Here is a 57,671-nt window from a genome sequence, read left to right as displayed (position 1 = left end):
CCACGGTCATCAGCAGAGAAACAGGGTTTCCGTTCTCCTCAAAACTCGCCGCCGGACGGCTGACGGCAACGGCGCTCGCCAGGTTGCCTGCCGGGCTATCGTTCAGCCAGATACCCTGGCCGAGATACAGCGGATTACCGGCAACTACGTTGCTGACGAAAGCGGCATCAACCGCACCCGCCTGCTTCAGGCGGCCCGCGTTCAGCGCCTGCAGCGTTATCAAATCGCTCGCCTCGACGTTCAACGCCAGCAGGCTGTTGTCCAGCAGCAGGGCGGAGCTTTGCTTCTCGCCCATCAGCAACGCACGGAGTTCTTCCGCGCTGGTGGCAGATTTCAGCTGTGCGGCAACGTCGTCGTCACTCAGCACATGGGTCAACTGGCGCAGCAGGCCGAGGTGCTCGTCGGAGCTGGCGGCAATACCAATCGCCACGTAAGCGGTCTGCCCTTCTCCCCACTCCACGCCCTGTGGGAACTGGAAAACCTGCACGCCGGTTTTCAGTACCAGATCGCGCGTGTCTGTGGTGCCGTGCGGGATAGCAATCCCGTTGCCTAAATAAGTGGTGGTTTGCTGCTCACGCGCCAGCATACCGTTGACGTAGCCTTCGCCGACGTTGCCTGCCTGTACAAGGGCGGCGGCAACCTGGCGGATAGCGTCTTCTTTGTTCCCGGCAGCTTCGCCCGGGTGAATATCCTGCACAGATAACTGGAACATAGATCGCCTCTCTCGCTGAATTGAAACGATTCAGCTTGCTTGAGAAAAAATGCGCCATCTCGAGCTGCGGGATGCAAAAAGATGACGCTGAAACGTTTCAATGAGTGTTGCGCTAATGCTGCATTTGACGCAACATTTCTCGCATTTCTGTTTGCGAAATTTAGAGCTTCAGCACATTTTCAGTTTAGCAGGCGGGAAGTTCAGCGCACTGACAGCCGTTTATAGACAGGCATCAGCAAATTTCAGCTACGGCGGCGTCTCGCCGAAGCAGCCTTCGCATACGGGATTATTTGTGCGAGTTCCCACTCAGGATTTAAGGGTAAATCTGTCTATTTAGGGGCAACGCGGGTAAACTCCGCGCATTCTTTTTCCTGTCGTCCACTCGTATGCAAAACGCTCCCGTTACCGCCGCCCGTAAGCCTCTGGATTTCACCTCAACGGCGTTTCTGATTGTGGCTTTTTTGACCGGCATTGCCGGCGCGCTACAAACCCCAACGCTAAGCCTGTTTTTAACCGATGAAGTCCACGTTCGCCCTGCCCTGGTCGGTTTTTTCTTCACCGGAAGCGCGGTGATTGGCATTCTGGTGAGCCAGTTTTTAGCCGGGCGCTCCGACCGTAAAGGCGACAGAAAAACGCTGATTTTTGCCTGCTGTCTGCTCGGCGCGCTGGGCTGCATCCTGTTCGCCTGGAACCGTAACTACTTTATTTTGCTGTTCGTCGGCGTGTTTCTAAGCAGCTTCGGCTCTACCGCCAATCCGCAGATGTTTGCGCTTGCGCGCGAACATGCCGACAGCACCGGGCGAGAAGCGGTGATGTTCAGCTCTATTCTTCGCGCGCAGGTGTCTCTTGCCTGGGTGATTGGGCCGCCAATTGCCTACGCGCTGGCGATGGGATTTGGCTTCAAAGTGATGTACCTGAGCGCGGCGTTTGCCTTTGTGATTTGCGGGGCGATGGTGTGGCTCTTTTTGCCGTCCATGCGCAAAGAACCGGTGGCGAAAGCAGAAGCCAGGCTCGAGTCTCCGCGCCGTAACCGCCGCGACGCCCTGCTCCTGTTCGCCGCCTGTACCATGATGTGGGGCTGTAACAGCCTCTATATCATCAATATGCCGCTTTACATCATCAATGAGCTGCATCTGCCGGAGAAGCTCGCCGGCGTCATGATGGGCACCGCGGCCGGGCTGGAAATTCCAACGATGCTGATTGCGGGCTACTACGCCAAACGCTTCGGTAAACGCTTCCTGATGCGCTTTGCCGTTGTCGCCGGGCTGCTGTTCTACGTCGGGATGGTGACGCTGACCAATGAATATATGCTGCTTGGGCTACAGCTGTTAAACGCCATTTTTATCGGAATTCTGGCCGGGATCGGCATGATCTATTTTCAGGATCTTATGCCTGGCCAGGCGGGTGCCGCCACCACGCTGTATACCAACACTACGCGCGTGGGCTGGATCATTGCGGGTTCGCTTGCCGGGATTGTCGCCGAGATTTGGAACTATCACAGCGTCTTTTTCATCGCGCTGGGGATGATTGCCATCAGTATTTACTGCATGGCCCGCATCAAAGATATTTAAGGCGCCGTTGCAGCCTCAAGGTGGATCAGATACGCCATTGCCTGCTGGCGTGAGGTACCACACATCTCTCTGGCAGGCTGGAGGCCGCCGCACACCTTAGGCCGCAAAGGCGATCCAAACAGCTTGCAGCGGAGCCGTTCGTCCAGTTGGATGCAGGGCGTGTTGGCAGGCTTCCCCTCCGGCATACCGGGGATAGGCGTTGATATTGAAGGCGCTGTACAGCAAGCGCCGCAGTCAGGACGACAATCCATTTACGTTTCCACCGGCGTCAAAAGGTGCGTGACAATATCAGACCCAATGCCTGCGTCAATCTAACAATTCATTTAACATCATTCCATCTTTCAGGATACACTTGCGCCACAACGACTACGGATCGGTAACGTTTTGTCACGGCGCAATCACTTTCACCGAACAGCCTGCTGGCTGGCGCTGCTTGCCGTTGCCATGCTGTTTATTGCACCGGTAATTTCAAAATCGCTGATGCACCATTCAGCCTGCGAACACAGCAGCATGATGATGACAATGGACATGTCTGACATGGACCATCACATGCCTGTGCCCGAACCCTGCCCTCAGGCCTCAATGCCGCACAACATGCTGATGTCCGGCCCGGGCATGTCTCCGGGAGAGGAAATCGCCTGCGGATATTGCCAGTTACTGATCCACCTGCCTTTTATTGAGTTCTGCCTCACCGTTTTACTGCTGTTATTGTTGATTTGCGTGCGCCGGACACCGGTGGTCGCACTCTGCTGCGCGGCGATTTCTCGCCCGTGGTCACCGCACCCGGCCCGCGCCCCGCCCTCTGCCGTCTGTTACTTCGCATAAAACACCAATAATTAACCGCGTAACGCCGCAGGCAGCGCTGAAGCGCCGCAGGCAGCGCTGAAGCGCCGTCTCGGGCCGTTCTTTTTATAAAGAGCAGCAGCGTTACGCCTGAAGGACAGTAAGGCAATGATGAAAACGCATTTAAAGCCGCTGGTATCTTTGATACTGCTGGCTATCACTTCTCCCGCAGCCATCGCGGCGGGTTCACATGACGCGATGAATATGCCGGACGATACCGTGATGATCGTCACCTCTCCGGCATCGTCGCCGCTGGAGGTTGTGACGTCCCCTAAAACGCCGCGTCAACCTGTGCCAGCCAGCGACGGCTCTGACTACCTGAAAACCATCCCCGGCTTCTCGCAAATACGCAACGGCGGCACCAACGGCGATCCGGTATTTCGCGGCATGTTTGGCTCTCGTCTGCGTATTCTGACCAATAATGGTGAAATGCCGGGGGCATGCCCGGCCAGAATGGACGCCCCAAGTTCATATATTTCACCGGAGAGCTTTGATCTGCTGACGCTGATTAAAGGACCGGAAAGCGTGCTATGGGGACCGGGTAACTCCGCGGGGACGGTGCGCTTTGACAGGGAACCGCCGCGCTTTGATAAAGCGGGTATCCAGGGCACGGCCAGCTTGCTTACCGCCTCTAATCAGCGCTGGGACAGCAACGCAGACGTCAGCCTGGGAAGTGAAGACGGCTATTTACGCCTGACCGGCAATAAATCCCATTCCGGCGATTACGAAGACGGCAACGGCAACCGGGTGCCCTCAAAGTGGGATAAATGGAACGCCGACGTTGCGCTGGGCTGGACGCCCAACAAAGATACATTGCTGGAGCTCACGGCGGGGAAAGGCAACGGCGAAGCCCGTTACGCAGGTCGCAGCATGGATGGCTCCCAGTTCAGGCGCGACAGCCTCGGGGCGCGCTTTGAAATGTCGAACATCGGCGAGGTGTTCAACAAATTTGAAAGCAGCGTCTACTACAACTACGCGAACCACATTATGGATAACTATTCGCTGCGGTCGCCGGGGACAATGTCCAGCAGCATGTCCGGCGGGCATATGGCCTCCTCAATGGGCATGGATATGGGCAGTTCGATGGACATGGGTTCATCTATGAGCATGAATATGCCGATGGCGATGCAGCTCGATCGCCGCACGGTTGGCGGCCGCATGATGGGCACGTGGCTGTGGTCTGACTACGAACTGCGCAGCGGCATTGACGGGCAGCAAAGTACCCACCGCAGCAAACAGGACACGGGCTGGAAACAGGATGCCCGTTTCCAGGACGCAGGTCTCTTTGGCGAACTGACCTGGAATGCCACAGACAGCAGCAAAGTTATCGGCGGCGCGCGCCTCGACCGGACTCGCGTCAATAATGACACGGACGTAGGTGCCAGCGTGCGGAGCAAAACGCTACCTGCAGGTTTTGTGCGTTACGAACAAACGCTGAGCGACATCCCCGTCATGCTTTATGCCGGCGTGGGCTATACCGAACGCTTCCCGGATTACTGGGAGTTGTTCTCCCCCACCTACGGACCGGACGGCACTAAAAATGTCTTCGACAACCTGAAAACGGAAAAAACGACGCAGCTGGATATTGGCGCCCAGTACAGCGGTGAGCGCTTCAACAGTTGGGTTTCCGCGTACCTTGGCCGGGTGAATGATTTTATTCTCTTCCGCTATGACCCCAATAACGCCCGCGTCAGCCAGGCAGATAACGTGGACGCCACCATTATGGGAGGCGAAATGGGCATGAGCTACGCGCTGACCGAAGCCTGGAAGGCGGACGCAAGCCTGGCGTATGCCTGGGGGCAAAACACCAGCGACCATCAGCCGCTGCCGCAAATTGCCCCACTGGAAACACGCTTCGGCCTGACCTGGGAACAAGGAGACTGGAGCAGCACCGGCCTGCTGCGGCTGGTCAGCAGCCAGCAGAGAGTGGCGCTGAACGAGGGTAACGTTGTCGGGAAAGATTTCGAGAAAAGCAGCGGCTTTGCGATTTTTTCCGCTAACGCCGCTTACCGCCTCAGTAAAGCCATCAAGCTCAGCGCCGGCGTCGATAACCTGTTTAACAAAACCTACAGCGAGCACCTGAACCTGGCGGGCAACAGTAGCTTTGGCTATTCGTCCAACACCCCGGTTAATGAACCAGGCCGAACGGTCTGGGGCAAAGTGAACGTCACGTTTTAATCATTACGGCCCCGATTAGCGGGGCCATTACGCTTAATCATTTCCCAGCCAGGAGGCTGATATGTTTGCCAAACTTCGTACGCCAGAAGGTAAAAAATTCCTTATCGCGGTTGTCATCGTCTTTACTGTTGTCGTGTCGCTTATTTCAAAGGTGACTTTTGAAGGCGTGGAAGAGCAGTACAACTGGCCAATGGAGCAGTGGACGCTGGACATGTTTATCATGCAGGGCGCGTGGGTCGCTATCTACACGATTATGTTCACTATTTTGTGTTCGCTGCCGTTTGCTTTCTATTTCTTAGCACCTAAGGATGGCCGCGGCTAGGGCGCTTTACGCCTCCGGCGTGTCGGCAAGTCAGGATGTTGTCGGCACGCAAGCCTTAATCCCCTTACTTTTGTGCTTCTTTATCAAATCCTCTTGCCTGAAACGCGCCTCACGAGTACTTTGACGCAATATTTTCGCATCTCAATTTTTGACAGGAAACACCGATGGCAAGAGCTAACGAAATCAAAAAAGGCATGGTTCTCAATTACAACGGCAAACTGCTGATTGTTAAAGACATTGATATCCAGGCTCCCAGCGCACGCGGCGCAGCAACCCTGTATAAGATGCGTTTCTCCGATGTTCGTACCGGACAGAAAGTGGAAGAGCGCTTCAAAGGTGATGATATCGTTGACACCATCACCCTAACCCGTCGCTTCGTTGACTTCTCTTATATCGACGGCAACGAATACGTGTTCATGGATAAAGAAGATTACACGCCGTACATCTTCACCAAAGACCAGATCGAAGAAGAGCTGCAGTTCATTCCTGAAGGCGGTATGCCGGATATGCAGGTGCTGACCTGGGACGGCCAGCTGCTGGCGCTGGAGCTGCCGCAAACCGTGGACCTGGAAATCATCGAAACGGCACCGGGAATCAAAGGCGCTTCCGCCAGCTCCCGTACTAAGCCAGCAACGCTGTCCACCGGCCTGGTGATTCAGGTGCCGGAATACATGGTTGCCGGGGAAAAAATCCGCATTCATATCGCAGAAAAACGCTCTATGGGCCGCGCAGACTGATTATAAATGACGCTCCTTCGGGAGCGTTTTTTTTCATCTCCCCACCAAAGGTATTATACCAATTCGACCTAATCATCTTATTATCAGACTTGCATCACACAAAATTGATTAACTAAACAGACCAATTTCATTTCCTGTCATACAGCTTTACACTGCATAGATTCCCCCTTCCCCACACAGGATGCGACTCTATGGATACCCTTGCCACTGCTTCACTTCCGGATACCGTTCAACGTCCAGACTACGACCGCCGCGCGCTTAAGACGCGTATCGTGCATTTTGGGTTTGGCGCTTTCCACCGTGCGCATCAGGCGCTGCTCACCGATCGGGTGCTCAACAAACCTGGCGGCGACTGGGGGATCTGTGAGATCAGCCTGTTTAACGGCGATAAGCTGATGCAGGATCTCAGGCAACAGGATCATCTTTTCACGGTGCTGGAAAAGGGGGCAACGGGAAACCAGGCACGGGTTATCGGCGCCGTGAAAGAATGCCTGAATGCGAAACTGGACGGCATGGAAGCCATCATAGAGAAGTTTTGTGAACCGCAGGTCGCCATTGTTTCCCTTACTGTGACCGAAAAAGGCTACTGCATCGATCCCGCCAGCGGAAAGCTCGATACCACCCATGAGCGGATTATTCACGATCTGGCGTCGCCTCGGGCTCCGCATTCTGTCCCTGGAATACTTGTGGAGGCACTAAGCCGCCGCCGCGAGCGCGGATTAAGCCCGTTCACGGTCTTATCCTGCGATAACATTCCTGATAACGGGCACCTGGTTCGCCAGGCCGTACTGGGCATGGCCGCGAGTCGAAGCGCTGAGCTGGCAGAATGGATCGCCAAAGAAGTCACCTTCCCCAGCACGATGGTCGACCGCATTGTCCCGGCAGCCACGGAAGAATCTTTACAGGAAATTGCGGAAATACTGGGTGTAAAAGACCCCTGCGCCATTGCCGCCGAGCCGTTTATTCAGTGGGTTGTCGAAGATAACTTCGTGGCCGGTCGCCCGGAATGGGAAGCCGTTGGCGTGGAAATGGTAGACGATGTGGTGCCCTACGAGCAGATGAAGCTGCGGATGCTCAACGGCAGCCACTCATTTCTGGCTTATCTCGGCTATCTCGCCGGTTATCCGCATATTAATGATTGTATGGCTGACGAGCACTTTGCCCGTGCGGCAAAACACCTGATGCTGCAGGAGCAGGCGGTGACGCTGAATATTCGGGGCGTCGACTTGAATCAGTACGCCGCCAGCCTGCTCGAGCGGTTCGCAAATCCGGCGCTGAAGCACCGTACCTGGCAAATCGCCATGGACGGCAGTCAGAAGCTCCCTCAGCGCTGGCTGGAAAGCGTGCGCTGGCATCTGGCAAACGGGAGCAGTTGGCCATGCCTGGCGCTCGGGATCGCCGGCTGGATGCGCTACGTTAGCGGCCTCGACGAACAGGGCCATGCGATTGACGTTCGCGATCCGCTCCAGGGCAAAATCCAGATGCTGGTGAGCGACAGCGACGAAAAAGAACGCGTCGGCGCCCTCCTCAGCCTGAACGAAATTTTTGGTGATGACCTGCCCAAAAACGAAAAGTTTGTCGAAAACGTTCAGCAGGCCTGGCAGCAACTCATTCGCCTGGGCGCACGCGGTGCGGTCGAAAACTTGCACTTAAGTTAACAATCAATGCGCTTAACGTGGTCTTAAGGTGCGGTAAGCCGCGTTAAGGCTTCTCTTTTCACCGGGTTGTCGTCAGGATAGTCAGCGTAAATAATGAATAATCACTGACAGATTGACGTGGTTTACAGGCAGTAAACCCCCGGAGTTACCGTGACAAAAACAAATTTAATTACCGGCTTCCTGGGCAGCGGCAAAACCACCACCATTTTACATTTACTGGCCAGTAAGCCCGCCGATGAAAAATGGGCGGTGCTGGTCAATGAATTTGGCGAAGTGGGTATTGATGGCGCCCTGCTGGCAGACAGCGGCGCGCTGCTGAAAGAGATCCCCGGCGGCTGTATGTGCTGCGTTAACGGCCTGCCGATGCAGGTCGGCCTCAATACGCTGCTGCGCCAGGGCAAACCGGATCGCCTGCTGATTGAACCCACCGGCCTCGGCCACCCGAAACAAATCCTGGATATGCTCACCGCCGACGTATATCAGCCGTGGATTGATCTGCGCGCCACGCTTTGCCTGCTTGACGCTCGCCAGCTTCTCGACGAAAAAGCCCTGAATAATGAGAACTTCCGCGACCAGCTTGCGGCGGCGGACGTCATTGTGGCGAATAAACAAGATCGCGCCACGCAGGAAAGCCAGGCGGCTTTATCACGCTGGTATCAAAATAATGGCGACAACCGCGAACTGGTCCATGCGGAAAAAGGAGCCATCGGCATTGCCCTTCTCGACAAGCCAAGACTGAACCAACGCGAGCTGCCGCACAGCCATGAGCACCAGCATGCCCGGTCGGTTCCTCATAACCTTGCCGCGCTGAGCCTGCCGGGGCATCAGCGCTGGCGCCGGAGCGTGAACAGTGGGCAGGGTTATTACGCCTGTGGCTGGATTTTCGATGAAGAAACCGTGTTCGACACCATTGGCCTGTTGGAGTGGGCACGTCTTGCCCCGGTTGAACGAGTCAAAGGCGTGTTGCGTATTCCCGAAGGCCTGGTACGTATCAACCGCCAGGGCAACGACCTGCATATTGAAACGCAACCCTCGCCGCCGCTGGACAGCCGCATCGAATTGATTCACCCGGCTCAGCCCGACTGGAACGTCCTGCAAGCCAGCCTGTTGAGCTTACGTTTAAGTTAGCGCGTCTACCTTCGCGCCCCCAGAATGAGATTTAGAAGCTGTATCATGATTAATCGCCTCCCTTTTATCCTGCTGCTGAACGTCCTGGGCATTGCCCTGTTCTTTAGCTGGTACCTGCCAGAGAACCATGGATTTTGGTTCAACATTGACGCCGCGCTGTTCCATTTCTTTAATAATGAACTGGTTAAGAGCCATACCTTTTTAACGCTGATTGCCATCACCAATAACCGGGCCTTCGACGGCATTTCGCTGCTGGCGATGGGCGCGCTGTTTTCCTGGTTCTGGCTGCATGAAGACGGCGCTGGCCGCCGCCGCCTGGTACTGATGGGCGTGGTGATGCTGCTGTGCGCCGTGGTCATCAACCAGCTCGGCCACCTTATCCCGGTGGTGCACGCCAGCCCTACGCTGTACTTTAAAGACATTCATCGCGTCAGCGAACTGCTGCACTTCCCGACGAAAGACGCCTCAAGCGACAGCTTCCCCGGCGATCACGGCCTGATGCTGCTTATCTTCACAGGTTTTATGCTGCGTTATTTCGGCCCACGAGCGTTTCTTATTGCCCTCGCGATCTTCTTTATCTTCTCTTCACCGAGAATAATGATAGGCGCGCACTGGTTTACCGATGTCTACGTCGGGTCAGTCTCTATTGCTCTGGTTGGCCTGCCCTGGGTGCTATTAACCCCAGTCAGCGACCGGTTAATTTCCATACTGAACCGCACCGTTCCGGGAAAATATAAAGCGTCCCGCTGACGGTTAATAAGCGATGAAGATAGTCAACGAGCAGGGTCCATCCGGGCCCTGGTTTATTTTTTCATCACTATGACAGTAAGATGAATATTTACTCACACAAAATCCGCTTCAATTTGAATAGCCTGGCGATAAAACCAGCAACATTGCCGATCATTTGTTCGAAATAACCTTTCGCGAAGAATCATCACAATTTCTTATAAAAATAAGAATAAAAACGCTCGCATAGCCTGGTTTTATCGGGTAGTCTCGGGAAAGTTTGCTTAGCGGCTAGTCTATTTGTGCTGTGAATAAAAGTGTGCGATGTTCCACATTTTTGTGCATGAATAATTGTCTCGTGGCTTTTAGGTAATTAGTCTCGTCACGTTGGTATTTTTGTATAACGAATTATTCGTTAAGGACATCAAGGGAAAACAAACAAAATGGTCAAATCTCAGCCTATTTTGAGATACATCTTGCGGGCGATACCCGCGATTGCGGTGGCAGTTATGCTCTCCGCCTGTAGTTCTACTAACACAGCAAATATGCATTCTGAGACGCATGCAGTCGGTGAAAAAGATGGTTTTTTACTGCAAGCCTCTCAGGATGAATTCGAAGAGATGGTTCGTAATGTTGACGTGAAGTCACGCATTATGGAGCAATACGCGAGCTGGAAAGGTGTACGCTACCGTCTTGGCGGCAGCAGCAGGGCTGGTATTGATTGTTCTGCATTTGTGCAGCGCACATTCCAGGAGCAGTTTGGTTTAACCCTGCCTCGCTCAACGTCTGAGCAGCAGGAGTCCGGTAAATCTGTTTCGCGTAATAAGTTACGTACCGGTGATTTAGTGCTGTTCCGTGCAGGCTCAACTGGCCGCCACGTAGGCATCTACATTGGGAATAACCAATTTGTACATGCCTCCACCAGCAGCGGCGTTGTGATCTCCAGCATGGACGAGCCATACTGGAAGAAGCGTTACAACGAAGCGCGCCGGGTGCTAAGCCGCAGCTAACGCCGCCGTAAGAGATGTTTTGTTGAGAGTTATTCCCTTGGCTACTCAGCAAAACCACCAACGTTTAAAACGCTGCCAGTGCAGCGTTTTTTTATGCCTGAAATTCAGCTGGTTACTCTTTCCTCTAAAAATTAAAAAATGAAATAGTTACCTTGTGAAACAAGTTAAACAATTTCCTGGTTATGGGTTATAGTCAGAAAAAAGCACAAAACAAACGATGATTCGCTTGCCCCTGCGGGACTCATAATTCCATGTCTTATAGAAATATTTTTTCGCGCTACTTTAGCACCCCCAAGCAGATAGTCGCGTTTAGCCTGCTGATGGGATTATGTGCCGCAATATTTATCGGCGGGCTAACCAGCCTGGCGCTCCATTCAAAGCGTGAGTCCGCTTATAACCTCCTCTCTCGCGACATCAGTAACTACCTGGATACCTTCTTTAAAGAACTTCACGCCACCGCCGAGGGTATCCAGCCTTTAACCATGAACGAGTGTGAAAGGGTCAGCGGTGAACTGACTTCTCGTGCGGCTTTTAATCCTAACGTACGAGCCTTTTTGCTGGTGCGTAACGGCATTGCCTACTGCTCTTCCGCCACCGGCAGCATGGAAATGTCGATGGATGCGCTGGAACCCGAGATCAATATCAATAAAACCGTCGACCTGGCGATTATGAACGGCACGCCAATGATGCCCGGCAAGCCGGTGATTGCCGCCTGGTTTCTTAACCCGCTGGCCTCGGGGCGCGGCGTTTTTACCACCCTAAACGTCAATCTTACGCCCTACCTGGTTTTCACCTCCCGCCAGCAGGACATCAGCTCCATGGCCCTGGTGGTGGGCAACAAGGCGCTCACGTCCTATTCACCGGACGTGATAAATACCGATGAGCTTCCCCCCTCGCCCACCAGAATCTCTGTCCTTAACGGTTACCCGATTAAACTCTACATTTATGGTACGCCGTGGCCGCTGGAGGATATTCAACTGGCCATTCTGGCCGGGTTATTATCCGGCCTGCTGAGCGTCGCGCTGTGCGGTTACTTTCTCTCGGTAAAAGTCCGAGCCGGGAAAGAAATTCTTACCGGCATCAAGCGGGGGCAATTTTTTGTTGTTTACCAGCCCGTGGTCGACTCACAGGCGTTGCAGATGCGTGGCATAGAGGTGCTCATGCGCTGGGAGCACCCCACGGCGGGTATGATCCCCCCGGATGCGTTTATCGGCTTTGCCGAAGCTCAGCAGCTGATTGTGCCACTCACGCGCCATTTGTTTGAATTGATTGCCCGGGACGCGCCCACGCTGCAAAAAGTTCTGCCCGCCGGGGCTAAGCTCGGCGTGAATCTCGCCCCAAGCCATTTGCACTCCCCCACGTTTAAACAGGACATTCAGGCCTTCGCCTCTTCACTGCCGCCGCACCATTTCCAGTTAGTGTTTGAGATAACCGAACGGGACATGCTGAAAGAAACAGAGGCAATGGGCATTTTTGCCTGGCTGCACGAACAGGGATTTGAAATCGCGGTTGATGACTTCGGCACCGGCCACAGCGCGCTGATCTATCTGGAGCGTTTTACGCTGGATTATCTGAAAATTGACCGCGGCTTCGTCAACTCCATTGGCATGGAAACGGTGACCGCTCCGGTGCTGGACGCCGTGCTGACGCTGGCCCAGCGTCTGAACATGAACACGGTGGCCGAAGGGGTTGAAACGCCGGAGCAGGCGAAATGGCTTATCGAGCGCGGCTGTAACTTCCTGCAGGGTTATTATTTCAGCCGCCCCCTGACCCTAAGCCAGCTTGTCAGTTGGAACCCCTCCCACACGCTTTATGATGAATTGAAAGACTGACAGACATTGCGCAATCTTCACCGGCTAACTTATGATTAACCATCATGGGCTTACCGGGCACGGCCGCATAACGCCTGCGCTTTCCCATCCACCGGGCAAGGAATGAAGATGACAAAAGCTGTACGTGCACTGATGCTGCTTTGCCTGAGTATCTTTTCCCTCACGCCGCGCGCCGCAGAAATAAACGAAAGCTACTCTTTTGCGGTGCTGGGCGAACCTAAGTACGCCGTCAACTTCACGCAATTTGATTACGTCAATCCCGCAGCCCCCAAGGGCGGCAATATCACGCTCTCGGCCATTGGGACCTTTGATAACTTCAACCGTTTTGCCATGCGGGGTAACCCGGGCGTTCGCACCGAGACCCTGTACGACACGCTATTCACCACTTCCAATGACGAGCCCGGCAGCTATTATCCTTTGATTGCTGAGATGGCCCGCTACCCATCCAATTTTGCCTGGGCGGAAGTGTCCATTAACCCGCGAGCCCGCTTTCAGGACGGCAGCCCGATTACCGCCGAGGACGTCGCCTTCACCTTCAATAAATTCATGACGGAAGGCGTGCCGCAGTTCCGCCTGATTTATAAAGGGGCGACGGTACGGGCCATTGCGCCGCTCACCGTACGAATTGAGCTTGCCGCACCAAGCAAAGACCGGATGCTGGGTCTGTTTTCGCTCCCTGTATTCCCGGAAAAGTTCTGGAAGGATCACAAGCTGAGCGACCCGCTCTCTTCCCCACCGCTTTCCAGCGGGCCGTATAAAATCACCGACTGGAAAATGGGGCAATACATCACCTATTCGCGGGTGCGGGACTACTGGGCGGCAAATCTGCCGGTAAACCGCGGGCGCTGGAACTTTAATACCATCCGCTACGACTATTATCTCGATGATGACGTTGCTTTTGAGGCGTTCAAGGCCGGGGCGTTCGATTTTCGCACCGAGGTCTCAGCCAAAAACTGGGCCACGCGCTACACCGGGAAAAACTTCAGCAACCATTACATCGTCAAAGATGAGCAGAAAAATGAATCCGCCCAGGATACCCGCTGGCTGGCGTTTAACATCCAGCGCCCCATTTTCAGCGACCGCCGGGTAAGGGAAGCCATCGGCCTGGCCTTTGATTTTGAATGGATGAACAAGGCGCTGTTTTATGGCGCTTACAGCCGGGCCAACAGCTATTTTCAGAATACCGAATACGCCGCTCGCGGCTATCCAGACGCCGACGAACTGATGCTGCTGGCGCCGATGAAAAAGGATCTCCCGCCGGAGGTCTTCACCTCAATCTACAGCCCACCTAAATCAGATGGCCGCGGATTTGATCGGGAGAATCTGCTCAAAGCGCTCGGCCTGCTCAAAGAAGCGGGCTGGGAATTAAAAGACCAGAAGCTGGTAAACGTCACCACCGGCAAGCCGTTTGTGTTCGAACTGCTGACCGGCACGGCCGGCAACACGCAATGGATCCTCCCCTTCCAGCGCAATTTGCAGCGCCTGGGCATCACCATGAATATTCGCCAGGTCGATAACTCGCAGCTTTCAAGCCGGCTGCGCAGCCGCGACTACGACATGATGCCAAGTTTATACAGCGCAATGCCTTACCCAAGCCCGGATTTACAAATTATCTGGGCGTCGGAATATATCAATTCGAGCTATAACGCTCCTGGCGTGCAAAGCCCGGTTATCGATAAGCTTATCGGGATGATCATCGCCAGCCAGGGCGATAAGAAAAAACTGCTGCCGCTGGGTCGTGCCCTTGACCGCGTGCTGACCTGGAACAACTACATGTTGCCGATGTGGTATATGTCGGCCGACCGCCTGGCCTGGTGGAATAAGTTCTCCCGCCCCGCCATTCATCCGCTCTACGGCACCGGGTTTGATAACTGGTGGTATGACGTCAACAAAGCGGCGAAGCTGCCCGCCGACCGGCGTCAGGGGGAATAACGTGGGCGCGTATATTCTGCGGCGTTTGCTGCTTATTATTCCTACGCTGTGGGCAATCATCACCATCAACTTTTTCATCGTGCAAATTGCCCCCGGTGGACCGGTGGATCAGGCGATTGCCGCAATACAAATGGGCCACGCAACCGGCATGCCGGGCATGAGCAACGACGCCATGGGCAGCGGCCATGCCCGCACCGGCGTGGGTGATGTCACCAGCAGCCAGTACCGGGGTGGCCGCGGCCTGGATCCGGAAGTGATAGCAGAGATTGTGCATCGTTACGGGTTCGACAAACCGTTGCATGAGCGCTATTTCACGATGCTCGGTGACTATTTACGCTTCGACTTTGGTAATAGCCTGTTCCGCAGTTCTTCGGTGATTAATCTGATTAAAGACAGCCTGCCCGTTTCCATTTCCATCGGGCTGTGGAGCACGCTAATTATCTATCTGGTGTCGATTCCGCTGGGGATCCGTAAGGCGGTCAGCAACGGCAGCAGCTTTGATATCTGGAGCAGCATTTTCATTATTATCGGCTACGCCATTCCGGCGTTTTTATTTGCCATCCTGCTGATTGTGCTGTTTGCCGGTGGCACTTATCTCGACTGGTTCCCGCTGCGGGGACTGACGTCGGCCAATTTTGAGACCCTGCCCTGGTACAGCAAAATCACCGACTACCTGTGGCACATCACGCTGCCCGTGCTGGCGACGGTTATCGGCGGCTTTGCCACCTTAACCATGCTGACGAAAAACGCCTTTCTCGATGAAATTCGCAAGCAATACGTGGTGACGGCGCGAGCCAAAGGGCTGGATGAGAAAAAAATCCTCTATCGCCACATCTTTCGTAACGCGATGCTGCTGGTGATTGCCGGTTTCCCGGCAACGTTTATCAGCATGTTCTTCACCGGCTCGCTGCTGATTGAGGTGATGTTCTCCCTTAACGGGCTGGGCCTGCTGGGCTACGAAGCCACGATTTCCCGCGACTACCCGGTGATTTTCGGCACGCTTTATATTTTTAGTCTGATTGGCCTGCTGACCAATATCATCAGCGATGTTACCTACACGCTGGTCGACCCCCGTATCGATTTTGAGGGACGAGGATGAGCAGATTAAGCCCGGTCAACCAGGCGCGCTGGGCGCGCTTTCGCCAGAACCGTCGCGGCTACTGGTCGCTGTGGATCTTTGCGCTGATTTTTGTCCTGAGCATGGGGGCTGAGCTGGTCGCCAACGAGCGCCCGCTGCTGGTGAGCTACGAAGGCAAGCTCTGGTTCCCGGTGCTGAAAAACTACAGTGAAAGTGATTTTGGCGGCCCGCTCTCAACCCCGGCAGACTACCAGGATCCCTGGTTAACGGAACGCCTGAATGAAAAAGGCTGGGTCCTCTGGGCGCCTATCCGTTTTAGTAGCAACACCATCAACTACGCCAGCAATGTCCCTTTTCCTTCGCCGCCCAGCGCACAAAACTGGCTTGGCACCGACGCCAACGGCAGCGATGTGCTGGCGAGGATCCTCTACGGCACTCGTATTTCCGTGCTCTTCGGCCTGTTACTGACCTTTTTCTCCAGCATCATTGGCGTGCTGGCCGGGGCGGTACAGGGCTATTACGGCGGACGCATTGATCTGTGGGGGCAACGGTTGATTGAAGTCTGGTCCGGCATGCCGACGCTGTTTTTGATCATTATGCTCTCCAGCGTGGTACAGCCTAATTTTTGGTGGCTGCTGGGTATCACCGTTTTGTTTGGCTGGATGGGACTGGTAGGCGTTGTGCGGGCGGAATTTTTGCGCACCCGCAACTTCGACTATATTCGCGCGGCTCAGGCAATGGGCGTCAGCGACTGGTCTATCATGACCCGGCATATGCTGCCTAACGCCATGGTGGCTACCCTGACCTTCCTGCCGTTCATTCTGTGCGCGTCGATAACGACATTAACCTCGCTGGATTTCCTTGGTTTTGGTCTGCCGCTGGGGTCGCCCTCTTTGGGGGAATTGGTGCTTCAGGGCAAAAATAACCTTCAGGCGCCGTGGCTGGGCATCTCCGCTTTCTTGTCTTTGGCCATCTTGCTCTCCCTGTTAATATTTATTGGCGAAGCGGTTCGTGACGCCTTTGATCCGGCTAAGGCGCATTGACCATGACCACTCCGCTTCTCGCTATCAACCATCTTTCTATTGCTTTCCAGCAGGGCAAAAACCTGCGGCAGGTGGTGGACTCGGTTTCGCTTCAGGTGGAAGCGGGTGAAACCCTTGCGCTGGTCGGCGAGTCTGGCTCAGGCAAGAGCGTGACGGCGCTCTCCGTGCTGCGCCTGCTGCCGTCTCCGCCGGTGGTTTATCCCTCCGGTGAAATTTTGTTTCACGGCAAAGATCTGCTAAACACCCCGGAAAAGACGCTGCGTGGCGTGCGTGGCAACAAAATCGCAATGATATTTCAGGAACCGATGGTGTCGCTCAATCCTTTGCACACCCTCGAAAAACAGCTGTATGAAGTGCTCTCTCTCCACCGGGGAATGCGGCCTGAACCTGCCCGCGCGGAGATCCTCACCTGCCTCGATCGCGTGGGCATTCGCAACCCTGCGACCCGGCTCCAGGACTACCCTCACCTGCTGTCCGGCGGCGAACGGCAGCGCGTAATGATTGCGATGGCGCTGCTGACCCGCCCTGAATTACTGATTGCCGATGAACCGACGACGGCGCTGGATGTTTCGGTTCAGGCGCAGATCCTGCAGCTGTTGCAAGAGCTGAAGCAGGAGCTGAATATGGGCCTGCTGTTTATCACCCACAACCTGAGTATCGTGAAAAAGCTGGCGGACAACGTGGCGGTGATGCGCCACGGCAAATGCGTGGAGCAACAACCCACCACCGATCTGTTCAGTCATCCACAGCACCCCTATACCCAGCAGCTGCTGAACGCTGAACCGTCCGGCGATCCCGTGCCGCTGGCAGCCGACGTTAATCCCCTGCTCAAAGTTGAGAGTCTACAGGTCGCATTTCCCATTCGCCGGGGACTGCTGAAAAGAACGGTGGGATACCACTACGGGCTTAAAAATCTCAGTTTTGAACTGCGGCCAGGGGAAAGCCTCGGGCTGGTTGGGGAATCAGGATCGGGCAAAAGCACCACCGGCCTGGCGCTGCTGCGATTGATTCATTCCACGGGCGCTATTTGGTTTGACGGCCAGCCGCTCCACCAGCTCAACCGCAGGCAGCTGCTGCCGCTGCGCCGCCAAGTGCAGGTGGTGTTCCAGGATCCCAATTCGGCGCTGAATCCACGCCTGGATGTGCTGCAAATTGTAGAGGAAGGTCTGCGGGTGCATCACCCGACGTTAAATGCCGCAGAACGTAAAGCCAGAGTGATTCAGGCGCTGGAAGAGGTCGGGCTGCTGGCAGATATGCTCCACCGCTACCCGGCTGAGTTTTCCGGTGGCCAGCGTCAGCGCATCGCTATCGCCAGAGCGTTGATTTTGCAGCCGCAGCTTATCGTGCTGGATGAACCTACCTCTTCGCTCGATCGCTCGGTTCAGGCTCAGATTCTGGCGCTGCTAAAATCACTGCAGGAAAAGCACCGCCTGGCTTATATCTTCATCAGCCATGATTTACAGGTAGTGAAAGCGCTTTGCCATCAGATGGTGGTCCTGCGTCAGGGAGAAGTTGTCGAACAGGGAGACTGCAGGCAGATCTTTAGCGCCCCGCAAAGCGACTACGCGCGTCAGCTTCTGGCGCTCGCCTGAGATTCAGAAAGGATTATGGCTGGAAAAAGACTCGGCGATAGCGACGCCCACATTTTTCAGGCGACAGGTTGCCGCCAGCTCGTCCTGCAGGTTAACAAACAGGCACGGCTCGCCTTCACACTCCACGACCGAACTGTCCACTTCAATGTCGCTTAATGCCTGGCTGAGCGTATCCATGATTGGCCACGCTTTTTCCCCGTCGGGGCTAAGCAGCTTCAGGCCAATCAGGCAATCGTCATCCTGTTGCGCATTTTGCGGAATCGGTTCAACTTTGGAGCCTGCAAAACCCGTCAACCAGCGGTAGCTCTGCGGCAGACGATGCACGATGGACAGTTGTATGGTGTTCAATTTCATTTCCCCGGAAGTTCCAATCGGCAATTTATCTCAAACTCTTTACACAAAGGTTAACACAATGTTGATAAATTGCGTTTAAACGAGCATTAAAACGGCTCACATCTCATGTAGAGATTTCAAAAATAACGCTTTATTTTTGTGCTATAGCACGCGTTTCGGCGCTATATGTATCGCTTTCTGAGATCTAACTCAACCTTTTTAACTACAAAGTTGTGACTTTTTACAGTTGAAGCTTTTACATCTAGGAAACATATATCCTGTACTCACAGGGATTATAGGGGAATTTTCGGGAAGAACACGGGCGTTTATGAACATAAACGCCCGTGGCTTTTTAGACTTTCGTGTGGCGGGCTTTACTGGCGTAAAAATAGAACAGCACGGAGGCCGTCGCACAAATAGCAATGGACCAAATCATCGGCCACGCGGTGTTAAAGGTAGCCACCGAGAGAAGCGCCCCGGTTAACGCGCCGATGCCAAAGCGGAATGTCCCGGCCAGCGAAGACGCCGTGCCGGCCATATGCGGAAATTCATCTAAAATGACCGCCATTGCATTGGAGGACACCAGCGACACGCAGCTGATAAACACCGCCACGCCAAGCACCATCGCCCAGAAGCCGAAGTCCAGCTGGCTGCTGACCACCAGCCACAAAGCCATCACGAACTGAATGCACAGCCCGGTACGGAACATGTTTATTGCCCCCACCCGGCGCACAAAGCGGCTATTGATCATGGTCATGAAGAACAGGAACACGACGTTCAGCGCAAAGTAATAGCCAAAGTGCTGCGGCGAAACATGGTTTAATTCGATGTAGACGAACGGCCCGGCGCTGAGGAACGAGAACATCCCGGCAAAGCTGAAGCCGCTGGCCAGCATATAGCTCAGCACCCGCTTATGGCGGAAAAGCGTGGCGAAATTGCCCGCCGTGGTGCGCAAATTAAACTTCTGCCGCATTTCAGGGGCAAGCGTTTCGTGAATAAAGAAGAAAATCATCGCCGATGCCAGCAGCGCGGCGGCGGCCAGAATCCAGAAGATCGTATGCCAGCTGTACCACACCAGCACTGCGCCCCCGATCATTGGAGCCACCAGCGGCGCAATGGTGGTAATCAACATCACGAAAGACATCATTCGGGAGAACTCTTCTTTCGGGTAGATATCGCGCATCAGGGCGTTGATCACCACGCTCGCCGCCGCCGCCGCGAGGCCGTGCAGAAAACGCATCCAGATAAGCTGATCGATGGTCTGTGCAAGCGCACAGGCAATTGCCGCCAGCGCGAACACCAGCGTGCCGCCCAGCACCACCGGCTTACGCCCCAGGCTATCGGCCATCGGCCCGTAGAAGATCTGCCCGATGGCAAAGCCCAGAATATAGGTACTGAGGGTCATTTGTGCGCTGCCCGCCGGGACATTAAAGCCCTGGGCTATCATCGGCAACGCCGGTAAGTACATATCAATGGACAGCGGCATCAGCATCGCCAGCAGGCCAAGGATAACGATAATACCGACAGAAGAGTTCTGTTTACGGCTCAAAAGTGACTCCGGTGATTAGGGCATGCCGACGCTGGCAATTTCCTGTTCGGTTAACGGGCGGTACTCCCCTGGCGCCAGTTCAGCATCCAGGGCGATGTCGCCAATGCGCTCACGGTGCAGACCAACCACATGATTGCCAACGGCGGCAAACATGCGCTTTACCTGATGGTAACGTCCTTCGCTGATGGTGAGACGCACTTCGGTCGGCGTGATGACTTCCAGCACGGCAGGTTTGGTGAGATCTTTCTCATTATGCAGCTGAACGCCTTTGGCGAAGTGTTCCGCCGTGCCTTCTTCAACCGGTGATTCCAGCGTCACCAGATAGGTTTTCTCGCAGTGATGGCGCGGAGAGGTAATGCGGTGCGACCACTGACCGTCGTCCGTCATCAGCACCAGACCGGTGGTGTCGATATCCAGGCGACCCGCGGCGTGCAGCTTGTGCGCCACCGGCTCGTCGAGAAAGTAAAGCACCGTTGGGTGATCGGGATCGTCGGTAGAACAAACGTAACCCTGCGGCTTGTTTAGCATGAAGTAGCGCGGGCCGTGCTGCTGGGTCAGCGGATTACCGTCAAACGCGACCTGATGTTCCGGCAGCAGTTTAAAAGAGGCGTCGCGCACAACTTCACCGTCGATGGTGATGCGGTTAGCGCGGATTTCACGGCCAGAAATAGCGCGGCTGATGCCGAGCTGCTGAGAGATAAATTTATCGAGTCGCATTAGTGTATTGCCTGTTTCATGAAGGTGCCGACAAGCGAGCGTGCGGCAGGGGCTGAAGCCCACATTCAGGTGGAAATTGGTTTGCCTGATAATTAGTTTGCCAGTATAGCGACATCAAAAACTCTCTCAAGGTAAAACGATGCTTTATGGCATAATCGTTGCAGTCATTTGATAACAAGGTTGAAAAACCGCCCGGCCATGTCTTTTACACTTCGTCCCTACCAGCAAGAAGCGGTGGATGCCACCCTCAGCTACTTCCGCAAGCACCCTGAACCTGCCGTCATCGTGTTGCCCACCGGCGCGGGCAAAAGCCTGGTGATCGCGGAGCTGGCAAAAGTGGCGCGCGGGCGCGTGCTGGTGCTGGCTCATGTGAAAGAGCTTGTGGCGCAAAACCATGCGAAGTATGTCTCCCTCGGGCTGGAAGCGGATATCTTCGCCGCGGGCCTGCAGCGCAGGGAAAGCCAGGGCAAAGTCGTGTTCGGCAGCGTTCAGTCCGTTGCCCGCAACCTCGAGCATTTCCACGGTGAGTTTTCCCTGCTGATTGTCGACGAGTGCCACCGCATCGGCGACAGCGACGAAAGCCAGTATCAGCAGATTCTGGCGCATCTGCGCGGCAACAATCCCAGGCTGCGTCTATTGGGGCTGACCGCCACGCCCTTCCGCCTCGGTAAAGGCTGGATTTATCAGTTTCATTACCACGGCATGGTTCGCGGCGATGAAAAAGCGCTGTTTCGCGACTGCATTTACGAGCTTCCGCTGCGCTATATGATTAAGCACGGTTACCTGACGCCGCCGGAACGGCTGGATATGCCGGTGGTACAGTACGATTTTAGCCGTCTGCAGGCGCAGTCCAACGGGCTGTTCAGCGAGGCGGACCTGAACCGCGAGCTGAAACAACAAAAACGCATCACGCCGCACATTATCAGCCAGATCGTTGAATTTGCCGCAGACCGACGCGGCGTGATGATCTTTGCCGCCACGGTAGAGCACGCGAAAGAGATAACCGCCCTCTTGCCCGCAAACGATGCAGCCCTGATCACCGCCGACACGCCAGGCCCTGCGCGCGACAAGCTCATCGACGCTTTTAAAAACCAGCAATTCCGCTTTTTGGTTAACGTAGCGGTACTGACCACCGGCTTTGACGCGCCGCACGTTGATCTGATAGCCATTCTGCGCCCTACCGAGTCAGTTAGCCTTTACCAACAAATTGTTGGCCGCGGCCTGCGTCTCTCTCCGGGGAAAAAAGACTGCCTGATTCTCGACTATGCCGGAAACCCACACGATTTATTCACGCCGGAAGTGGGCAGCGCCAAAGGGAAGAGCGACAACGTGCCGGTGCAGGTCTTTTGCCCCTCCTGCGGGTTTGCCAATACCTTCTGGGGGAAAACCACCGCTGACGGCAAGGTGATTGAACACTTTGGCCGCCGCTGCCAGGGCTGGTTTGAAGACGACGATGGCCTGCGCGAGCAGTGCGATTACCGCTTCCGCTTCAAAAACTGCCCTAACTGCAATGCTGAAAACGATATCGCCGCCCGCCGCTGCCATCAGTGTGACCATGTGCTGGTCGACCCGGACGATATGCTGAAAGCGGCGCTGAAGCTGAAAGATGCCCTGGTGCTGCGCTGCAGCGGCATGACGCTTCAGCCCGGCGGAGATGCTAAGGGCGATTGGCTTAAAATCACCTATTTCGACGAAGATGGCGCGGACGTTAGCGAGCGCTTCCGCCTCCAGACGCCAGCCCAGCGCATGGCGTTTGAACAGCTGTTTATCCGCCCGCACTCCCGCGCGCCCGGCGTGCCGTTACGCTGGATCACCGTCGCGGATGTTGTGGCACAGCAGGCGCTGCTGCGCCATCCAGATTTTGTGGTAGCCCGTAAAAATGGCCAGTTCTGGAACGTGCGTGAAAAGGTTTTTGACTACCATGGGCGCTTCCGCCGGGCCAACGAATTACGCGGCTAAGCGGTACTTTTCATTGCCGGCAGAGCCGGATACGGCTATAATGCCGCCCGCTTTTGCATCCGCAAAGCAGAAAACTTTACCTGCTGCTGGGTCGCCTGTAGCAGGCTTATTTAAAGAGAAACATTCAATGTTTACTATCAATGCAGTAGAACGTAAAGAGCATGGCAAGGGTGCGAGCCGCCGCCTGCGTGCAGCAAACAAATTCCCAGCTATCGTTTATGGTGGCGCGGAAGCTCCTGTATCCATCGAACTGGATCACGACGCCGTAATGAACCAGCAGGCTAAACCTGGTTTCTACGAAGAAGTTCTGACCCTGTCTATCGACGGTAAAGAAGTAAAAGTGAAAGTTCAGGCTGTGCAGCGTCACCCGTTCAAGCCAAAACTGACTCACATCGACTTCGTTCGCGCTTAATCGCGAGTTTAGTTCGAAAAAAACCCCGCTTCGGCGGGGTTTTTTGTTATATAAGCATTCCGACGCCACGCCTGGCCAAAAGAGACAAATTCCATGGTTGAAAAAATCCCTGCGGGTGCATCGCTGCTCCCCGCCGTAGAGAAGGATATCCAGGCTATCAGGACGATACAAAGCTTCCACGCCCATATCTATTTCGAGACGCCTGAGCAAAGGCTGATTGCGGAGCGGCTCCGGGCAGAGATTGCGCTGCGTTTTTCAGTGCTGCTGGGGCGCTGGCACGATGTGCCCGTTGGCCCTCATGCGCTACCGATGTACCAGGTCGCTTTTATGCCGGAGGAGTTTGCGCGATTTGCGCCGTGGTTGATGCTGAACCGCTGCGGGTTAACCGTGCTGCTGCATCCCAACACCGGGCAGCCCAGGGCGGATCATACCGATCACGCAGTATGGATGGGGCAAAAGCTGGAGATTCGCCATTTGCTGCGCCTGCCTGAAAACGAAGGGCCGGAGCCAGACTATATCCCGAATACAGCCCCGACGGTGTCGCCGTAAGCATTCGCGAGGTTGATACGGCCCGGCTAAAAACAGACGGGCCTTGTTGGCAGGTTATTTACCAGCAGTACGGCGCTGAAGCTGATCGCGCAGATTCGGCGGCGTCCCTTTAATGGTTAAGGTGTCGGTGGCCGGATCCCAGAAAATACGCTCACCCAGCAGCATGGCATCAAAGTTAATCGTCAACCCGCCGCCGCTACCGGCGTATTTCGTCAACTGCCGCAGCGTGCCGCGATCCGCCGGGAAGCTCTCTTCCAGCTCATAGCCTTTTTCGGCGGTGAACTGCTGGAAGTTTTTGTCGTCTACCGCCCACGGCAGCTCATCCGCCAGAGAAGAGAGTTCGATTTCCTCCCCCGCCTGAAGTTGCTCGTTGCAGTAAGCGTAAACCTGCTGGCGCGCGGCCTGGCGTTCATTTTTGTCCAGCTGAGCTTCGGTAGTGAAGTCGTCCAGCGCCTGAAGTAGACCTTTGTTTTGCGCTTTGGCGTTTAACCCTTCGCTGGCGCCCAGGAAGTCCATAAAGAAATCGGCCACTTTGCGCCCCACTCTGCCCTTCAGGAAGGTCAGATAGCGGGTAGATTCCGGATTGGTTTCCCATTCGGTCAAATCAATGCGCGCCACGATATCCGCATGGTTGATGTCGAGGTAGTGTGTCGCGCTGATATCCAGCTCTTCGTTAACGCGCATGCTGCTCAGATTATTCAACACTGCCACCAGCAGATATTCGACCGCCAGGTAACGGTAATGGCAGAACAGCACGATGCCGCCATCGGCAAACGGGTATTTTGCCAGCTCATCGCGAAGACGACCGGTCGCCGCACGGGTAAAGGCAAGAAAATCTTCATCGCCATTTCGCTGCAGGCGCAGCGCTTCGGCCAGTTCGCTCTCTTCGCTGAACAAGCCGTAAGCTTTATTTTTAGCGCTATATACGCGATGCAGTTCCGCCATCATCTCTTCGACAGCACCGTCAGTTGCCAGCAGCGAATCGCGCAGCACGACGTCCAGCGTCTGCTCATCGCGCTTAATCAATTGATGCAGGGCAATCTGGTTGATATCCAGACTCATGTTAAACTCTCCTTTAAGACCGGGCGGTATTCAACCACTGCCGCTACCGGGACGCAAGTCGTGATAAAAAAGCGGAAAAATCGTCCCTGCTACGGTAAGATAATGCCCTTTCCCGAATAAGAATGATTTTTAATTTATGCCACAAACATCCCGCTACAGTGACGAACAAGTTGAAGCGATGCTGACCGAGCTGGCGGCCGTGCTGGAAAAACACCACGCGCCTACCGATCTTTCCCTGATGGTTTTGGGAAATATGGTCACCAATCTGATAAACACCGACGTAGCGTCCGCTCAGCGTCGTCCTTTGGCTCGCTCCTTTGCTGAGGCGCTTCAAGCTTCGGTGAGCGAAGATAAAGCCCACTAAGGAACTATCGTAACAAGTTATGGTGACTAACCGTCAGCGCTACCGCGAAAAAGTTTCCCAAATGGTCAGTTGGGGGCACTGGTTCGCCCTGTTTAATATCCTGCTGGCCATGCTGCTGGGTAGCCGCTATCTGTTTATCGCCGACTGGCCAACGACGCTGACGGGGCGAATTTATTCGTACATTAGCGTTGTTGGGCACTTCAGTTTTTTGGTATTTGCCGCCTATTTACTGCTTATCTTTCCGCTGACATTCATCGTCATGTCGCAGCGCCTGCTGCGCTTTATCAGCGCGGCCTTAGCCACCGCAGGCATGACGCTCTTGCTGATAGACAGCGAAGTTTTCACGCGCTTCCACCTCCACCTTAATCCCACCGTCTGGGAACTGGTGATTAACCCCGACCAGGGGGAGATGGCCCGCGACTGGCAGCTGATGTTTATTAGCGTGCCGGTAATTTTGCTTATTGAGATGCTGTTTGCGACGTGGAGCTGGCAAAAACTGCGCAGCCTCGGGCGTCGTCGGCAATACGCGCGTCCTTTAGTCGTTCTGTTTTTTATCTCTTTCTTCAGCAGCCACCTGATGTACATCTGGGCGGATGCTAACTTCTATCGTCCCATTACTATGCAACGGGCGAATCTGCCGCTCTCCTATCCAATGACTGCACGTCGCTTCCTTGAAAAACACGGTCTGCTGGATGCCCAGGAGTACCAGCGCAGGCTGGTTGAGCAAGGTAGCCCGGAGGCGCTGTCGGTCCAGTATCCGCTGAGTAATCTGCAATTCCGTGATATGGGGATCGGAAACAATGTGCTGCTGATTACCGTTGATGGGCTCAACGCCGCAAGCATGAGCAAAGATATGCCGGCGCTGAAGGCATTTGCTCACGATAACATCCGCTTTACTCAGCACATGAGCTCCGGGAATAACACCGATAGCGGCATCTTCGGCCTGTTCTACGGCATCTCCCCTGCTTATATGGACGGCGTGCTTTCAAACCGCACCCCTGCCGCACTGATTACGGGTTTAAATCAGCAGGGCTACCAGCTTGGCCTGTTTGCATCCGACGGCTTTAACTCTGCGATGTACCGCCAGGCACTGCTGTCTGATTTCTCGCTGCGCCCGGCCAAAAGCCAGACCGATAGCCAGACGACGACACAATGGATAAGTTGGCTTAACCAGTACGCTTCCGAGGACAACCGCTGGTTCTCCTGGGTCGCCTTTAACGGCACAAATATCGACGACAACGGTAATCAGCAGGGCTTTGAGCAGCGCTATTCACGCGCAGCCGGGAACGTCGATGAGCAAATTAAACGCGTACTGGATGCGCTGGAAGCTGCAGGCAAGCTGCAAAACACGGTAGTTATCATTACTGCAGGCCACGGGATCCCTCTCGGCAACCAGCGTGACTCTTTCGCCTGGTCACGTGCGCGGATTCAGGTGCCGCTGGTGATTCACTGGCCGGGTACGCCTGCGCAGACCATCACCAAACTCACCGATCATCAGGACGTGATGACCACCCTGATGCAGCGTCTGCTGCACGTTAAAACGGCGGCCAATGAGTACTCTCAGGGTGAGGATTTATTTGCCGCTACGCGCCGTAACAATTGGGTGATCGGTGCAGACAATCAAACCCTGGCGGTGACAACGCCCGAGATGACGCTGGTGCTCAAAAACAACGGCAACTATCTGATGTACGACCTGCAGGGTAAGCGGATCAATGAAACCAAGCCGCAGCTGGATTTACTGCTGCAAGTGCTGACTGACGAGAAACGGTTTATCGCCAACTAATTGTTTATTTATAAGACAGTTAGCTGCGTATTCCCTTGCAATCAACGCGGAAAAATGTACTATTATTCTCCTGCGTCGGCACGTAGCGCAGCTTGGTAGCGCACCGTCATGGGGTGTCGGGGGTCGGAGGTTCAAATCCTCTCGTGCCGACCAAATAATCATTTAAAACCAGCCTCTTATGGCTGGTTTTTTTATGCCTGAAAATTCCGTATCCGGCAGGCAAAGAGAATGGCATGCCCTTCCGCCCGGTGCGAATTTTTGGCATATTAGCAAACTAGGGACCAGTCCTTCAGAACAAAATAGGCTAATCTGCAATGGAACGTATTGTTAAATACATTGTTAGTAATGAGTACGGCGAATCAGGACAGGATGAAGAGATTCACGATGTCGTTTATAGCATCGACAAGAACTTTTTATTAGGGGCTGGGGTCTCCGCCACATCGTTACTCATCAATAGCCGCAAAAAATTTAATTTCCATTTCTTTACTGATTTTTTGAGCAGCGATCACCTCGAAAAATTTAACGTACTGGCGCAAAAATTCCAGACCAACGTTTATCTTTACCTGATCGACAGAACCGCTTTCGCAGATTTTCCCGTGCGCGCTAAATGGACAATTGCAACCTACTACCGCTTTATCGCATTCAACTATTTATCCGCCACAAGGAAAAGGGTTCTCTATCTTGATGCTGATGTGATGTGCAAAGCCAGCCCCGACGAGCTGTTTGATATCCAGCTAAGAGAGAAATATGCCGCCGTGGTGCCGGATCTGGGTTCGGTGCAGAAAACGTGTGAGGGGCGCCTGGGGCTGTCAGGAATGGAAGGTAACTACTTTAATGCCGGGATGATTTACCTGAATCTCGAACAGTGGAAGCTAAATAACTTTACCGAAAAAGCGCTGGCAATGATTGGCGACAAAACCACGGAATACAGCTTCCTGGACCAGGACGTGCTGAATATTCTTTTCCATAAAAACAGTCTGTTGCTGCCGGGAAAATATAATCAGATTTATGACGCAGCCCATCATTTTGGGCTTAAAACGTCGCATCAGCATGGCGAAGCCATCACCGACGAGACGATCTTTATTCACTACACCAGCGGCTCGAAACCCTGGCTGCAATGGATGCGCTACCCCGCCTCCGTCTATTTTGATATTGCCTATGAGCATTCGCCGTGGAAAGGGCTGCCGCTGCAGGACGCGCACACCGTCAGCCTTCTTAAACTGCGTTCGAAGCACGAATACCGTCAGAAGAAGTACCTCGCCAGTCTTATCACTCAGGTAAGGTATGTTGTGAAGAAATTGGGGCTGAAGAAATAAAATCAGCCACGCCCTGAAAATACATCAGGGCGTTATTTCGGATCACAGCAGGAACAGCGTAGCCAGCCCCAGGAAGATAAAAAACCCTCCCGTATCCGTAATGGCAGTGATCATCACGCTTGAGCCGACGGCAGGATCTTTGCCCAGTTTGGTCATCGTCATCGGAATAACCACGCCCATCAGCGCCGCGACCAGAAGATTCAGGATCATCGCCAGCGTCATTACTCCACCCATAGCCGCGTCGCTATACAGCAGCCAGGTGATGCCTCCCATTACGCCCCCCCAGACCAGCCCGTTGATCAGCGCCACGCCCAGTTCACGAAGCATCAGGAAAGAGATGTTCCCCGCCTGAATATGCTGCAGCGCCAGCGCGCGTACAATCATGGTAATCGTCTGATTACCGGTGTTACCGCCGATGCCCGCCACGATCGGCATCAGCGATGCCAAAGCCACCAGTTGAGAAATGGTATGTTCAAATAATCCAATCACGCGTGAGGCCACAAACGCCGTACAAAGGTTTATGGCAAGCCAGGCCCAGCGGGTACGCACGGCTTTGCTGACTGGCGCAAAGACATCTTCTTCGGTACTCAGGCCGCCCATGCGGCGAAGATCGTTGTCGGTTTCCTCGTACACCACGTCAACAATCTCATCCACCGTTAAGCGCCCCATCAGTTTGCCGGTGCTGTCAATCACTGCGGCGCTGATCAAGTCATCACGTTCAAAGGTACGCGCGGCCTGTTCGTCATGATCCTCCGGCGCGAAGCAGGTGGGGTTGTCGTCCATCACCTTCAGCACCGGCGTTTGTGGCGAATGCAGTAAAATCGCGGTGAGGTCCAGCTCGCCCAACAGCGTTTTGTCCCGGCTGGTGACAAACAGTTTGTCGGTGTTCTGCGGCACTTTGCCGCGAATACGAAGGTAGCGCTGCACAACGGCAAGCGTGACGTCAGGACGTACGGTGATCACTTCAAAATCCATGATCGCGCCAACGCTGTGCTTGTCATAATGCAGGATCTGGCGAACTTGCGTGCGCTCATTCTGCGGCAGCGTGGCCAGCAAGCGCCCGACCAGATCGCGAGGAAGATACTGCGCCAGATAGATCTGATCGTCGATATCCAGCGGGCGCAGCGCGTTGAGCAGCGCTTTATCGCTCATATCTTCAATCAGGTCATCCCAGACCGTTTCTGAAGCCTCAACCAGCACGCTACCGCGCCGGTCTTCGGTAACGAGGCTCCACAGCGCTAAACGCTCTTCCGTTGGCAAGGCTTCCAGGACATCGGCGAGATCCGGCGCGGGCAGTCGCCCAACCAGCGTCACTATCTCGGCGATATCCTGCTCGGCGCTCTGTGTTTCAGCAAAAGGCTCTTTGGCCAGAATACCGCTGGCGACGGCTTTGTTGGTCAGCAGAATTTGCAGAATACGTGCCCTGTCCTGGTCACGCTCTTTGGTGCTGTACTTCTGAATGGCGGTCATAAAATAATTCCCTGGAAACGACGAGTTAGTTTATAGCCTGACAGGATGAAGAAAACAAAAAACCAGCCTTAATTGGCTGGTTTTTTTACTTTGTTTAGGCGGCGCTGAATTAATGACCCGTTCTTGCCACAGCGTCACGTGAAGCTTGTGCCCGCTCATCGCCGGTCAGCTCGCTGAGCTGGCCCTGGCGCATTTCTAAAAGCCGGTCAGCGTGAATAAAGTAGTGGTCGTCATGGCTGATGGCAAAGATCGTTTTCCCCATTTGCTGCATTAACGGCAGCAATACCTGGTAGAATTCACGACGGAAATGGGGATCCTGGTCTGCGGCCCATTCATCGAGCAGGATGATATCGCGCTCTTCCGCTATCGCCAGCAGCAGCGCCACGCGCTTGCGCTGCCCTTTCGAAAGCTTGAGGTTGAGGATGGTGCCATTGTCCAGCTCCAGTTTGCTGCTCATCTTCAGCCGCTCGAGCCAGCCGTTGACCAGCTCAGGATTAGCCTGCTTACCCTGTGCCCCCAGAAGGCGGTCAAATAACCAAACGTCGGTGAATACCGCTGAGAATAGCCGGCGGTAGTCATCCTGCGTCCGGGTCTCAACGCGCTGGCCATCAAGGTAAATGGCCCCGCTGGCCGGCTGATAAAGTCCTGTCAGCAGCATCGCCAGGGTTGATTTTCCGCTGCCGTTACCGCCAATCAGAAACAGCAGCTCCCCGCGCTTGATAGTGAGGTTCAGCGGGCCAACGCTAAAGCTGTTATCCCCGTATTGAAACACGACGTCGCGCATTTCAAGCTGCTGCCAGTTTCCAGAAACCTTCGAACGGGGAAATGCAGCATCGTAAGGGGCGAGCTGGAACTTATTCAGCTTATTGAAGGCAACCTGAGCGCTCAGCAGCGTCGGTAACGCCCCTACGGCGGAAAGGAGCGGCGTGCGAAGAAATAGCAGCGTTAAAGAAAAAGTTGCCGCCACGTTGGTATCGGACCAGCCCAGGCTGTTAGCCATATAGAACACCAGGCCAATCGCCCCCAGCATCATAATGTTTGACCAGTTCACGGCGCTAAGGTGGTAAGTATCTGCGCGGATAATATTATTTCGATAATCGGCAGCGTGGGGCGTGTAGGTGTCTTCGTACATCCGCTCCGCACGTTCGCGGTTCAGGGCAAGTTCCTTGCGCCCTTCAATCACGGTTTGATAATCGTGATAAAGCTTGTCTTCGATTTCCCGAAGCTGGGCCATGTGCCGGTATACCCGCGCCACCAGCAGGTAACCGCCCACAATGGTGATTACCAGCCATACGGTGGTCACACCCAGCATTTTAGGAGACAGCCAGGCGAGGTAAGCTGCGGAACCAATAGCCAGAATAATGCCTTGTACCAGTTCCGGAAGGCGCACAAAGGCAATCGTAATGTTTCGCACGTCGCTGGTTAATCCGGCCAACAGCGCCGCGCTGCCCAACTGCTCGACGCGCTCTACGTCGGTATCCATCAGGCGCTTGATAAACTCGCTGCGCAGGCGAAAAACAAAATGGTGGCCAAGGGTGGTTAACGCCAGCTGAGAGCCAAGCGTCACGGCCATCAGCAACAAGAGTAATCCCATGAACTCCGGTAAAACCGCGAAGGTAAGATCGGGTGTCTCAATCAGACGCTGGTTAATGAACGCAATCAGGCCAATGCCCAGCGCCGCACTTGCCAGGCTTAACGCCATGACCATCAGAAAAGGCCAGCGATACTGGCGATAAACCACACGAAGTAGCTCCATGATTTCCTACCTGCAAAATAAAACAGCGAGCAGTTTAAACGGCTCGCTGCCCACATCAAGAATAATTCTTATTTTTATTCGTCTTACGCGGCGCGGCGAAAAGTCAGGTTGTAGCGGAATTGGTCGGTGAGCGGATGAAAACCGGGTTTGAGTGGCAGAATCCCGTGATAAAAAAGCCGTGATGCGCCCCCCCATACCACAACGTCCCCATGCTCCAGCATGATACGTTGTAAAGGGTCTCCGCGCTGCAGGCCCCCAAACTGAAATATGGCAGGCAACCCAAGCGAAATCGAAACTATGGGCTGGCGCAAATCAGGCTCGTCTTTATCCTGGTGCAGAGACAGTTTTGTACCTGTGGCATAGCGGTTGATCAGGCAGGCATCGGGTTCAAAATCCAGGTAACCCGCCGCACGTGAGGCTCGGTTGCAAATGGACAGGAATACATCAGGGATCAATGGCCAGCCCTGCCCGGTCAGCGGATCCTGCGGCGAATAGAGGTAGCCATGCTGATTGGTGCTCCAGCCTAACGCGCCGCAGTTGGTCATTGCCACCGACATGGTGTAGCCGCCGGGCGTCACCATATGGCGGAAAGGCGCCTGCTGAGAGACCTCCAGAACGCCGGCCATCAGCGCGCTGGCATCTTCCCGCGCGAAGCGGCGCAGGATTGTCGCCCCGTCAGCAAGGGGCTCTTCCCACGGAGATTCATCAGCAAACAAATCCAGCATTATTCTTTCTGCCTTCTCGTTTCGTTTTTCAGCAGCTGACGCTTGCGTTCCACGCCCCAGCGATAGCCTGATAGCCCCCCGTCGCTGCGGATCACGCGGTGACAGGGAATGGCAACCGCCAGCGTATTGGCCGCGCAGGCTCCGGCCACGGCCCGCACGGCGGCAGGTTTACCGATACGTTCCGCCAGCTCGCTATAGCTAACGGTGGATCCAGGCGGCACGGATCGTAGCGCCTGCCACACCTGTTGCTGAAATGCCGTCCCGCGAATATCCAGCGGCAGCGAAAAGTCAGCCGTAGGCGATTCAATAAAGCTTATTACCTGCGCCACGCGTGAAGCGAATGCCTCATCGCCAGGCGTAAGGTGTGAGGAGGGAAATTCAGTTTCCAGCTCACCAATAAGCGTTTCGGCGTTCTCGCCCAACAAAATTGCGCAAATACCGCGCTCGCTTTCCGCCACCAAAAACTCGCCTAGCTGGCAGGTACCAACCACAAACTGGACGTGGGCACGGGCTCCACCTTTACGATACTGGCTTGCCGTCATGCCCAGCGCAGCATCCGCCTGATGGTAATACGCGCTCCCTGACTGAAAACCTGCATCAAAAATGGCGTTTGTCACCCCTTTCCCTTGCGCCAGACCAGCACGTAAACGGCGAGCGCGGTGCGCTTTTTGCCATGCGTTTGGCGTCAGGCCCGTTACGCTTTTAAAGAGGCGATGGAAGTGAAAGCTGCTCATGGCGACCCGCCCGGCTAGCGCATCAAGGGTCAACGGTACTTCGCTGGATTCAATAATCCGGCAGGCCTCTTCAATGCGCGCCACTCGCTGGAGCTCAGGGGAAAGCTTATCCGGCTGGCAGCGCTTACAGGAGCGAAATCCCGCCTCTAGCGCCGCTTCGGAAGTAGCGTAGAAGACTGTATTTTCACGCAGCGGGCGGCGGGCGCTGCAGGAAGGCCGACAGAAAATACCGGTTGTTTTGACGGCAAAAACGAATTGCCCGTCAGCCTGTGTATCGCGCTGTTCCACCGCCTGCCAGCGTTGCTGCTCTGTGATGTACCCGTTTGTCTGCTTCATCATCGAGACCTCATGCTTACTATAACGATACCATCATGGCTGCGCGGGCCGGATGAAAAACTCGGATTCTTGCTTTTTAATTTTTTTCGTCAAGTAAGAAGGTTTTGAACTGTGGTGACATCCAGCTTCGGAACCCGTCCCCTTCTTTGCTGATAAGGTAAACGGCCAGGCCTTCTTTCTCCGCAACCTGTTTGGCTTTTTCTTCCCCAAGCACCATTAGCCCCGTGTCCCAACCGTCCGCTTCCATTGCCGTTGGTGCAATGACGGTAGCGGAAACTAATTTATGTTCGATAGGCCACCCGGTCTGGGGGTTAATGATGTGGGAAATACGCTTGCCGTCCAGCTCATAATAGTTGCGGTAACTGCCGGAGGTACTGATCCCGTGACCGTTGATATCCACCATTGCCTGCACGGCGTTCTCCCGATCGGTCGGTTTCTGGATAGCTACCCGCCAGGCTTGTCCCGCCGGATTAGCGCCGCGAGTCGTGACCGCGCCCCCGACAGAAACAAGATAGCGGCTAATGCCATTTTGCTCCATCAGACGGGCCAGATGATCGGCAGCGTAACCCTCACCAATCGTCGACAGATCGACATACAACCCGGGAAGATCCTTTTGTAGCCACTGCTTACCGGCCGCATTCACGACCTTCAGGTGCTGCAAGCCCGTTAAAGCTTTAGCAGCATCAATTTGTGCCTGATTCGGCGTGTGCAGAGGCTGTTTATCGGGTCCGAAACCCCACAAATTGACCAACGGCCCGACCGTAATATCCATCGCTCCGTCGGTTTTCGCACCGATGCGCAGCGACATCGTGACAATATCACTCATCGCCTCACTCACCGGATACGGATCGGTGCTGGTGGACTGATTAAAAAGGGAAAGCGCCGAGTCTTTTTTCCAGGTGGACATTAGCCGATCGTCGGCATCGAGCTGATCCTGAATTTTTCTCTTCAGCGAGGCTTTCTGTGCATCATCAACGTCCGCCAGGCTCACGCGCCAGTAAGTTCCCATGGTTTTCCCCTCAAGCACCATGGCCTTTGTGGCGTCAGGCTGAGCGTTATCGCAGCCTGAGAGAGCGAAAAGAGCGACGGCAAGCCAGCCGTGACGAATAATGCGTAAATCCATGGTGTCAGTCTCCAGTTTCGGGAGCGTAAGGGTACAGCAAAAGCGACCTGGAAAGAGAGCAAGCGGCGAGCCATTGAGGTTTGAGACATAAAAAAGGCGCCTTGCGGCGCCTTTATCTGCTTTAACAGGATTAGAACTGATAAACCAGGCCTACACCCACAACGTCATCGGTACCGATGCCCGCATTCTGAGTGAAGGTATTTTTGTCCAGCAGGTTGATTTTGTAGTCAACGTAGGTGGACATGTTTTTGTTGAAGTAGTAGGTCGCGCCCACATCAACATATTTCAGCAGATCCTGGTCGCCGTAGCCGTTTTCCAGGTCTTTGCCTTTAGACTGCAGGTAAGCCACGGATGGACGCAGACCGAAGTCGAACTGGTACTGGGCTACAACTTCGAAGTTCTGTGCTTTGTTAGCAAAGCCCAGGCTGCCAGCGCGGGTTGCGTTGTAGGTCTGGGTGTACTGAGTAGCCAGGTAGATGTTGTTCGCGTCGTATTTCAGGCCACCGGTGTAGGTGGTTGCGTCATCACCGTGACCCAGTACGCCAGCAGCATTCTGATCGGTAGTACGTTTAGAGCTGGAAATTGCTGAACCCAGGCTGAAACCTTCACCCAGGGCGTAAGTTACAGAACCACCGAAGCCGTCACCGTTCTGACGCAGAAGGCCACGACCGTTGTTGGTTTGACCTTCGCCGCTGGCGCTGCCGTTTTTACCCTGATACTGCAGAGCAAAGTTCAGGCCATCAACCAGACCGAAGAAGTCAGTGTTACGGTAGGTTGCCACGCCGTTAGCACGAGACTGCATGAAGTTATCAGAACCGTAGGTATCGCCACCGAATTCTGGCAGAACGTCGGTCCAGGAAGTCACGTCGTAAACAACGCCGTAGTTACGACCGTAGTCGAAAGAACCTGCGTCACCGAACTTCAGACCAGCAAAGCCCAGACGAGTCCAGGATTGGTTGCTGGAGTTTTCAGTGTTGTTCGCCTGAACGTTGTATTCCCACTGGCCGTAACCGGTCAGCTGGTCGTTGATCTGGGTTTCGCCCTTGAAGCCAAAGCGAACATAGGTCTGGTCGCCATCAGCGGTTTTATCGTTGGAGAAATAGTGCAGACCATCAACTTTACCGTACAGGTCTAATTTATTGCCGTCTTTGTTGTAAATTTCGGCTGCATTTGCAGCGCCTGCTACCAGCAGAGCCGGTACCAGAAGGGACAGTGCTTTAACTTTCATCTTATTAACCCTCTGTTATATGCCTTATTTTATTTACCACTGCTTACTGATTAACCCTCTAATCAGTCGGCAAATTCATTGTCCAAAACAAATACTGAATAATCCAACGAGAATATGATACGAAAACTATATAGATGTTTCATTCATCAATATAGATGTATCAAAATGTAAATTAGAGGGAACTTTTTTTAGCACGAATAGCTAAAAATATAAGCATTAATAATCAAAAAATAATAACAGCACAATTAAATCAATTAGTTACATCCAAAATAAAAAAGTAGCACTCAATGATAATTTTTTTATTAACTTAGGCGATAGAATCATTATCGCTATCATCATTAACTTTATTTATTACCGTCATTCGAATCTGAATGTCCGTTTACCCCTATTAGTACCGGATGCTTGCATCCGGTTTTTTTTTACTCATCTTTACACAAATTTAATATCTGTGTGCTAGCCATGCAATTTGTAACGTCTGTTAATTAATCAGTCTGCTTTTTTTCTCCATATTTCATACAGAATGCGGATTTTTCTTAAACAATTCTATTTCCCACGCCTAACATACCCTCAGCGAATATTTGTACAAATCTCGCCCGGCTGTACAAATTGCCAACAAGACTTAAGGTAAATTATTATTTAAGGATTTTTCCTAATAATCAGTCACCTGAAAAAAAACAGAGAACACCTTATACTGCGGTCAGATTGCTGACGACACCGCCATATAAAGGTATTCTTAGCACCTGCAAGCGCTAAAACGCTAAGGCGAAACGGCTCACTCAAGCAGTTGGGCTACCTATCATCCAGGATTGGCGAGGCTTCGCCGGGTTGCATACATACAATGAGCCAGTCTGAAAATACGCCGCTAAATAAGTTCTCACTGTTCCCCGGCAACATTACCCGCTTCTTTTTGCTGCTGATCGTCGTTCTGCTCGTTTCGATGGGCGTGCTGGTGCAAAGCGCAGTTAATGCCTGGCTAAAGGACAAAAGCTACCAGATTGTCGACATCACCCATGCTTTGCACAAGCGTGTAGAAACCTACCGTTACGCAACATGGCAAATCTATGACAACATCGCGACTGCCCCGGCAGCCTCTGGCGAAAACCTCCAGGAAACCCGGCTGCGTCAGGACGTCTATTACCTCGATAAACCACGAAGCAAAACCGAGGCGCTGATTTTTGGCTCCCATGACAGCTCCACGCTGGAAATGACGCAGCGGATATCCGGCTACCTGGACACGCTGTGGGGGGCCGAAAGTAGCCCGTGGTCGATGTACTACCTTAACGGCCAGGACAACAGCATGATTCTGGTCTCAACCCTGCCGCTCAAGGATCTGTCATCTGGTTTTAAAGACGCTGGCGTCGGTACCATCGTGGATTCACGCCGCGCGGAGATGCTGCAGCAGGCTAATGCCCTCGATGAGCGGGAAAGTTTCTCACCTCTGCGCAAACTTAACTGGCAAAACGGCCATTATTTCACGCTGAGAACTACGTTTAACCAGCCAGGGCATCTGGCAACCGTGGTCGCCTTCGATCTGCCGATTAACGATCTTATCCCGCCCACTATGTCACTGGACAGCTTCCAGCTGGATCCTGACGAACGCCAGCGGACAGCCGCGGCGACCTCAACGGATAAGGACGATCCGGACAGCGTTAGCATTAACTTTAATAGCGCCCGAATTGAAATTACTGCGCCGGTAGCGACCACGCAGCTCCAACTGGTGTGGCAAGTCCCGTTTGGGACGCTGATGATGGATACGCTGCAAAATATTCTTCTGCCGCTGCTGCTGAACATCGCGCTACTTGGTCTGGCCGTGTTTGGCTTTGCAACCTTCCGCCAGCAGCCTCAGCGACAGGCTGAAAGCAATCCGGGAAATGGCGAACTGCAAATACTGCGTGCGCTAAATGAAGAGATTGTGGCGATCCTGCCCCTTGGTCTGCTGGTTCACGACCTCGACGCGAACCGTACCGTGATCAGCAATAAAATTGCCGATCACCTGCTCCCTCACCTGAATTTGCAAAATATTATTTCGATGGCGGACCAGCATCAGGGAGTCATTCAGGCCACGGTCAATAACGAGCTGTATGAGATTCGCCAGTTCCGCAGCCAGATAGCGCCGCGCACGCAGATTTTTGTGATCCGCGATCAGGATCGCGAAATTCTGGTGAACAAAAAACTCAAACAGGCCCAGCGCCTTTATGAGAAAAATCAGCAGGGCCGGGCCGCCTTTATGCAGCACATCGGCGAAGCCCTGCAGCTTCCAGTGAAGCAACTGGCAGAACATGCCGCAGAAATTAACGACAGTAAACATCTGCAGCTTGCAAACGATGCCCAGGTCATTGTTCGCCTGGTCGATGAGATCCAGCTCCTCAACATGCTGGAAGCCGACAGCTGGAAAACCAGCGTCAGCGAGTTTTCTATTCAGTCCCTGATTGATGAAGTTGTCCTGTCGATGCTGCCGATTATCAAGCGCAAAGGGCTACAGCTACTTATCAACAACAATTTGCCGGCCGATGAGAAACGCCATGGCGACAAAGACGTGCTGCGCAAAATCCTTGAGCTGCTGTTGCACTATTCCGTGACCACTACGCAGATTGGCAAAATTACGCTTGATATCAGCGAGGAAGAAGCCGGGCCAGATCGCTTATTGTTCCGCGTTCTGGACACCGGTAACGGCATTGGCGGCGGCGAAATTGATAACCTGCATTTCCCGTTCCTCAACGAAACCAGCGAAGATCGCTATGGGCAGGCCAACGGACTGGCTTTCTACCTTTGCGATCGCCTTGCTCGTAAGCTAGGCGGGCATCTGAACATCAAAACGCGCCCGGACATCGGCACACGCTATAATTTACACATCAGAATGGCCGCCGAGCCCCAGGCAGATTCGCGGGATGAAAGACTGCTGGATGACGTTGTAGCGATGCTGGATATCACCTCCAACGAAGTTCGGACGATTGTGACCCGAATGCTGGAAAACTGGGGCGCAAACTGCATTTCCCCGGACGAAAGACTCGCGAGTCAAGACTTTGATATCTTCCTCACTGATAATCCGTCTAATCTTACTGCTTCGGGCTTGCTTTTAAGCGATGATGAAAACGGAATGCGGAAGATTGCACCTGGCCAGTTCAGGGTAAACTTTAATATCAGCAATGCGATGCAGGACGCCGTTCTGCAGCTGATTGAAAACCAACTGGCGGAAGAAGGCACACCGGATTCGCCTCTGGGCGGCGACGAAAACGCTCAGCTGCATGCCAGCGGTTATTACGCGCTGTTTGTCGACACGGTACCGGAAGATGTCACCAGACTGTATACTGAATCTGAAGCGGGCGACTTTGCCGCTCTGGCGCAGACTGCGCACCGCCTGAAGGGCGTGTTTGCGATGCTGAATCTGGTGCCCGGCAAACAGTTATGTGAAACCTTGGAGCACCACATTCGTGAAAGTGATGCTCCAAACATACAAAAATATATCAGCGACATTGATGCTTACGTCAAAAGTCTGCTGTAGCAAGGTAGCCTATTACATGAACAACATGAACGTAATTATTGCTGACGACCATCCAATTGTTCTGTTCGGCATTCGCAAATCTCTTGAGCAGATCGAATGGGTGAATGTTGTCGGTGAATTCGAAGACTCCACGGCACTTATCAATAACTTACCAAAGCTTGATGCCAATGTTCTGATCACCGATCTGTCCATGCCCGGCGACAAATACGGGGACGGCATCACGCTGATTAAATACATTAAGCGTCACTTCCCTAACCTGTCGATCATCGTGCTGACCATGAACAACAACCCGGCTATTCTTAGCGCCGTGTTGGATCTGGACATTGAAGGGATTGTGTTAAAACAGGGTGCCCCAACCGATCTGCCTAAAGCGCTTGCCGCGTTGCAGAAAGGCAAGAAATTCACCCCTGAGAGCGTTTCTCGCCTGCTGGAAAAAATCAGCGCAGGTGGCTATGGCGATAAGCGCCTGTCGCCGAAGGAAAGCGAAGTCCTCCGCCTGTTCGCCGAAGGCTTCCTGGTGACTGAGATAGCCCGTAAGCTGAACCGCAGCATCAAAACCATCAGTAGCCAAAAGAAATCAGCGATGATGAAGCTGGGCGTGGAGAACGACATTGCCCTGCTGAATTACCTTTCCTCAGTGAGCCTGACGCCGGCGGACAAAGAATAATCTCCGCCACGGCCACCAAGAAAAAGCCCCGCATTTTCATGCGGGGCTTTTTTATGCGCTTAGTTTACGAGGCATCGCGCGTACTTCGCACCCGGGCAGCATAAACCGCCAGCGTCTGCTTAATCACATCCAGCGTGACCGGCTTAGACAGGCAGCTGTCCATACCGGATTCCAGACAGCGCTGCTTCTCTTCCGCCAGTGCGTTTGCCGTCACGCCGATGACCGGCAGCGTCAGCCCCAGCTGGCGAATGCGCTGCGTCAGGCGATAGCCGTCCATATTCGGCATGTTGACGTCGCTGAGTACGATATCAATATGATTTTTGCTGAGCACGTTCAGCGCATCGATCCCGTCATTCGCCGTTTTGCACTGATAGCCGAGCGAACCGAGCTGATCCGCCAACAGGCGACGGTTGATCGGATGGTCATCCACCACCAGAATCATCATGTCATCGTTGCGCTCGCTTATCTCGCTGGCTGCGGTCAGCCCCGGGTTACTGCCAGGCACATCAACGGTGATGCTGTATATCCGTCCCAGCAGCGGCAGCAGCTCGTGTGGCGCTGCGACGCTGTGTACCCAACAGCCGGGTTCAAATTCAACGGGAATACCGATATGGCGGCGGCAGAAGACGATCGCCGCCCTGCCGCCCCACGGCGCCGCCAGATTATCATCGGTAATCAGGATATCGTCGCTGCCCGGCGTTTCACCCGACCAGGATTGCGCCTGTAGTCCGTTTTTGATCAGCAAAGATTCCAGGTAACTGCTGAGATAATCATTGCGAATAGCCAGCCAGCAGCGCTTTTCCGCCAGCCCTTCAACATTATTCTTCGGCGCAAACTGCGCTTTATACAGCGGAATACGCACCGTAAACTGACTGCCCATTCCCGACTCGGTATCCACCGAGATATCGCCGTCCATCATGCTGATAAGCTTTTCACAAATCGCCAGCCCCAGCCCGGTTCCCTGGAAATTACGCTGCACGCCGGTTCCGACCTGGAAGAACGGGTCAAAAAGCCGGGTCACTTCTTTGGCCGGGATCCCTACCCCGGTGTCGCGCACCCGGAAGCTCAGGTAATCACCGTTGATCGAAACATGCAGGATAATACAGCCAATATCGGTGAACTTAATCGCATTACTCAGCAAGTTGGAGATAACCTGCTGCAGCCGCATGGGATCGCCCTGCAGCGTTAACGGCACATCATCGTCGATAAAGCAGTACAGCCCCAATTGCTTGCGAACCACCAGCGGCAGGTAGTTGGCGGTAATGTGGCTCATCACCTCGCGGGGAGAAAACTCACGCGGCTCAATCTTCAACTGCTCTGATTCAATTTTCGAGAAGTCGAGGATGTCGCTGATGATTTTCAGCAGTAGGCTAGATGAGTTGTTCATCGCCGTGACCAGTCTGTCCACGCCCTTCGGCAGCTCTTTAGTCTGCAGGAGATCGAGGTTACCGATAATGCCGTACAGCGGCGTACGCAGTTCGTGGCTGACGGTGGCGAGGAACATCGATTTAGACTGGCTTGCCTGCTCCGAGGCCTGAGCCATCTCCTGCAGGGACTCCTCCATCTTCACGCGGGCGCTAACGTCAACCAGCACGCAAATTGCCACGTTCTCATTGCGATAGCGCGAATGCACAAAGCTGATCTGCAGATTGGTGTGGTTGCTGGTCATCACATCGACAAAATTGACCTGCTGGCCGCAGATAATCTGCGTCAGCCGCTGCCTGTCTTCGTGCGTCAGCATATTGAGGTAATTGTGTGCCAGCTCGTTACTCAGAATATTTGTGCCGTCCTGGGTACGCAAAATACAGATACCCACGGGCGCAGACGCGACGATCTTCCGGTTGAACTGCTCGTGCTCCTCCAGCCGCTGGGCATCGCTTTCGGCCGGAATAAAGATCCGGCGCTCATACATTCGCGCCAGGGTAAACAGCACAATGGCCACCAGGACGTTGAGTAAAACCGCATTGAGGATAAGCATTCTGATGCTTTCCAGCACCAGATCGACAGGCACAGAGTAAATCACGCTCAGCGAGGACGGCGGCAGGTTTTTCTTTAGTACCAGCGCCTTAAAGCCAGAGGTATAGCCGAACCAGGAGCGATCCTGAATCCAGCGACTTTCCGGTTCAATGCGCGATTCCGGGCCGGTCAGCGATATCAGCGGGTGCCCGTTTTCATCCAGAATAGTGACGCCAATAGGCAGCGTGCCCGGCGTCAGGAAGTTCTCCATGCGCACCGTTTGCTCAATCCCCAGCAGGGCCTGGAGGCGGTTGGCCAGGTAAACCGGCGTCAGCGTGTAGAAATAGCCAATGCCTGGGCGCGGCCCCTGCCCAATCCAGTAAATGCTGTTAGCCCTTTCATCCTGCGGAGCAGTGCGATACTTCATGATACGTTCATGCAACGTTTTCAGCGCGTTTTCCCGCTCCAGCGGCATATCACGCAGCCCAAAATCTGCCATGCAAAGATTATCGCCGCCAATCAGGAACACCCGGTTAAGATCGTACGCAGCGGAGAAGTTATCGCGCCAGTAGCGCAGGAACCAGGAGAGAGACTGCAGCGAGCTTCGCCAGGTCACGCTCACTGCCGAACAGTCAGAGTCCGGGAAGAGCGGCATAAACGTCGGCGCCTCGGTTTTATCCGCGCTTTGATCGAGCGGAGGAAGCACGCCATTGGGCGCCGTGAGGCGATTTTCAGCAATATACTTCAGCTCTTTCACCACGTCCGAAGTGCGCTGGATGTAGCGCTGGGCCTGGTCAAAGCTGATGTTAAACTCCTGACGAATCTCCGACTCTTTATCATGCAGCGCGTTGACGATGTAAAACACGGAAAACAGCGCGATAAGCAGCCAGAGCAGAAGCGCCAGCGCCCTGAACAGGTAGCGCGAAATTTTAAGGGTGCTGCGAAAAGAGACGAAGTATTTCAAATTGGGCCTGAAAGTACACGAGCGAGTGAACGGAGATGCGCTTAAGGTAGCCGCAAAACCTTTGTCCCGCAACGGCAAACAAAAAGGGCCGCCAAAGCGACCCTTTATTTACGACTATTCCGGATTATTCGTCCGCTTCGTCGGCAACATCATCATCGGTATCCGCTTCAGGCGCGATATCATCGTCCCCTTCCGCTACGCTACCGTCGATGCTATCCAGCTCTTCGTCATCCACAGGTTCGGCGACGCGCTGCAGGCCCACAACGCTTTCGTCTTCCGCAGTACGGATGAGAATAACGCCCTGGGTGTTACGCCCGACCACGCTGACTTCAGACACACGGGTACGCACCAGCGTACCGGCATCGGTGATCATCATGATCTGATCGGTATCTTCCACCTGCACCGCCCCAACGACGCTGCCGTTACGTTCGGTGACTTTGATGGAGATAACGCCCTGCGTTGCACGAGACTTGGTTGGATACTCGGCCGCCGCGGTGCGTTTCCCGTAACCATTCTGGGTGACGGTCAGAATCGCACCGTCGCCGCGAGGAATGATCAGAGACACCACTTTGTCGTCACCGGCAAGCTTGATCCCGCGAACGCCCGTTGCGGTACGGCCCATGGTACGAACGGCGTCTTCTTTGAAGCGCACCACTTTACCTGCAGCCGAGAACAGCATGGCTTCGTCGCTACCGTTGGTTAAATCAACGCCAATCAGCTCGTCACCCTCGTTAAGGTTAACGGCGATGATGCCCGCTGAACGCGGACGGCTGAAGTCGGTCAGCGCAGTTTTCTTCACGGTACCGCTTGCGGTCGCCATGAACACGTTGATCCCTTCTGCGTACTCGCGCACCGGCAGAATCGCGGTAATACGCTCGTCCTGCTCCAGCGGCAGCAGGTTCACAATTGGACGGCCACGCGCGCCACGGCTCGCTTCCGGCAGCTGATAAACCTTCATCCAGTACAGGCGACCACGGCTGGAGAACAGCAGGATCGTATCGTGGGTGTTGGCCACCAGCAGGCGGTCAATAAAGTCTTCTTCCTTAATACGGGCGGCCGACTTGCCTTTGCCGCCGCGGCGCTGCGCTTCATAATCGGTCAGCGGCTGATACTTCACATAGCCCTGGTGAGACAGGGTGACCACCACATCTTCCTGGTTGATCAGATCTTCAATATTGATATCGGCGGTATTGGCGGTGATCTCGGTGCGACGATTATCGCCGAACTGGTCGCGCATCGCTTCCAGCTCTTCGCGAATCACTTCCATCAGGCGCTCTGCGCTGCCCAGGATGTGCAGTAATTCAGCGATCTGCTCCAGCAGCTCTTTATACTCGTCGAGCAGTTTTTCGTGCTCAAGGCCGGTCAGTTTCTGCAGACGCAGATCCAGAATCGCCTGAGCCTGCTGCTCGGTGAGGAAATATTTACCGTCGCGGATGCCAAACTCTGGCTCCAGCCACTCAGGACGCGCGGCATCGTCGCCCGCGCGCTCAAGCATGGCAGAAACGTTGCCCAAGTCCCAAGAACGGGCCACCAGGCTCGCTTTCGCTTCGGCAGCATTTGGCGAGTTACGGATAAGTTCAATGATCGGGTCGATGTTCGCCAGGGCGATCGCCAGACCTTCAAGGATGTGGGCACGATCGCGGGCTTTGCGCAATTCGAAGATGGTACGACGGGTCACCACTTCGCGGCGGTGGCGCACGAACGCAGACAGGATCTCTTTCAGGGTCATGATCTTCGGCTGACCATGGTGCAATGCCACCATGTTAATACCGAAGGAAACCTGCAGCTGCGTCTGGGAATACAGATTATTGAGCACCACTTCGCCCACGGCGTCGCGTTTAATCTCAATAACAATGCGCATACCGTCTTTATCAGACTCATCGCGCAGGGCGCTGATGCCTTCCACGCGTTTGTCTTTCACCAGCTCGGCGATTTTCTCGATCAGGCGAGCTTTGTTCACCTGATACGGAATTTCGTGAACGATGATGGTCTCACGGCCGGTCTTCGCGTCCGCTTCTACTTCAGCACGGGCGCGAATATAAATTTTACCGCGGCCGGTACGATACGCTTCTTCAATACCGCGGCGGCCGTTAATGATAGCGGCGGTCGGGAAATCCGGGCCTGGGATGTGCTCCATCAGCCCTTCAACGCTGATGTTCTCGTCTTCAATATAGGCGAGGCAGCCGTTAATCACTTCAGTAATGTTGTGCGGCGGAATGTTCGTCGCCATCCCGACTGCGATACCGGATGAACCGTTTACCAGCAGGTTAGGGATTTTGGTTGGCATGACATCTGGAATTTTTTCGGTGCCGTCGTAGTTATCGACGAAATCAACCGTCTCTTTTTCCAGGTCGGCCATCAGCTCGTGGGCGATTTTCGACATACGGATTTCCGTATAACGCATCGCCGCGGCGGAGTCGCCGTCTACGGAACCGAAGTTACCCTGGCCGTCGACCAGCATGTAACGCAGGGAAAATGGCTGTGCCATACGGACGATGGTGTCATAAACCGCGGTATCACCATGAGGGTGATATTTACCGATAACGTCACCAACAACACGGGCGGATTTTTTGTATGCTTTGTTCCAGTCATTGCCCAATACGTTCATCGCGTAAAGCACGCGACGGTGTACCGGCTTAAGTCCATCGCGGACATCTGGCAGTGCGCGGCCGACAATAACCGACATCGCATAATCCAGATACGAGCTCTTTAGCTCTTCCTCAATGTTGACCGGCGTAATTTCTCTGGCAAGGTCGCTCATGTAACCGCTATCCCTCTACTGTTTTCCCGGATTCAAAGGTCGCAAATTATAACACATCCGGCCCTGTGTGGGGAAACCTCAACGCAATTGTCGGCGCTTTATTCACGCCGTTAGCCTGATATACTGCCAGCCTTAACATCTGCAAGGAGTCACCGCTGTAATGAATGCTGAAAACCAACCGGTTATGCAGAACGTCGACCACGAGGAAATCGCCAAATTTGAAGCTGTCGCTTCCCGCTGGTGGGATCTGGAAGGTGAATTTAAGCCGCTGCACCGCATCAACCCGCTGCGTTTGGGCTATATCAACCAGCGCGCCGGTGGGCTGTTCGGCAAAACCGTGCTCGACGTTGGCTGCGGCGGCGGTATTCTGGCGGAAAGCATGGCTCGTGAAGGTGCCAACGTCACCGGCCTGGATATGGGCTTTGAACCGCTGCAGGTGGCTCGCCTTCACGCACTGGAAAGCGGCGTTAAGGTGGACTATGTCCAGGAGACGGTTGAAGAACACGCGAGCAAACACGCCGGGCAGTACGACGTCGTAACCTGTATGGAAATGCTGGAGCACGTACCTGACCCACAATCTGTGGTTCACGCCTGCGCGCGTTTAGTCAAACCCGGCGGCCACGTCTTCTTCTCTACCATTAACCGCAATGGCAAAGCCTGGCTGATGGCCGTCGTCGGCGCAGAGTATGTGATGCGCATGGTGCCGAAAGGCACGCACGATGTTAAAAAGTTTATCAAGCCCGCCGAACTCTTACGCTGGGTGGATGAAACCCCGCTGCGTGAACGCCACATGACCGGACTACATTTCAACCCAATCACCAACGCATTCAAGCTGGGCCCTGGGGTAGATGTTAATTATATGCTGCATACTGAAGCGTAAATCGGCATATCGTATAAGAATTGATTATCGATAATTGCGCCAGAACCGTTGCGCAATTATCGGTGAAGTTTAAGAAATCAGCACCCGATCAAAATTTTCATTTTTTTTGCATCCCATTGACAATTCCCTCAAGCCTTATGTGACGTGGACTTACGAAAAAAGTCCCTCGCCGAACCTCATTTTAGCGTCGAAATCAATACTTGTACTGAACGGATTCCTTACTAGAATACTCACCATCTAGTGACCATTTTGTCACCCACCCCCTATATATAGTATTTATCCACAGAGTTAGTCACAGGCTGGCGGATGTGTATAAATCAGGGGAAAACTCATCTCACGGACAGGTAAAACTCACATGAATCAGAGTCTGCTGGTTACAAAACGCGATGGCAGCAAAGAGCGCATCAATCTGGATAAAATTCATCGGGTACTCGACTGGGCCGCTGAGGGTCTGAACAACGTCTCCGTTTCCCAGGTTGAACTGCGTTCCCATATCCAGTTTTACGACGGCATCAAGACCTCTGACATTCATGAAACCATCATCAAGGCAGCCGCGGACCTGATCTCCCGTGACGCCCCGGATTATCAGTATCTCGCCGCACGCCTGGCGATTTTCCACCTGCGTAAAAAAGCCTACGGCCAGTTCGAGCCGCCGAAGCTTTACGATCAGGTTGTGAAAATGGTTGAGATGGGCAAATACGATCGTCACCTGCTGGAAGACTACACGGAAGAAGAGTTCGAGCAGATGAACGATTTCATCGATCACTGGCGTGACATGAACTTCTCTTACGCGGCGGTGAAGCAGCTCGAAGGTAAATACCTCGTGCAGAACCGCGTTTCCGGTGAGATCTACGAAAGCGCGCAGTTCCTCTATATTTTGGTCGCCGCCTGCCTGTTCTCCGGCTACCCGCGTGAAACTCGCCTCAGCTACGTGAAACGTTTCTACGACGCGGTTTCCACCTTCAAGATTTCCCTGCCTACGCCAATTATGTCCGGCGTGCGCACCCCGACCCGTCAGTTCAGCTCCTGCGTACTGATCGAATGCGGCGACAGCCTGGATTCCATTAACGCTACCTCCAGCGCAATCGTGAAATACGTTTCCCAGCGCGCAGGTATCGGCATCAACGCCGGCCGCATTCGTGCGCTGGGCAGCCCGATTCGCGGCGGTGAAGCGTTCCACACGGGCTGTATTCCATTCTATAAACACTTCCAGACTGCGGTGAAGTCCTGCTCCCAGGGCGGCGTGCGCGGCGGGGCAGCGACGCTGTTCTACCCGATGTGGCACCTGGAAGTAGAAAGCCTGCTGGTGCTGAAAAACAACCGCGGCGTGGAAGGCAACCGCGTGCGACACATGGACTACGGCGTACAGATCAACAAGCTGATGTACACCCGCCTGCTAAAAGGCGAAGAGATCACCCTGTTCAGCCCGTCTGACGTGCCAGGGCTGTACGACGCCTTCTTCGCCGACCAGGACGAATTTGAGCGCCTGTACACCAAATACGAAAAAGACGACAGCATCCGCAAACAGCGCGTCAAAGCGGTGGATCTGTTCTCCCTGATGATGCAGGAGCGCGCTTCCACCGGCCGTATCTACATCCAGAACGTTGACCATTGCAACACCCACAGCCCGTTTGATCCGGCGATCGCTCCGGTGCGCCAGTCCAACCTGTGCCTGGAAATCGCCCTGCCGACCAAACCTCTGGACGACGTTAACGACGAAAACGGCGAAATCGCCCTGTGTACGCTGTCCGCGTTCAACCTTGGCGTGATTAACAGCCTGGACGATCTGGAAGAGATGGCGGTGCTGGCCGTGCGTGCACTGGACGCCCTGCTCGACTACCAGGATTACCCGATTCTGGCGGCAAAACGCGGCGCGATGGGCCGTCGTACCCTGGGTATCGGCGTGATTAACTTTGCCTATTATCTGGCGAAGCACGGCGTACGATACTCCGACGGCAGCGCAAACAACCTGACGCACAAGACTTTCGAAGCCATTCAGTACTACCTGCTGAAAGCGTCAAATGAACTGGCGAAAGAGCAAGGTGCCTGCCCGTGGTTCAACGAAACCACCTACGCGAAAGGCATCCTGCCAATCGACACCTATAAGAAAGACCTGGATGCGATCAGTAACGAGCCTCTGCATCTGGACTGGGAAGGCCTGCGTGAGTCCATCCAAACTCACGGCCTGCGTAACTCCACGCTTTCTGCCCTGATGCCGTCCGAGACCTCTTCGCAGATCTCCAACGCCACCAACGGCATTGAGCCGCCGCGCGGCCACATCAGTATTAAAGCGTCGAAAGACGGGATCCTGCGTCAGGTTGTGCCGGATTATGAAGCGCTGAAAAACAACTACGAGCTGCTGTGGGAAATGCCGGGCAACGACGGCTATCTGCAGCTGGTTGGCCTGATGCAGAAGTTTATCGACCAGTCGATCTCTGCCAACACCAACTACGACCCAACGCGCTTCCCGTCAGGCAAAGTGCCAATGCAGCAGTTGCTGAAGGATCTGCTCACCGCCTATAAATTCGGCGTGAAGACCCTGTACTATCAAAACACCCGTGACGGCGCGGAAGACACTCAGGATGACCTGGCGCCTTCCATCCAGGACGATGGCTGCGAAAGCGGCGCATGTAAGATTTAACGCTTAATCCCCTCTTACGAGGGGATTTTTCCGACGTATTACAGGATTTAACCTCATGGCTTACACTACTTTTTCACAGACGAAAAACGATCAGCTCGCCGAGCCTATGTTCTTTGGCCAGTCGGTTAACGTGGCGCGCTACGACCAACAGAAATATGACATCTTTGAAAAGCTGATTGAAAAGCAGCTCTCCTTCTTCTGGCGCCCGGAAGAAGTGGACGTCTCCCGCGATCGCATCGACTTCCAGGCGCTGCCGGAGCATGAGAAACACATCTTCATCAGCAACCTGAAGTATCAGACGCTGCTGGATTCCATCCAGGGGCGCAGCCCGAACGTCGCGCTGCTGCCGCTGATCTCCATTCCTGAGCTGGAAACCTGGGTCGAAACCTGGGCGTTTAGCGAGACGATTCACTCTCGTTCTTACACCCACATCATCCGCAATATCGTCAACGATCCGGCTATCGTCTTTGACGATATCGTGACCAATCAGGAAATCCTCAAGCGTGCCAAAGATATCTCTGGCTACTACGACGATCTGATTGAGATGACCAGCTACTGGCACCTGCTCGGCGAAGGCACGCACAACGTGAACGGCAAAACCGTCACCGTGAACCTGCGCGCGCTGAAAAGACAGCTGTACCTGTGCCTGATGAGCGTTAACGCCCTGGAAGCTATCCGCTTCTATGTGAGCTTCGCCTGTTCCTTCGCCTTCGCCGAGCGCGAGCTGATGGAAGGTAACGCCAAAATCATCAAGCTGATCGCCCGTGACGAAGCCCTGCACCTGACCGGTACCCAGCATATGCTGAACCTGATGCGCAGCGGTGAAGACGATCCGGAAATGGCGGAAATCGCCGTTGAATGCCGCCAGGAATGCTACGATCTGTTCGTGCTGGCCGCCCAGCAGGAAAAAGAGTGGGCCGAGTACCTGTTCCGTGACGGCTCGATGATTGGGATGAACAAAGACATCCTCTGCCAGTATGTGGAGTACATCACCAACATCCGCATGCAGGCCGTGGGCCTTGATCTGCCGTTCCAGACTCGCTCCAACCCGATTCCATGGATCAACGCGTGGCTGGTGTCCGACAACGTACAGGTTGCGCCGCAGGAAGTGGAAGTTAGCTCCTACCTGGTGGGCCAGATTGACTCGGAAGTCGATACCGACGATCTGAGCAACTTCCAGCTGTAAACAATGGGCCGCATTACGCTCAGCATTACCGGCGCGCAGTTGATGAGCGAAGAAGAACACCCTTCGCTGCTGGCGGCGCTGGAGTCACATAAAGTCTGCGTAGAGTATCAGTGCCGGGAAGGCTATTGCGGCTCCTGCCGCACCCGGCTGCTGGCGGGGGAAGTACAGTGGCTGACCGAGCCGCTGGCGTTTATCCAGCCCGGTGAAATTCTCCCCTGCTGCTGTAAGGCGCGGGGAGATATCGAACTCGAGATGTAGTTGTGAAAAAGGCCGCAAATGCGGCCTTTTTTATTAACGACTACGGTTTATTAAGAAACCGCACGGCTTTATCCGGGAAGTCCGTAAACAGCCCATCTACGCCCGCCTGGTTATACAGCACGTCGTACAGCTGATTCACATCGCTCACGTAGTCCGGCAGCGCATCAGCCCTTACCGTATAAGGATGCACGGTCAGTTTACTGGCGTGCGCTTCGGTCACCATATCGGTGAGCTTCACGTTCCCTTTGGTTGACGCCTTCTCCACCAGCATATGGTAGTCCGGGCCAATGCCGTCGGCATACAGAGCAATCTGCTTCATCGCGCCAGGCTTAAACATCCAGTCGTAGCTGTAGTTTACCCACTTGCCGTCCGGCCGTTTTTCCTGAGTCTCATTCCAGTCGGTATAGGCGATAAGCTGCACCAGGTTAAGGTTCATGCCCATCTTCGGCTCAAGCTCGTTTTTAATGCGCTTCAGCTCGGCGGCGTCAAAGCACTGAAGATAGACCTTATCCTGCTTGCTGGTATAGCCGTACTGCTTCAGCACCTCGAGGGTTTTTGTCGCAATATCCTTGCCTTCCTGATGGTGGAACCACGGCGCTTTTATCTCAGGATAGATACCGATGTTTTTCCCGGTGGAATGGTTCAGCCCCTGAACAAACTCGATCTCTTCTTCAAAGGTGTGCACGCGGAAGTCGGATTTGCCCATCGGGAAACGGCCCGGATAGGTCTGCACCTGCTTGCCGTTAACGATGTCGAAGCCCTCGGTAAACTTCAGGGACTTGATTTCCGCCAGCGTAAAATCGATGGCGTAGTAGCGCCCGTCTTTACGCGCCCGATCCGGGAAGCGCTTCGCGACGTCGGTCACCCTGTCCAGATAGTGGTCATGCAGCACCACCAGCCTGTCGTCTTTGGTCATCACCAGGTCTTGCTCAAGGTAATCCGCGCCCTGGGCATAGGCCATCGCCTTCGCCGGCAGCGTGTGTTCTGGCAGATAGCCGCTGGCCCCCCGGTGGGCAATCACAATTTTGTCCGCCGTCTGGGCGAAGACGCTGCTGGTTGCCACCAGCACCACGCCCGCCAGGAAAGATTTTGCCATCAGTTTCATGGTGTTCTCCTTAGCCGTTTTTCAGCATTTTTTCATCGTGGTGTCTGCGCTCGCCAATCATCACCACAATCAGCAACAGCACGGCCAAAATACTGCCGCCAATCATCACGATAAAGCCGCCGTCCCAGCCGAAGAAGTCCACGGTGTAGCCGACAATTGCGCTGGCCGCGACCGAGCCCCCCAGATAACCAAACAGACCGGTAAAGCCTGCTGCTGTCCCTGCCGCTTTCTTAGGAGCCAGCTCAAGCGCATGCAGGCCAATCAGCATTACCGGGCCATAAATCAGGAAGCCGATAACAATCATACAGGCCATATCCACGCCCGGATTACCCGGCGGGTTTAGCCAGTAAACCACGGTGGCAATCGTCACCAGCACCATGAAGAACACGCCTGTCGCACCGCGGTTACCTTTAAACACCTTATCCGACATCCAGCCACACAGCAGCGTGCCGGGAATACCCGCATATTCATAAAGGAAGTAGGCCCACGAGGATTTATCCAGCGCGAAGTGTTTCACTTCTTTCAGGTAAGTTGGCGACCAGTCCAGGATGCCGTAACGCAGCAAATAGACAAACACGTTAGCAATGGCGATGTACCACAGCAGGCGGTTAGGGAAGACGTACTTCATGAAGATCTGCTTAGCCGTCAGCTCTTCTTCCGCTTTCTCGCTGTAATCGTCCGGGTAGTCATTTTTGTACTCTTCAATCGGCGGCAGGCCGCAGGATTGAGGCGTGTCGCGCATTAAGCCAAAAGCAATAATTGCCACAAGAATGGCGGCAAAAGCAGGCATATACAGCGCCGCATGCCAGTCGTTAAACCACGCCATCCCCAGCAGGAACAGCAGCGGAGGAAGACCGCCCCCGACGTTATGGGCGCAGTTCCAGACGGAAACAATGCCCCCACGCTCCTTCTGCGACCACCAGTGCACCATGGTGCGCCCGCACGGCGGCCATCCCATGCCCTGGAACCAGCCACAGGCGAATAGCAGCACAAACATGATCGCAATGCTGGACGTGGCCCACGGCACAAAGCCCATAAACAGCATCACGGCCGCGGCAAGAATCAGCCCGGCGGGAAGAAATACGCGCGGATTCGAGCGGTCAGAAACCGATCCCATGATGAATTTCGAAAATCCGTAGGCGATCGATATCCCGGAAAGCGCAAAGCCCAGGTCTCCTCGGGAGAAGCCCTGCTCCACCAGATACGGCATCGCAAGGGTAAAGTTTTTCCTCACCAGATAGTAAGCGGCATAACCAAAAAAGATGCCCATGAAGATTTGCCAGCGCAGGCGGCGATAGACAGGATCTATCTGCTCCTTTGGCAAACGCGCCTGATGCGCGGCAGGTCTAAAGATACTAAGCATACGAGCCTCCGTGGCCTGGATTTGCGGCGGGAGCAAACGACTCCTGCCAAATGTTCTTTTGCGAGCGCATGGTAGTTATCTGTGCGCGTATTTACTGTGAAACATCGCACACAATGTTACATTTTTATTACAAAAAGGCGAAATGGTGCATAGTTTCACTAATTATTTTCGTTTTTTGCTCGAATTTGCTCGCAATCAAACATTCCACACTTTCTTTGTGGCTGAATAACGGTAAATAAAAAGGGGACAAAGGAGCATCGTGTGAGCAGAGAAACGGACGTGATCATCATCGGCGGAGGAGCGACCGGCGCCGGGATAGCACGAGACTGCGCCCGCCGCGGGCTGAAAGTGCTGCTGCTTGAGCGTCACGACATCGCGACGGGTGCCACCGGTCGCAACCACGGCCTGCTTCACAGCGGCTCACGCTATGCGGTCACCGACGGGGAATCCGCCAAAGAGTGCATCGAAGAAAACCGCATTCTGCGGCGTATTGCCCGCCACTGTATCGAGCCCACGGACGGTTTGTTTATTACCCTGCCAGAAGATGATTTGGCGTTCCAAAGCGGATTCATCGCCGCCTGCCGCCGGGCCGGTATTCCGGCAGAAGCGTTGGATCCCCGAGAGGCATTGCGGCTGGAGCCGTCAGCCAATCCATCGCTGATCGGTGCGGTTCGTGTCCCGGATGGCACGGTCGACCCATTCCGTCTCACCGCCGCTAACATGCTTGATGCTAAAGAGCACGGGGCAGAAGTGCTGACAGGCTGCGAGATCGTCGGGCTGATCCGTGAAGGCTCACGCGTTTGCGGCGTGCGCGTCTTCAACCACCTTACCCGACAGGCAGGCGAGTTCCGGGCGCCAATGGTCGTGAATGCGGCAGGCATCTGGGGGCAACGCATCGCAGAATACGCCGATCTCAGCGTAAAAATGTTCCCGGCCAAAGGCGCATTACTGATCCTCGGCCACCGTATCAACAACATGGTCATCAACCGCTGCCGTAAACCGGCGGACGCCGATATTTTGGTCCCCGGCGATACCATTTCGCTGATTGGCACCACCTCCACGCATATCGACTACGACCAAATCGACAATATGTGCGTCACGCCGGATGAAGTGGACACGTTGATTCGCGAAGGGGAAAAACTGGCTCCAGTGCTTGGCCGAACCCGCATTCTTCGGGCCTACGCTGGCGTCCGCCCCCTGGTTGCCAGCGACAACGATCCTACCGGGCGCAGCGTCAGCCGCGGAATTGTTCTGCTGGACCACGCGAAACGCGACGGCATGGACGGCTTTATCACGATTACCGGCGGGAAACTGATGACCTACCGCCTGATGGCGGAGTGGGCATCGGACCTGGTTTGCGAGCGACTGGGGAATACCACGCCCTGCTCCACGGCTTCGGCACCGTTACCGGGCTCCGAACAGACCGCGGAGCAAACGCTGGGCAAAGTTATCTCCTTACCGCCGACTATTCGCGGTTCCGCCGTCTGGCGGCACGGGGACCGCGCCACGCGGCTGCTCAATAACAGCCGGCTCAGCAACAGCCTGGTGTGCGAATGCGAAGCCGTCACCACCGGCGAAGTGCGCTATGCCATTGATGCCCTCGGCGTCAAAAACCTGGGAGATTTGCGCCGCAGAACGCGCGTGGGCATGGGCACCTGCCAGGGCGAGCTGTGCGCCTGCCGGGCAGCCGGTCTCCTGCAACGCTTTCAGCTCACGACGCCTGCACAATCACTGGAGCAGCTCTCCCACTTCCTCAACGAACGCTGGAAGGGGGTTCGCCCTGTCGCCTGGGGAAATGCATTGCGGGAAAGCGAATTTACCGCCTGGGTTTACCAGGGGCTATGCGGTCTGGATAATGGAGAACAGGGATGAAATTTGACACCATCATCATCGGCAGCGGTCTGGCCGGGCTGACAGCGGGCATAAAACTGGCGGAAAGCGGCCAGCGCTGCGCCATCATCAGCCGTGGGCAAAGCGCGCTGCATTTCTCCTCTGGTTCGCTGGATTTGCTTTCAACGTTACCGGACGGCACCCCCGTTCACACCCCTGAGGCCGCGCTGGAAAACCTGGCGGAGCAAGCCCCTCGTCATCCCTACAGCCTGATGGGCAAAGAAAACGTGCTGGCACTCGCCGCAGAGAGTGAGCAACTGCTGACCAGAGCAGATATTTCGCTGGTGGGCCATCACCGCCAGAATCACCTCAGAATCACGCCGCTGGGCAAGCAAAGAGCCAGCTGGCTCAGCCCCCCGGAAGTGCCGCAGGCGCCGTTGCCCTGGCAAAAAGTGACGGTGATTAATATCGCTGGCTTCCTGGATTTTCAGGCGGAGCTGGTGTCTGGCTCACTGTCTGCCACCGGCTCTGGCGTTCACGTCGCCGAACTTACTCTGCCGGTGCTGGATGTCTTACGTAACAACCCCAGCGAGTTTCGCGCCGTGAACATCGCCCGGGTGCTGGATCTGCCGGAAAACCTTCCGGCGCTGGTGGATGAACTCAGGCTGCTGCTGGGCAGCGGCGAGGCCATGATTCTGCCTGCCTGCCTTGGCCTGGAAGCCCGAACGGTGGCCGCCGTTGAGCAGGCCCTCGGTGTGCCGGTAAAACTGCTACCAACGCTGCCGCCTTCAGTCCTTGGGATGAGGCTACACAATGCCCTACGCCGCCGCTTTCAGATCCTGGGCGGGCTTATCATGCCCGGAGATACCGTGACCGGCGCTCAGCTTGAACAAGGGTGTATCAACGCCCTGTTCACCAAAAATCACCGCGAAGTGCCGCTGCGGACCCGACATGTCATCCTGGCCAGCGGCAGCTTTTTCAGCGGCGGACTGGACGCTAGCCGGCAGCACGTCACCGAGCCCATCTTCGGTCTGGACGTAAACATACAGGCCGAGCGAGCAGCCTGGAGTAAGGCTGATTTCTTTACGCCGCAGCCGTGGCTGCAGTTTGGGCTCACCGTGAATAACCATTTCCAGCCGTCCCACCACGGGGAATGCACCAAAAACCTCTACGCAATTGGCTCTGTGCTGGGGGGCTTTGATCCTATTCAGCAGGGATGCGGAGCCGGCGTTTCGATGCTCACGGCGCTCTGTGTGGCCACTCAAATCCTTGTTGCCGCGGAGGCTTGTCATGAACCTGCTTGATGAAACCAGCTTTGAAAGCTGTATTAAATGCACGGTCTGCACCACGGCTTGCCCGGTAAGCCGCGTTCGCCCGGAATATCCGGGGCCAAAGCAGGCCGGGCCCGACGGAGAAAGACTGCGCCTGAAAGATCCCTCGCTGTATGACGACGCGCTTAAGCACTGCACCAACTGCAAGCGCTGCGAAGTCTCCTGCCCGTCCGAAGTCAAAATTGGCGATATTATCCAGCGGGCGCGGGCCAAATATGGCGAACATAAACCTTCGCTGCGTGATGCTATTCTCAGCCATACGGATTTGCTCGGTACGCTCTCCACGCCTTTCGCCCCGCTGATCAACGCCACTACCGGTATGAAGCCTGTACGTAAGCTGCTGGATAAAACCCTGAAAATTGATTCCCACCGCGAGTTGCCAAAATATTCCTTCGGCACATTTCGCCAGTGGTATCGGCGCCAGGCGGCGCACCAGGCAAGCTTCCCGCAGCAGGTTGCTTTCTTCCACGGCTGCTTCGTGAACTACAACCATCCGCAGCTCGGCAAAGACATGGTCAAAGTGCTTAACGCGATGGGTGTCGGCGTCCAGTTACTGAAAAGAGAAAAATGCTGCGGCGTGCCGCTTATCGCCAACGGCTTTATCGAAAAAGCAAAAAAACAGGCAAGGGTAAACGCCAGCTCGCTGGAAGAAGCCGTGATACAGCGCGGGCTGCCGGTTGTGGCAACCTCGTCAACCTGTACCTTTACGCTGCGCGATGAATATCCGCATCTTCTTGGCGTCGACACGGCCCCGGTTCGCGAGCAGGTTGAACTCGCCACGCGTTATATCTGGAAACTGCTGGAAGAGGATGGCAGAACGCTATCGTTAAATAACACGCCGCTGCGTATCGCTTACCATACGCCTTGCCATATGGAGAAAATGGGCTGGACGCTCTATTCCATTGAGCTACTGCGCCGCATTCCCGGCGTGGAACTGGTGATGCTGGACTCTCAGTGCTGCGGCATTGCCGGTACCTATGGTTTTAAAAAGGAGAACTATCCAACGTCCCAGCGTATCGGCGCGCCACTGTTTCAGCAGATAGAAGAGAGCGGCGTAGACCTGGTGGTGACGGATTGCGAAACCTGTAAATGGCAGATAGAAATGTCGACCAGCAAACGCTGCGAGCACCCGATCACGCTGCTGGCCCGGGCGCTCACCTGAAGTTTAGAGGCTGGCTGACTCCACGACCTTAATCCAGCCATGATCGCTCTCCAGCGGCTGGCCGTTGAACCAGCGGCGCAGCACGTTCAGCGCCATCATGGCGCAGACTTCCTGGCGTATTGCCAGCGCGTGGCGGCGGGTACCAAACTTCACGCCCAGGCCAAAAGTACCGCCTGGCGTGGAGAGCGCAAAGTTTATCTGCTGCTCTTCTTCGCCAGAAATGACAAGGCCCAGATCGCTCTGTTGATTCAGGCGCAACTCTGCGCTGGACGCTAACGCATCGACCA

The 57,671-nt window shown here is 54.6% G+C and carries 46 protein-coding genes and 1 tRNA gene (2 of these 47 only partly in view); 30 read left to right on the top strand and 17 right to left on the bottom strand.

Translation table 11 applies throughout. The annotated features are described in order from the left end of the window. Positions 1 to 712: the 5' portion of a fused PTS fructose transporter subunit IIA/HPr protein gene (gene fruB, locus F3J29_RS02395; protein ID WP_166862705.1), read on the bottom strand. 419 nt of this gene lie to the left of the window's left edge; 712 of the gene's 1,131 nt are visible here — the first part of the coding sequence; the start codon lies at positions 710 to 712; its stop codon lies beyond the left edge, outside the window. A gap of 386 nt (positions 713 to 1,098) precedes the next feature. On the opposite strand from fruB, the gene setB reads away from it, so the two are divergent. Further along, positions 1,099 to 2,283 carry a sugar efflux transporter SetB gene (setB, locus tag F3J29_RS02390; protein ID WP_166862703.1) on the top strand — a complete coding sequence of 395 codons (1,185 nt, stop codon included), beginning with the start codon at positions 1,099 to 1,101 and terminating at the stop codon, positions 2,281 to 2,283. Here the strand turns inward: setB and F3J29_RS02385 are convergent. Beyond that, positions 2,280 to 2,534 carry a zinc/iron-chelating domain-containing protein gene (locus tag F3J29_RS02385; protein ID WP_008459920.1) on the bottom strand — a complete coding sequence of 85 codons (255 nt, stop codon included), beginning with the start codon at positions 2,532 to 2,534 and terminating at the stop codon, positions 2,280 to 2,282. The two genes, setB and F3J29_RS02385, sit on opposite strands and share 4 nt — an antisense overlap. A gap of 133 nt (positions 2,535 to 2,667) precedes the next feature. On the opposite strand from F3J29_RS02385, the gene F3J29_RS02380 reads away from it, so the two are divergent. The 13 genes from F3J29_RS02380 (at position 2,668) to yejF (ending at position 18,362) form a co-directional block, all read left to right on the top strand. Continuing rightward, positions 2,668 to 3,108: a DUF2946 domain-containing protein gene (locus F3J29_RS02380; RefSeq protein ID WP_166862701.1), complete on the top strand. Its 441-nt coding sequence runs from the start codon at positions 2,668 to 2,670 to the stop codon at positions 3,106 to 3,108. A 129-nt stretch (positions 3,109 to 3,237) separates the two neighbouring features. Next, positions 3,238 to 5,304 (top strand): TonB-dependent receptor domain-containing protein, encoded by a 2,067-nt coding sequence (locus F3J29_RS02375; protein ID WP_166864866.1) that lies wholly within the window; start codon positions 3,238 to 3,240, stop codon positions 5,302 to 5,304. Positions 5,305 to 5,365: 61 nt separating this feature from the next. After that, a complete protein-coding gene (locus tag F3J29_RS02370; RefSeq protein ID WP_166862699.1) occupies positions 5,366 to 5,626 on the top strand; it encodes a DUF2534 family protein in 261 nt (86 codons plus the stop codon). 164 nt (positions 5,627 to 5,790) lie between these two features. After that, entirely contained in the window at positions 5,791 to 6,363 is a 573-nt protein-coding gene (yeiP, locus tag F3J29_RS02365) for an elongation factor P-like protein YeiP (protein ID WP_008459912.1), read from the top strand. 191 nt (positions 6,364 to 6,554) lie between these two features. Further along, positions 6,555 to 8,021, top strand: coding sequence for a mannitol dehydrogenase family protein (locus F3J29_RS02360; protein ID WP_166862697.1), 1,467 nt, complete (start codon positions 6,555 to 6,557; stop codon positions 8,019 to 8,021). A 150-nt stretch (positions 8,022 to 8,171) separates the two neighbouring features. Next, on the top strand, positions 8,172 to 9,149 hold the full coding sequence (locus F3J29_RS02355; RefSeq protein WP_166862694.1) for a CobW family GTP-binding protein: 978 nt from the start codon (positions 8,172 to 8,174) through the stop codon (positions 9,147 to 9,149). A gap of 45 nt (positions 9,150 to 9,194) precedes the next feature. Continuing rightward, the gene (locus F3J29_RS02350) at positions 9,195 to 9,899 is read left to right on the top strand and encodes a phosphatase PAP2 family protein (RefSeq protein ID WP_166862692.1); all 705 of its coding nucleotides are present in this window, start codon (positions 9,195 to 9,197) and stop codon (positions 9,897 to 9,899) included. A 419-nt stretch (positions 9,900 to 10,318) separates the two neighbouring features. After that, entirely contained in the window at positions 10,319 to 10,885 is a 567-nt protein-coding gene (mepS, locus tag F3J29_RS02345) for a bifunctional murein DD-endopeptidase/murein LD-carboxypeptidase (protein ID WP_039295455.1), read from the top strand. A 251-nt stretch (positions 10,886 to 11,136) separates the two neighbouring features. Continuing rightward, positions 11,137 to 12,717, top strand: coding sequence for a cyclic di-3',5'-guanosine monophosphate phosphodiesterase PdeN (gene pdeN / locus F3J29_RS02340; RefSeq protein ID WP_166862690.1), 1,581 nt, complete (start codon positions 11,137 to 11,139; stop codon positions 12,715 to 12,717). A gap of 132 nt (positions 12,718 to 12,849) precedes the next feature. Continuing rightward, positions 12,850 to 14,649: an extracellular solute-binding protein gene (locus tag F3J29_RS02335; protein WP_286175201.1), complete on the top strand. Its 1,800-nt coding sequence runs from the start codon at positions 12,850 to 12,852 to the stop codon at positions 14,647 to 14,649. A 1-nt stretch (position 14,650) separates the two neighbouring features. Continuing rightward, the gene (locus F3J29_RS02330) at positions 14,651 to 15,748 is read left to right on the top strand and encodes a microcin C ABC transporter permease YejB (RefSeq protein ID WP_166862686.1); all 1,098 of its coding nucleotides are present in this window, start codon (positions 14,651 to 14,653) and stop codon (positions 15,746 to 15,748) included. After that, on the top strand, positions 15,745 to 16,770 hold the full coding sequence (locus F3J29_RS02325; RefSeq protein WP_166862684.1) for a microcin C ABC transporter permease: 1,026 nt from the start codon (positions 15,745 to 15,747) through the stop codon (positions 16,768 to 16,770). The genes F3J29_RS02330 and F3J29_RS02325 overlap by 4 nt, the downstream gene beginning before the upstream one ends. A gap of 2 nt (positions 16,771 to 16,772) precedes the next feature. Further along, complete coding sequence (gene yejF, locus F3J29_RS02320) at positions 16,773 to 18,362, top strand: microcin C ABC transporter ATP-binding protein YejF (RefSeq protein WP_166862682.1); 1,590 nt, start codon at positions 16,773 to 16,775, stop codon at positions 18,360 to 18,362. A 3-nt stretch (positions 18,363 to 18,365) separates the two neighbouring features. Here yejF and F3J29_RS02315 read toward each other — a convergent pair whose 3' ends face one another. From F3J29_RS02315 to rsuA, 3 genes are all read right to left on the bottom strand, one after another. Further along, positions 18,366 to 18,710, bottom strand: coding sequence for a YejG family protein (locus F3J29_RS02315; protein WP_166862680.1), 345 nt, complete (start codon positions 18,708 to 18,710; stop codon positions 18,366 to 18,368). Between the two features lie 337 nt (positions 18,711 to 19,047). Next, positions 19,048 to 20,244 (bottom strand): Bcr/CflA family multidrug efflux MFS transporter, encoded by a 1,197-nt coding sequence (locus F3J29_RS02310; RefSeq protein WP_166862678.1) that lies wholly within the window; start codon positions 20,242 to 20,244, stop codon positions 19,048 to 19,050. Between the two features lie 15 nt (positions 20,245 to 20,259). Next, complete coding sequence (gene rsuA / locus F3J29_RS02305; protein WP_166862676.1) at positions 20,260 to 20,961, bottom strand: 16S rRNA pseudouridine(516) synthase RsuA; 702 nt, start codon at positions 20,959 to 20,961, stop codon at positions 20,260 to 20,262. Positions 20,962 to 21,159: 198 nt separating this feature from the next. On the opposite strand from rsuA, the gene radD reads away from it, so the two are divergent. The 3 genes from radD to F3J29_RS02290 all read left to right on the top strand — a co-directional run bounded on the left by radD (position 21,160) and on the right by F3J29_RS02290 (position 23,881). Then, complete coding sequence (gene radD / locus F3J29_RS02300) at positions 21,160 to 22,920, top strand: DNA repair helicase RadD (protein ID WP_166862674.1); 1,761 nt, start codon at positions 21,160 to 21,162, stop codon at positions 22,918 to 22,920. A gap of 127 nt (positions 22,921 to 23,047) precedes the next feature. Continuing rightward, complete coding sequence (gene rplY, locus F3J29_RS02295; protein ID WP_008459879.1) at positions 23,048 to 23,332, top strand: 50S ribosomal protein L25; 285 nt, start codon at positions 23,048 to 23,050, stop codon at positions 23,330 to 23,332. 93 nt (positions 23,333 to 23,425) lie between these two features. After that, positions 23,426 to 23,881 (top strand): DOPA 4,5-dioxygenase family protein, encoded by a 456-nt coding sequence (locus tag F3J29_RS02290; protein ID WP_166862672.1) that lies wholly within the window; start codon positions 23,426 to 23,428, stop codon positions 23,879 to 23,881. 54 nt (positions 23,882 to 23,935) lie between these two features. On the opposite strand, the gene yejK is transcribed toward F3J29_RS02290, so the two are convergent. Then, entirely contained in the window at positions 23,936 to 24,943 is a 1,008-nt protein-coding gene (yejK, locus tag F3J29_RS02285) for a nucleoid-associated protein YejK (RefSeq protein ID WP_166862671.1), read from the bottom strand. Positions 24,944 to 25,079: 136 nt separating this feature from the next. Between yejK and F3J29_RS02280 the strand changes: the two genes are divergently transcribed. The 4 genes from F3J29_RS02280 (at position 25,080) to F3J29_RS02265 (ending at position 28,406) form a co-directional block, all read left to right on the top strand. Then, on the top strand, positions 25,080 to 25,307 hold the full coding sequence (locus tag F3J29_RS02280) for a YejL family protein (protein WP_008459871.1): 228 nt from the start codon (positions 25,080 to 25,082) through the stop codon (positions 25,305 to 25,307). Positions 25,308 to 25,326: 19 nt separating this feature from the next. Further along, the gene (gene yejM, locus F3J29_RS02275) at positions 25,327 to 27,090 is read left to right on the top strand and encodes an LPS biosynthesis-modulating metalloenzyme YejM (RefSeq protein ID WP_166862670.1); all 1,764 of its coding nucleotides are present in this window, start codon (positions 25,327 to 25,329) and stop codon (positions 27,088 to 27,090) included. Between the two features lie 76 nt (positions 27,091 to 27,166). Then, positions 27,167 to 27,243 (top strand) — tRNA-Pro (locus F3J29_RS02270). Between the two features lie 161 nt (positions 27,244 to 27,404). Next, entirely contained in the window at positions 27,405 to 28,406 is a 1,002-nt protein-coding gene (locus F3J29_RS02265; RefSeq protein ID WP_166862669.1) for a glycosyltransferase family 8 protein, read from the top strand. A 42-nt stretch (positions 28,407 to 28,448) separates the two neighbouring features. Here F3J29_RS02265 and mgtE read toward each other — a convergent pair whose 3' ends face one another. The 6 genes from mgtE to F3J29_RS02235 all read right to left on the bottom strand — a co-directional run bounded on the left by mgtE (position 28,449) and on the right by F3J29_RS02235 (position 35,778). Continuing rightward, positions 28,449 to 29,876 carry a magnesium transporter gene (gene mgtE, locus F3J29_RS02260; RefSeq protein WP_166862668.1) on the bottom strand — a complete coding sequence of 476 codons (1,428 nt, stop codon included), beginning with the start codon at positions 29,874 to 29,876 and terminating at the stop codon, positions 28,449 to 28,451. 109 nt (positions 29,877 to 29,985) lie between these two features. Beyond that, positions 29,986 to 31,632, bottom strand: coding sequence for a multidrug ABC transporter permease/ATP-binding protein (locus F3J29_RS02255; protein WP_166862667.1), 1,647 nt, complete (start codon positions 31,630 to 31,632; stop codon positions 29,986 to 29,988). Between the two features lie 83 nt (positions 31,633 to 31,715). Continuing rightward, entirely contained in the window at positions 31,716 to 32,357 is a 642-nt protein-coding gene (gene alkB, locus F3J29_RS02250) for a DNA oxidative demethylase AlkB (RefSeq protein ID WP_166862666.1), read from the bottom strand. Next, positions 32,357 to 33,427: a bifunctional DNA-binding transcriptional regulator/O6-methylguanine-DNA methyltransferase Ada gene (gene ada, locus F3J29_RS02245; RefSeq protein ID WP_166864863.1), complete on the bottom strand. Its 1,071-nt coding sequence runs from the start codon at positions 33,425 to 33,427 to the stop codon at positions 32,357 to 32,359. The genes alkB and ada overlap by 1 nt, the downstream gene beginning before the upstream one ends. Before the next feature lie 76 nt (positions 33,428 to 33,503). After that, positions 33,504 to 34,550, bottom strand: coding sequence for an FAD:protein FMN transferase ApbE (gene apbE / locus F3J29_RS02240; protein ID WP_166862665.1), 1,047 nt, complete (start codon positions 34,548 to 34,550; stop codon positions 33,504 to 33,506). 130 nt (positions 34,551 to 34,680) lie between these two features. Continuing rightward, a complete protein-coding gene (locus F3J29_RS02235; protein WP_166862664.1) occupies positions 34,681 to 35,778 on the bottom strand; it encodes a porin OmpC in 1,098 nt (365 codons plus the stop codon). Between the two features lie 838 nt (positions 35,779 to 36,616). On the opposite strand from F3J29_RS02235, the gene rcsD reads away from it, so the two are divergent. Then, positions 36,617 to 39,280 (top strand): phosphotransferase RcsD, encoded by a 2,664-nt coding sequence (gene rcsD, locus F3J29_RS02230; protein ID WP_166862663.1) that lies wholly within the window; start codon positions 36,617 to 36,619, stop codon positions 39,278 to 39,280. Positions 39,281 to 39,296: 16 nt separating this feature from the next. Continuing rightward, positions 39,297 to 39,947: a response regulator transcription factor RcsB gene (gene rcsB, locus F3J29_RS02225; protein ID WP_166862661.1), complete on the top strand. Its 651-nt coding sequence runs from the start codon at positions 39,297 to 39,299 to the stop codon at positions 39,945 to 39,947. Between the two features lie 64 nt (positions 39,948 to 40,011). Here rcsB and rcsC read toward each other — a convergent pair whose 3' ends face one another. Both rcsC and gyrA read right to left on the bottom strand, forming a co-directional pair. Continuing rightward, positions 40,012 to 42,867, bottom strand: a complete 2,856-nt coding sequence (gene rcsC / locus F3J29_RS02220) for a two-component system sensor histidine kinase RcsC (RefSeq protein WP_166862659.1) — start codon at positions 42,865 to 42,867, stop codon at positions 40,012 to 40,014. 124 nt (positions 42,868 to 42,991) lie between these two features. Further along, positions 42,992 to 45,628: a DNA topoisomerase (ATP-hydrolyzing) subunit A gene (gyrA, locus tag F3J29_RS02215; RefSeq protein ID WP_008459847.1), complete on the bottom strand. Its 2,637-nt coding sequence runs from the start codon at positions 45,626 to 45,628 to the stop codon at positions 42,992 to 42,994. Positions 45,629 to 45,788: 160 nt separating this feature from the next. On the opposite strand from gyrA, the gene ubiG reads away from it, so the two are divergent. The 4 genes from ubiG to yfaE all read left to right on the top strand — a co-directional run bounded on the left by ubiG (position 45,789) and on the right by yfaE (position 50,593). Continuing rightward, positions 45,789 to 46,508: a bifunctional 2-polyprenyl-6-hydroxyphenol methylase/3-demethylubiquinol 3-O-methyltransferase UbiG gene (ubiG, locus tag F3J29_RS02210; protein ID WP_166862657.1), complete on the top strand. Its 720-nt coding sequence runs from the start codon at positions 45,789 to 45,791 to the stop codon at positions 46,506 to 46,508. A 355-nt stretch (positions 46,509 to 46,863) separates the two neighbouring features. Further along, positions 46,864 to 49,149, top strand: coding sequence for a class 1a ribonucleoside-diphosphate reductase subunit alpha (gene nrdA, locus F3J29_RS02205; RefSeq protein WP_166862655.1), 2,286 nt, complete (start codon positions 46,864 to 46,866; stop codon positions 49,147 to 49,149). A 55-nt stretch (positions 49,150 to 49,204) separates the two neighbouring features. Next, complete coding sequence (nrdB, locus tag F3J29_RS02200; RefSeq protein WP_166862653.1) at positions 49,205 to 50,335, top strand: class Ia ribonucleoside-diphosphate reductase subunit beta; 1,131 nt, start codon at positions 49,205 to 49,207, stop codon at positions 50,333 to 50,335. Positions 50,336 to 50,338: 3 nt separating this feature from the next. Then, entirely contained in the window at positions 50,339 to 50,593 is a 255-nt protein-coding gene (gene yfaE / locus F3J29_RS02195) for a class I ribonucleotide reductase maintenance protein YfaE (RefSeq protein WP_166862651.1), read from the top strand. A 40-nt stretch (positions 50,594 to 50,633) separates the two neighbouring features. Here the strand turns inward: yfaE and glpQ are convergent, their stop codons facing one another. Together glpQ and glpT are read right to left on the bottom strand one after the other, a co-directional pair. Next, on the bottom strand, positions 50,634 to 51,698 hold the full coding sequence (glpQ, locus tag F3J29_RS02190) for a glycerophosphodiester phosphodiesterase (protein WP_166862649.1): 1,065 nt from the start codon (positions 51,696 to 51,698) through the stop codon (positions 50,634 to 50,636). A 10-nt stretch (positions 51,699 to 51,708) separates the two neighbouring features. After that, positions 51,709 to 53,061, bottom strand: coding sequence for a glycerol-3-phosphate transporter (gene glpT, locus F3J29_RS02185; protein ID WP_166862647.1), 1,353 nt, complete (start codon positions 53,059 to 53,061; stop codon positions 51,709 to 51,711). Positions 53,062 to 53,322: 261 nt separating this feature from the next. On the opposite strand from glpT, the gene glpA reads away from it, so the two are divergent. Genes glpA through glpC form a run of 3 tightly spaced genes read left to right on the top strand, consistent with a single transcriptional unit; the run spans position 53,323 to position 57,384 of the window. Further along, positions 53,323 to 54,933, top strand: coding sequence for an anaerobic glycerol-3-phosphate dehydrogenase subunit A (gene glpA, locus F3J29_RS02180; RefSeq protein WP_166862646.1), 1,611 nt, complete (start codon positions 53,323 to 53,325; stop codon positions 54,931 to 54,933). After that, positions 54,930 to 56,195, top strand: coding sequence for a glycerol-3-phosphate dehydrogenase subunit GlpB (gene glpB, locus F3J29_RS02175; RefSeq protein WP_166862644.1), 1,266 nt, complete (start codon positions 54,930 to 54,932; stop codon positions 56,193 to 56,195). Before glpA ends, glpB begins: the two co-directional genes overlap by 4 nt. Beyond that, positions 56,182 to 57,384, top strand: a complete 1,203-nt coding sequence (gene glpC, locus F3J29_RS02170) for an anaerobic glycerol-3-phosphate dehydrogenase subunit GlpC (protein ID WP_166862642.1) — start codon at positions 56,182 to 56,184, stop codon at positions 57,382 to 57,384. Before glpB ends, glpC begins: the two co-directional genes overlap by 14 nt. Before the next feature lie 3 nt (positions 57,385 to 57,387). On the opposite strand, the gene F3J29_RS02165 is transcribed toward glpC, so the two are convergent. Next, a protein-coding gene (locus F3J29_RS02165; protein ID WP_166862640.1) for a nicotinamide mononucleotide deamidase-related protein YfaY crosses the window boundary here: on the bottom strand, positions 57,388 to 57,671 show its 3' portion. The gene runs 913 nt beyond the window's last position; the window shows 284 of its 1,197 coding nt (coding positions 914-1,197); its start codon lies off the right edge, out of view — the gene reads right to left on this strand; the stop codon is at positions 57,388 to 57,390.

It is taken from the genome of Enterobacter sp. Cy-643, assembly GCF_011752815.1.
Classification (GTDB): Bacteria; Pseudomonadota; Gammaproteobacteria; order Enterobacterales; family Enterobacteriaceae; genus Cedecea.
The sequence above is the reverse complement of the archived record's forward strand: the minus strand, read 5'-3'. Positions and strand labels throughout refer to the sequence as shown.

Coding starts and splice junctions, on each gene's coding strand:
- setB (WP_166862703.1), top strand. CDS start 1,099: ATGCAAAACGCTCCCGTTACCGCCGCCCGTAAGCCTCTGGATTTCACC.
- F3J29_RS02385 (WP_008459920.1), bottom strand. CDS start 2,534: ATGGATTGTCGTCCTGACTGCGGCGCTTGCTGTACAGCGCCTTCAATA.
- F3J29_RS02375 (WP_166864866.1), top strand. CDS start 3,238: ATGAAAACGCATTTAAAGCCGCTGGTATCTTTGATACTGCTGGCTATC.
- F3J29_RS02370 (WP_166862699.1), top strand. CDS start 5,366: ATGTTTGCCAAACTTCGTACGCCAGAAGGTAAAAAATTCCTTATCGCG.
- yeiP (WP_008459912.1), top strand. CDS start 5,791: ATGGCAAGAGCTAACGAAATCAAAAAAGGCATGGTTCTCAATTACAAC.
- F3J29_RS02360 (WP_166862697.1), top strand. CDS start 6,555: ATGGATACCCTTGCCACTGCTTCACTTCCGGATACCGTTCAACGTCCA.
- F3J29_RS02350 (WP_166862692.1), top strand. CDS start 9,195: ATGATTAATCGCCTCCCTTTTATCCTGCTGCTGAACGTCCTGGGCATT.
- mepS (WP_039295455.1), top strand. CDS start 10,319: ATGGTCAAATCTCAGCCTATTTTGAGATACATCTTGCGGGCGATACCC.
- pdeN (WP_166862690.1), top strand. CDS start 11,137: ATGTCTTATAGAAATATTTTTTCGCGCTACTTTAGCACCCCCAAGCAG.
- F3J29_RS02335 (WP_286175201.1), top strand. CDS start 12,850: ATGCTGCTTTGCCTGAGTATCTTTTCCCTCACGCCGCGCGCCGCAGAA.
- F3J29_RS02325 (WP_166862684.1), top strand. CDS start 15,745: ATGAGCAGATTAAGCCCGGTCAACCAGGCGCGCTGGGCGCGCTTTCGC.
- yejF (WP_166862682.1), top strand. CDS start 16,773: ATGACCACTCCGCTTCTCGCTATCAACCATCTTTCTATTGCTTTCCAG.
- rsuA (WP_166862676.1), bottom strand. CDS start 20,961: ATGCGACTCGATAAATTTATCTCTCAGCAGCTCGGCATCAGCCGCGCT.
- radD (WP_166862674.1), top strand. CDS start 21,160: ATGTCTTTTACACTTCGTCCCTACCAGCAAGAAGCGGTGGATGCCACC.
- rplY (WP_008459879.1), top strand. CDS start 23,048: ATGTTTACTATCAATGCAGTAGAACGTAAAGAGCATGGCAAGGGTGCG.
- F3J29_RS02290 (WP_166862672.1), top strand. CDS start 23,426: ATGGTTGAAAAAATCCCTGCGGGTGCATCGCTGCTCCCCGCCGTAGAG.
- yejK (WP_166862671.1), bottom strand. CDS start 24,943: ATGAGTCTGGATATCAACCAGATTGCCCTGCATCAATTGATTAAGCGC.
- F3J29_RS02280 (WP_008459871.1), top strand. CDS start 25,080: ATGCCACAAACATCCCGCTACAGTGACGAACAAGTTGAAGCGATGCTG.
- yejM (WP_166862670.1), top strand. CDS start 25,327: ATGGTGACTAACCGTCAGCGCTACCGCGAAAAAGTTTCCCAAATGGTC.
- F3J29_RS02265 (WP_166862669.1), top strand. CDS start 27,405: ATGGAACGTATTGTTAAATACATTGTTAGTAATGAGTACGGCGAATCA.
- mgtE (WP_166862668.1), bottom strand. CDS start 29,876: ATGACCGCCATTCAGAAGTACAGCACCAAAGAGCGTGACCAGGACAGG.
- F3J29_RS02255 (WP_166862667.1), bottom strand. CDS start 31,632: ATGGAGCTACTTCGTGTGGTTTATCGCCAGTATCGCTGGCCTTTTCTG.
- alkB (WP_166862666.1), bottom strand. CDS start 32,357: ATGCTGGATTTGTTTGCTGATGAATCTCCGTGGGAAGAGCCCCTTGCT.
- ada (WP_166864863.1), bottom strand. CDS start 33,427: ATGAAGCAGACAAACGGGTACATCACAGAGCAGCAACGCTGGCAGGCG.
- apbE (WP_166862665.1), bottom strand. CDS start 34,550: ATGGATTTACGCATTATTCGTCACGGCTGGCTTGCCGTCGCTCTTTTC.
- F3J29_RS02235 (WP_166862664.1), bottom strand. CDS start 35,778: ATGAAAGTTAAAGCACTGTCCCTTCTGGTACCGGCTCTGCTGGTAGCA.
- rcsD (WP_166862663.1), top strand. CDS start 36,617: ATGAGCCAGTCTGAAAATACGCCGCTAAATAAGTTCTCACTGTTCCCC.
- rcsB (WP_166862661.1), top strand. CDS start 39,297: ATGAACAACATGAACGTAATTATTGCTGACGACCATCCAATTGTTCTG.
- gyrA (WP_008459847.1), bottom strand. CDS start 45,628: ATGAGCGACCTTGCCAGAGAAATTACGCCGGTCAACATTGAGGAAGAG.
- ubiG (WP_166862657.1), top strand. CDS start 45,789: ATGAATGCTGAAAACCAACCGGTTATGCAGAACGTCGACCACGAGGAA.
- nrdA (WP_166862655.1), top strand. CDS start 46,864: ATGAATCAGAGTCTGCTGGTTACAAAACGCGATGGCAGCAAAGAGCGC.
- nrdB (WP_166862653.1), top strand. CDS start 49,205: ATGGCTTACACTACTTTTTCACAGACGAAAAACGATCAGCTCGCCGAG.
- yfaE (WP_166862651.1), top strand. CDS start 50,339: ATGGGCCGCATTACGCTCAGCATTACCGGCGCGCAGTTGATGAGCGAA.
- glpQ (WP_166862649.1), bottom strand. CDS start 51,698: ATGAAACTGATGGCAAAATCTTTCCTGGCGGGCGTGGTGCTGGTGGCA.
- glpT (WP_166862647.1), bottom strand. CDS start 53,061: ATGCTTAGTATCTTTAGACCTGCCGCGCATCAGGCGCGTTTGCCAAAG.
- glpB (WP_166862644.1), top strand. CDS start 54,930: ATGAAATTTGACACCATCATCATCGGCAGCGGTCTGGCCGGGCTGACA.
- glpC (WP_166862642.1), top strand. CDS start 56,182: ATGAACCTGCTTGATGAAACCAGCTTTGAAAGCTGTATTAAATGCACG.